This is a genomic window from Rhodococcus sp. X156 (assembly GCF_004006015.1).
In the GTDB taxonomy this organism is placed as follows: Bacteria; Actinomycetota; Actinomycetes; order Mycobacteriales; family Mycobacteriaceae; genus X156.
Map to the genome: position 1 here is coordinate 2,928,845 of NZ_CP034766.1, position 54,630 is coordinate 2,983,474.

Annotated in this window: 63 protein-coding genes (2 of these 63 only partly in view); 8 read left to right on the top strand and 55 right to left on the bottom strand. The window is 71.9% G+C overall.

The annotated features are described in order from the left end of the window. Nucleotides 1-1,197 carry the 5' portion of an IMP dehydrogenase gene (gene guaB, locus ELX43_RS13855; protein ID WP_127783931.1) on the bottom strand. It extends 327 nt beyond the left edge of the window, so 1,197 of the gene's 1,524 nt are visible here — the first part of the coding sequence; it begins with the start codon at nt 1,195-1,197; its stop codon lies beyond the left edge, outside the window. A 115-nt stretch (nt 1,198-1,312) separates the two neighbouring features. Between guaB and ELX43_RS13860 the strand changes: the two genes are divergently transcribed. Next, a complete protein-coding gene (locus tag ELX43_RS13860) occupies nt 1,313-1,705 on the top strand; it encodes a DUF5319 domain-containing protein (protein WP_127783932.1) in 393 nt (130 codons plus the stop codon). A gap of 148 nt (nt 1,706-1,853) precedes the next feature. Here ELX43_RS13860 and ELX43_RS13865 read toward each other — a convergent pair whose 3' ends face one another. From ELX43_RS13865 to groES, 5 genes are all read right to left on the bottom strand, one after another. Beyond that, nucleotides 1,854-2,912, bottom strand: a complete 1,059-nt coding sequence (locus ELX43_RS13865) for a hypothetical protein (protein ID WP_127783933.1) — start codon at nt 2,910-2,912, stop codon at nt 1,854-1,856. Beyond that, nucleotides 2,909-3,493 (bottom strand): sigma-70 family RNA polymerase sigma factor, encoded by a 585-nt coding sequence (locus ELX43_RS13870; protein WP_127783934.1) that lies wholly within the window; start codon nt 3,491-3,493, stop codon nt 2,909-2,911. Before ELX43_RS13870 ends, ELX43_RS13865 begins: the two co-directional genes overlap by 4 nt. Before the next feature lie 143 nt (nt 3,494-3,636). Further along, a complete protein-coding gene (locus ELX43_RS13875; RefSeq protein ID WP_206518021.1) occupies nt 3,637-4,464 on the bottom strand; it encodes a hypothetical protein in 828 nt (275 codons plus the stop codon). A 156-nt stretch (nt 4,465-4,620) separates the two neighbouring features. After that, a complete protein-coding gene (gene groL, locus ELX43_RS13880; protein WP_127783935.1) occupies nt 4,621-6,252 on the bottom strand; it encodes a chaperonin GroEL in 1,632 nt (543 codons plus the stop codon). 168 nt (nt 6,253-6,420) lie between these two features. Continuing rightward, nucleotides 6,421-6,714, bottom strand: coding sequence for a co-chaperone GroES (gene groES / locus ELX43_RS13885; protein ID WP_127783936.1), 294 nt, complete (start codon nt 6,712-6,714; stop codon nt 6,421-6,423). A gap of 295 nt (nt 6,715-7,009) precedes the next feature. Here groES and ELX43_RS13890 point away from each other — a divergent pair, with 295 nt between their 5' ends. Further along, complete coding sequence (locus ELX43_RS13890) at nt 7,010-8,812, top strand: TIGR03767 family metallophosphoesterase (RefSeq protein ID WP_241248984.1); 1,803 nt, start codon at nt 7,010-7,012, stop codon at nt 8,810-8,812. On the opposite strand, the gene tsaD is transcribed toward ELX43_RS13890, so the two are convergent. Genes tsaD through glmS form a run of 8 tightly spaced genes read right to left on the bottom strand, consistent with a single transcriptional unit; the run spans nt 8,793 to nt 17,178 of the window. After that, nucleotides 8,793-9,827: a tRNA (adenosine(37)-N6)-threonylcarbamoyltransferase complex transferase subunit TsaD gene (gene tsaD, locus ELX43_RS13895; RefSeq protein ID WP_127783938.1), complete on the bottom strand. Its 1,035-nt coding sequence runs from the start codon at nt 9,825-9,827 to the stop codon at nt 8,793-8,795. The two genes, ELX43_RS13890 and tsaD, sit on opposite strands and share 20 nt — an antisense overlap. Continuing rightward, nucleotides 9,824-10,345, bottom strand: coding sequence for a ribosomal protein S18-alanine N-acetyltransferase (gene rimI / locus ELX43_RS13900; protein WP_127783939.1), 522 nt, complete (start codon nt 10,343-10,345; stop codon nt 9,824-9,826). The genes tsaD and rimI overlap by 4 nt, the downstream gene beginning before the upstream one ends. Beyond that, a complete protein-coding gene (tsaB, locus tag ELX43_RS13905) occupies nt 10,342-11,019 on the bottom strand; it encodes a tRNA (adenosine(37)-N6)-threonylcarbamoyltransferase complex dimerization subunit type 1 TsaB (RefSeq protein WP_127783940.1) in 678 nt (225 codons plus the stop codon). The genes rimI and tsaB overlap by 4 nt, the downstream gene beginning before the upstream one ends. Nucleotides 11,020-11,030: 11 nt before the next feature. Beyond that, a complete protein-coding gene (gene tsaE / locus ELX43_RS13910; protein ID WP_241248993.1) occupies nt 11,031-11,549 on the bottom strand; it encodes a tRNA (adenosine(37)-N6)-threonylcarbamoyltransferase complex ATPase subunit type 1 TsaE in 519 nt (172 codons plus the stop codon). Between the two features lie 10 nt (nt 11,550-11,559). After that, the gene (locus tag ELX43_RS13915; protein WP_127783942.1) at nt 11,560-12,606 is read right to left on the bottom strand and encodes an alpha/beta hydrolase; all 1,047 of its coding nucleotides are present in this window, start codon (nt 12,604-12,606) and stop codon (nt 11,560-11,562) included. Beyond that, nucleotides 12,603-13,772, bottom strand: coding sequence for an alanine racemase (gene alr, locus ELX43_RS13920; protein ID WP_127784921.1), 1,170 nt, complete (start codon nt 13,770-13,772; stop codon nt 12,603-12,605). Before alr ends, ELX43_RS13915 begins: the two co-directional genes overlap by 4 nt. A gap of 5 nt (nt 13,773-13,777) precedes the next feature. Next, nucleotides 13,778-15,277 carry an NAD(P)H-hydrate dehydratase gene (locus ELX43_RS13925; protein ID WP_241248995.1) on the bottom strand — a complete coding sequence of 500 codons (1,500 nt, stop codon included), beginning with the start codon at nt 15,275-15,277 and terminating at the stop codon, nt 13,778-13,780. A 38-nt stretch (nt 15,278-15,315) separates the two neighbouring features. Beyond that, entirely contained in the window at nt 15,316-17,178 is a 1,863-nt protein-coding gene (gene glmS, locus ELX43_RS13930; protein WP_127783943.1) for a glutamine--fructose-6-phosphate transaminase (isomerizing), read from the bottom strand. Nucleotides 17,179-17,263: 85 nt separating this feature from the next. On the opposite strand from glmS, the gene ELX43_RS13935 reads away from it, so the two are divergent. Further along, the gene (locus ELX43_RS13935) at nt 17,264-18,145 is read left to right on the top strand and encodes a dienelactone hydrolase family protein (RefSeq protein ID WP_241249011.1); all 882 of its coding nucleotides are present in this window, start codon (nt 17,264-17,266) and stop codon (nt 18,143-18,145) included. On the opposite strand, the gene ELX43_RS13940 is transcribed toward ELX43_RS13935, so the two are convergent. The 8 genes from ELX43_RS13940 to ELX43_RS13975 form a co-directional block, all read right to left on the bottom strand. Further along, nucleotides 18,126-18,377, bottom strand: coding sequence for a hypothetical protein (locus ELX43_RS13940; protein ID WP_127783945.1), 252 nt, complete (start codon nt 18,375-18,377; stop codon nt 18,126-18,128). The two genes, ELX43_RS13935 and ELX43_RS13940, sit on opposite strands and share 20 nt — an antisense overlap. Next, nucleotides 18,374-20,227: a hypothetical protein gene (locus ELX43_RS13945; RefSeq protein WP_127783946.1), complete on the bottom strand. Its 1,854-nt coding sequence runs from the start codon at nt 20,225-20,227 to the stop codon at nt 18,374-18,376. The genes ELX43_RS13940 and ELX43_RS13945 overlap by 4 nt, the downstream gene beginning before the upstream one ends. Next, nucleotides 20,224-20,532 carry a type VII secretion target gene (locus tag ELX43_RS13950; protein ID WP_127783947.1) on the bottom strand — a complete coding sequence of 103 codons (309 nt, stop codon included), beginning with the start codon at nt 20,530-20,532 and terminating at the stop codon, nt 20,224-20,226. Before ELX43_RS13950 ends, ELX43_RS13945 begins: the two co-directional genes overlap by 4 nt. Nucleotides 20,533-20,623: 91 nt before the next feature. Next, nucleotides 20,624-21,988 (bottom strand): phosphoglucosamine mutase, encoded by a 1,365-nt coding sequence (glmM, locus tag ELX43_RS13955; RefSeq protein WP_127783948.1) that lies wholly within the window; start codon nt 21,986-21,988, stop codon nt 20,624-20,626. 146 nt (nt 21,989-22,134) lie between these two features. Beyond that, nucleotides 22,135-22,653, bottom strand: a complete 519-nt coding sequence (rpsI, locus tag ELX43_RS13960; protein ID WP_241249020.1) for a 30S ribosomal protein S9 — start codon at nt 22,651-22,653, stop codon at nt 22,135-22,137. Then, nucleotides 22,650-23,093 (bottom strand): 50S ribosomal protein L13, encoded by a 444-nt coding sequence (rplM, locus tag ELX43_RS13965; RefSeq protein ID WP_127783950.1) that lies wholly within the window; start codon nt 23,091-23,093, stop codon nt 22,650-22,652. Before rplM ends, rpsI begins: the two co-directional genes overlap by 4 nt. A 319-nt stretch (nt 23,094-23,412) precedes the next feature. Further along, complete coding sequence (locus ELX43_RS13970) at nt 23,413-23,706, bottom strand: WXG100 family type VII secretion target (protein WP_127783951.1); 294 nt, start codon at nt 23,704-23,706, stop codon at nt 23,413-23,415. Between the two features lie 103 nt (nt 23,707-23,809). Continuing rightward, the gene (locus ELX43_RS13975) at nt 23,810-24,121 is read right to left on the bottom strand and encodes a WXG100 family type VII secretion target (protein WP_127783952.1); all 312 of its coding nucleotides are present in this window, start codon (nt 24,119-24,121) and stop codon (nt 23,810-23,812) included. A 291-nt stretch (nt 24,122-24,412) separates the two neighbouring features. Between ELX43_RS13975 and ELX43_RS13980 the strand changes: the two genes are divergently transcribed. After that, on the top strand, nt 24,413-25,270 hold the full coding sequence (locus ELX43_RS13980) for a DUF5995 family protein (protein ID WP_127783953.1): 858 nt from the start codon (nt 24,413-24,415) through the stop codon (nt 25,268-25,270). Nucleotides 25,271-25,277: 7 nt separating this feature from the next. On the opposite strand, the gene ELX43_RS18245 is transcribed toward ELX43_RS13980, so the two are convergent. After that, entirely contained in the window at nt 25,278-26,981 is a 1,704-nt protein-coding gene (locus tag ELX43_RS18245) for a type VII secretion-associated protein (protein WP_127783954.1), read from the bottom strand. Further along, a complete protein-coding gene (eccCa, locus tag ELX43_RS13990; protein ID WP_127783955.1) occupies nt 26,978-30,988 on the bottom strand; it encodes a type VII secretion protein EccCa in 4,011 nt (1,336 codons plus the stop codon). Before eccCa ends, ELX43_RS18245 begins: the two co-directional genes overlap by 4 nt. Nucleotides 30,989-31,225: 237 nt before the next feature. Here eccCa and eccD point away from each other — a divergent pair, with 237 nt between their 5' ends. Together eccD and mycP are read left to right on the top strand one after the other, a co-directional pair. Beyond that, entirely contained in the window at nt 31,226-32,653 is a 1,428-nt protein-coding gene (gene eccD / locus ELX43_RS13995; RefSeq protein ID WP_206518022.1) for a type VII secretion integral membrane protein EccD, read from the top strand. Next, nucleotides 32,650-34,113: a type VII secretion-associated serine protease mycosin gene (gene mycP, locus ELX43_RS14000; RefSeq protein ID WP_127783956.1), complete on the top strand. Its 1,464-nt coding sequence runs from the start codon at nt 32,650-32,652 to the stop codon at nt 34,111-34,113. The genes eccD and mycP overlap by 4 nt, the downstream gene beginning before the upstream one ends. Here the strand turns inward: mycP and eccB are convergent. After that, entirely contained in the window at nt 34,110-35,633 is a 1,524-nt protein-coding gene (gene eccB, locus ELX43_RS14005; protein WP_127783957.1) for a type VII secretion protein EccB, read from the bottom strand. The two genes, mycP and eccB, sit on opposite strands and share 4 nt — an antisense overlap. A gap of 157 nt (nt 35,634-35,790) precedes the next feature. Here eccB and eccE point away from each other — a divergent pair, with 157 nt between their 5' ends. Both eccE and ELX43_RS14015 read left to right on the top strand, forming a co-directional pair. Continuing rightward, the gene (gene eccE, locus ELX43_RS14010) at nt 35,791-37,083 is read left to right on the top strand and encodes a type VII secretion protein EccE (RefSeq protein WP_127783958.1); all 1,293 of its coding nucleotides are present in this window, start codon (nt 35,791-35,793) and stop codon (nt 37,081-37,083) included. Further along, nucleotides 37,080-37,853: a hypothetical protein gene (locus tag ELX43_RS14015; RefSeq protein WP_127783959.1), complete on the top strand. Its 774-nt coding sequence runs from the start codon at nt 37,080-37,082 to the stop codon at nt 37,851-37,853. The genes eccE and ELX43_RS14015 overlap by 4 nt, the downstream gene beginning before the upstream one ends. A 24-nt stretch (nt 37,854-37,877) precedes the next feature. Here ELX43_RS14015 and truA read toward each other — a convergent pair whose 3' ends face one another. The 30 genes from truA to rplD all read right to left on the bottom strand — a co-directional run. Continuing rightward, nucleotides 37,878-38,816: a tRNA pseudouridine(38-40) synthase TruA gene (gene truA, locus ELX43_RS14020; protein ID WP_127783960.1), complete on the bottom strand. Its 939-nt coding sequence runs from the start codon at nt 38,814-38,816 to the stop codon at nt 37,878-37,880. Continuing rightward, nucleotides 38,740-39,309, bottom strand: a complete 570-nt coding sequence (rplQ, locus tag ELX43_RS14025; RefSeq protein WP_127783961.1) for a 50S ribosomal protein L17 — start codon at nt 39,307-39,309, stop codon at nt 38,740-38,742. The genes truA and rplQ overlap by 77 nt, the downstream gene beginning before the upstream one ends. Nucleotides 39,310-39,379: 70 nt before the next feature. After that, nucleotides 39,380-40,447: a DNA-directed RNA polymerase subunit alpha gene (locus ELX43_RS14030; RefSeq protein WP_127783962.1), complete on the bottom strand. Its 1,068-nt coding sequence runs from the start codon at nt 40,445-40,447 to the stop codon at nt 39,380-39,382. Between the two features lie 182 nt (nt 40,448-40,629). After that, nucleotides 40,630-41,235 carry a 30S ribosomal protein S4 gene (rpsD, locus tag ELX43_RS14035; RefSeq protein WP_127783963.1) on the bottom strand — a complete coding sequence of 202 codons (606 nt, stop codon included), beginning with the start codon at nt 41,233-41,235 and terminating at the stop codon, nt 40,630-40,632. A 21-nt stretch (nt 41,236-41,256) separates the two neighbouring features. Beyond that, complete coding sequence (gene rpsK, locus ELX43_RS14040) at nt 41,257-41,673, bottom strand: 30S ribosomal protein S11 (RefSeq protein WP_127783964.1); 417 nt, start codon at nt 41,671-41,673, stop codon at nt 41,257-41,259. A 3-nt stretch (nt 41,674-41,676) separates the two neighbouring features. Next, complete coding sequence (gene rpsM / locus ELX43_RS14045) at nt 41,677-42,051, bottom strand: 30S ribosomal protein S13 (protein ID WP_127783965.1); 375 nt, start codon at nt 42,049-42,051, stop codon at nt 41,677-41,679. A 203-nt stretch (nt 42,052-42,254) separates the two neighbouring features. Then, nucleotides 42,255-42,368 (bottom strand): 50S ribosomal protein L36, encoded by a 114-nt coding sequence (rpmJ, locus tag ELX43_RS14050; RefSeq protein WP_084521119.1) that lies wholly within the window; start codon nt 42,366-42,368, stop codon nt 42,255-42,257. Between the two features lie 64 nt (nt 42,369-42,432). Next, entirely contained in the window at nt 42,433-42,654 is a 222-nt protein-coding gene (infA, locus tag ELX43_RS14055; protein ID WP_029136093.1) for a translation initiation factor IF-1, read from the bottom strand. 252 nt (nt 42,655-42,906) lie between these two features. Next, nucleotides 42,907-43,704: a type I methionyl aminopeptidase gene (gene map, locus ELX43_RS14060; RefSeq protein WP_127783966.1), complete on the bottom strand. Its 798-nt coding sequence runs from the start codon at nt 43,702-43,704 to the stop codon at nt 42,907-42,909. Further along, nucleotides 43,704-44,258, bottom strand: a complete 555-nt coding sequence (locus ELX43_RS14065; RefSeq protein ID WP_127783967.1) for an adenylate kinase — start codon at nt 44,256-44,258, stop codon at nt 43,704-43,706. Before ELX43_RS14065 ends, map begins: the two co-directional genes overlap by 1 nt. Further along, a complete protein-coding gene (gene secY / locus ELX43_RS14070; RefSeq protein WP_127783968.1) occupies nt 44,258-45,583 on the bottom strand; it encodes a preprotein translocase subunit SecY in 1,326 nt (441 codons plus the stop codon). The genes ELX43_RS14065 and secY overlap by 1 nt, the downstream gene beginning before the upstream one ends. Before the next feature lie 234 nt (nt 45,584-45,817). Beyond that, nucleotides 45,818-46,264, bottom strand: a complete 447-nt coding sequence (rplO, locus tag ELX43_RS14075; protein WP_127783969.1) for a 50S ribosomal protein L15 — start codon at nt 46,262-46,264, stop codon at nt 45,818-45,820. Next, the gene (gene rpmD / locus ELX43_RS14080) at nt 46,261-46,473 is read right to left on the bottom strand and encodes a 50S ribosomal protein L30 (protein ID WP_127783970.1); all 213 of its coding nucleotides are present in this window, start codon (nt 46,471-46,473) and stop codon (nt 46,261-46,263) included. Before rpmD ends, rplO begins: the two co-directional genes overlap by 4 nt. A 5-nt stretch (nt 46,474-46,478) precedes the next feature. Further along, a complete protein-coding gene (gene rpsE, locus ELX43_RS14085; protein WP_127783971.1) occupies nt 46,479-47,096 on the bottom strand; it encodes a 30S ribosomal protein S5 in 618 nt (205 codons plus the stop codon). Between the two features lie 61 nt (nt 47,097-47,157). Beyond that, nucleotides 47,158-47,583 (bottom strand): 50S ribosomal protein L18, encoded by a 426-nt coding sequence (rplR, locus tag ELX43_RS14090; protein ID WP_127783972.1) that lies wholly within the window; start codon nt 47,581-47,583, stop codon nt 47,158-47,160. Nucleotide 47,584: 1 nt separating this feature from the next. Further along, nucleotides 47,585-48,124, bottom strand: a complete 540-nt coding sequence (gene rplF, locus ELX43_RS14095) for a 50S ribosomal protein L6 (protein ID WP_127783973.1) — start codon at nt 48,122-48,124, stop codon at nt 47,585-47,587. Nucleotides 48,125-48,136: 12 nt separating this feature from the next. Next, nucleotides 48,137-48,535, bottom strand: coding sequence for a 30S ribosomal protein S8 (rpsH, locus tag ELX43_RS14100; protein WP_127783974.1), 399 nt, complete (start codon nt 48,533-48,535; stop codon nt 48,137-48,139). 129 nt (nt 48,536-48,664) lie between these two features. Continuing rightward, complete coding sequence (locus tag ELX43_RS14105; protein WP_127783975.1) at nt 48,665-48,850, bottom strand: type Z 30S ribosomal protein S14; 186 nt, start codon at nt 48,848-48,850, stop codon at nt 48,665-48,667. 2 nt (nt 48,851-48,852) lie between these two features. Continuing rightward, nucleotides 48,853-49,395, bottom strand: a complete 543-nt coding sequence (rplE, locus tag ELX43_RS14110; protein WP_127784924.1) for a 50S ribosomal protein L5 — start codon at nt 49,393-49,395, stop codon at nt 48,853-48,855. Nucleotides 49,396-49,454: 59 nt separating this feature from the next. Beyond that, a complete protein-coding gene (gene rplX, locus ELX43_RS14115) occupies nt 49,455-49,778 on the bottom strand; it encodes a 50S ribosomal protein L24 (RefSeq protein ID WP_127783976.1) in 324 nt (107 codons plus the stop codon). Further along, a complete protein-coding gene (rplN, locus tag ELX43_RS14120; RefSeq protein ID WP_127783977.1) occupies nt 49,778-50,146 on the bottom strand; it encodes a 50S ribosomal protein L14 in 369 nt (122 codons plus the stop codon). Before rplN ends, rplX begins: the two co-directional genes overlap by 1 nt. A gap of 146 nt (nt 50,147-50,292) precedes the next feature. Continuing rightward, a complete protein-coding gene (rpsQ, locus tag ELX43_RS14125) occupies nt 50,293-50,574 on the bottom strand; it encodes a 30S ribosomal protein S17 (RefSeq protein ID WP_127783978.1) in 282 nt (93 codons plus the stop codon). 20 nt (nt 50,575-50,594) lie between these two features. After that, the gene (rpmC, locus tag ELX43_RS14130) at nt 50,595-50,834 is read right to left on the bottom strand and encodes a 50S ribosomal protein L29 (RefSeq protein ID WP_127783979.1); all 240 of its coding nucleotides are present in this window, start codon (nt 50,832-50,834) and stop codon (nt 50,595-50,597) included. Further along, entirely contained in the window at nt 50,834-51,250 is a 417-nt protein-coding gene (gene rplP, locus ELX43_RS14135) for a 50S ribosomal protein L16 (RefSeq protein ID WP_127783980.1), read from the bottom strand. Before rplP ends, rpmC begins: the two co-directional genes overlap by 1 nt. Before the next feature lie 4 nt (nt 51,251-51,254). After that, on the bottom strand, nt 51,255-52,082 hold the full coding sequence (gene rpsC, locus ELX43_RS14140) for a 30S ribosomal protein S3 (protein ID WP_127783981.1): 828 nt from the start codon (nt 52,080-52,082) through the stop codon (nt 51,255-51,257). Further along, a complete protein-coding gene (rplV, locus tag ELX43_RS14145; RefSeq protein WP_127783982.1) occupies nt 52,082-52,516 on the bottom strand; it encodes a 50S ribosomal protein L22 in 435 nt (144 codons plus the stop codon). The genes rpsC and rplV overlap by 1 nt, the downstream gene beginning before the upstream one ends. Next, nucleotides 52,513-52,794, bottom strand: a complete 282-nt coding sequence (gene rpsS, locus ELX43_RS14150) for a 30S ribosomal protein S19 (protein ID WP_127783983.1) — start codon at nt 52,792-52,794, stop codon at nt 52,513-52,515. Before rpsS ends, rplV begins: the two co-directional genes overlap by 4 nt. A gap of 17 nt (nt 52,795-52,811) precedes the next feature. Beyond that, nucleotides 52,812-53,648 carry a 50S ribosomal protein L2 gene (gene rplB / locus ELX43_RS14155; protein ID WP_127783984.1) on the bottom strand — a complete coding sequence of 279 codons (837 nt, stop codon included), beginning with the start codon at nt 53,646-53,648 and terminating at the stop codon, nt 52,812-52,814. 53 nt (nt 53,649-53,701) lie between these two features. Then, the gene (gene rplW / locus ELX43_RS14160; protein WP_127783985.1) at nt 53,702-54,001 is read right to left on the bottom strand and encodes a 50S ribosomal protein L23; all 300 of its coding nucleotides are present in this window, start codon (nt 53,999-54,001) and stop codon (nt 53,702-53,704) included. Further along, nucleotides 53,998-54,630, bottom strand: partial view of a 50S ribosomal protein L4 gene (rplD, locus tag ELX43_RS14165; RefSeq protein ID WP_127783986.1) — the 3' portion only. 99 nt of this gene lie beyond the right edge of the window; the window shows 633 of its 732 coding nt (coding positions 100-732); its start codon lies off the right edge, out of view — the gene reads right to left on this strand; it ends in the stop codon at nt 53,998-54,000. Before rplD ends, rplW begins: the two co-directional genes overlap by 4 nt.

The following is a 54,630-nucleotide window of genomic DNA, read 5'->3' on the forward strand; positions in this document are numbered from 1 at the left end:
GTAGGTCTTGAACTGCTTGCCGCCCACCAGCACCAGCTCACCCGGTGACTCGGCGGTGCCGGCCAGCAGGGAGCCGAGCATCACGCTGCTCGCCCCGGCGGCGAGCGCCTTGGCGATGTCGCCGGAGAACTGCAGGCCACCGTCGGCGATCACCGGCACACCAGCAGGCCGGCACACAGCAGCCGCCTCCAGGATGGCCGTGACCTGCGGGGCGCCCACGCCGGCGACCACCCGGGTGGTGCAGATGCTGCCGGGACCGACCCCGACCTTGACCGCGTCCGCGCCGGCCTCGACCAGCGCTGCGGCGCCCTCGCGGGTGGCGACGTTGCCGCCCATCACCTGCACGCGGTCACCGACCTCGGACTTCAGCTTGGCCACCATGTCCAGCACCGGGCGGCTGTGCCCGTGCGCGGTGTCCACCACGAGCACGTCCACCCCGGCGTCGATCAGGGCCATCGAGCGCTGCCAGGCGTCGTCGCCGATGCCGACCGCGGCACCGACGAGGAGGCGGCCGTCGCGGTCCTTGGTGGCGTCCGGGTACTTCTCGGTCTTGACGAAGTCCTTGACCGTGATGAGTCCGCGCAGCGCACCGTCACCGTCCACGATCGGCAGCTTCTCCAGCTTGTGCCGGCGCAGCAGGCCGAGCGCGGCCTCCGCGGTGACCCCGACCTGCGCCGTGATCAGCGGGGCCCGGGTCATCACCTCGCCGACCTTGCGGTTCTGGTCGGGCTCGAAGCGCATGTCGCGGTTGGTGATGATGCCGACCAGCGCGCCGGCGTCGTCGGTGACGGGCAGCCCGGAGATGCGGAAGCGCGCACACATCGCGTTGACCGTGGCCAGGGTGTCCTCGGGCGAGCACGTCACCGGATCGGTGACCATGCCGGCCTCGGAGCGCTTGACCGTCTCCACCTGGGTGGCCTGGTCCTGCCACGAGAGGTTGCGGTGCAGCACTCCCATGCCGCCAACGCGGGCCATCGCGATGGCCATCCGCGACTCGGTGACGGTGTCCATCGCCGAGCTGATCAGCGGGACGCTGATCCGGATGCCCTTGGTCAGCTGGGTGGAGGTGTCCGCCTCGTTGCGCATGATCTCCGACGCTGCCGGCAGCAGCAGCACGTCGTCGAAGGTCAGCCCCAGCATCGCGACCTTGCCTGGGTCGTCTCCCCCGGTGTGAACGGGTCCTGCTGCACTGCTCATCAGTTCGGCCTCCTGCTTTGCCCACGCTCGCCCAGCCGGCCCCATCGGGGCCGAAGTGCTAGACCTGCATCGTATCGGCTAGCAGTTCGGGCCTTCTCCTGCGTACCGTGTAGGCGTGCGTGATCAACTGCCTCCTGGACTGCCGCCCGACCCCTTCGCAGGCGACCCGGCGGACCCCTCTGCTGCCCTGGATGCGCTGGAGCCCGGCGAGCCGCTGGACGACGAGGAACGCCACGCGGTGGAGGAGGACCTCGCCGACCTCGCCGTCTACGAGGCCCTGCTGGGCCACCGGGGCGTGCGCGGCCTGGTGGTCTCCTGCGAGGACTGCCAGCAGGAGCACTACCACGACTGGGACATGCTGCGCGCCAACCTCTTGCAGCTGCTCGTGGACGGCACGGTGCGCCCGCACGAGCCCGCCTACGATCCGCAGCCTGACTCCTACGTCACCTGGGACTACTGCCGCGGCTACGCCGACGCGGTCACCGGCAACGACCCGATCGGTTCCTAGCCGGCGGCGCCCCTCGGAGGAGCAGTCCGGGGCTGCCAGCACCACGACAGTGCGCCCCCACCCAGCGGGTGGGGGCGCACTGTGCTGCCTTGTCGCGGCTCAGTGACTACCTCGTCACAGAGTGACCAGAATCGCCACGAACCGCCGCTCAACCGCCGGGCTGGACCGTGGTGAAGCCGGTGGTCGCGGTGCTGCTGGAGGTCATCCCGCTGGGCGTGGCGCCGCTCGGGGTGAGCTCGCTGGTGTCCGGCGCGGCCGGGGTGTCCAGGATCGTCGACGGCGGCAGCGGCTCGTCGGTGGTGACCGGCGGAGGCGGTGACGGGAGCGGCGGTTCGGTGGTGGTGGTCCCCGGAGCTGGCACCACCTCCGGCGGGGGCACGGTGGCCGGCGGCGGCACGACCACCGTCTCGGTCAGGGTGGGGCTGGCCGGCGAGGGCGACGGCGACGGCGGGCTGGTGGTGCCACGGGTGTCGGTCGGCTCGGTGGTCGTCCTGGGCGGTGTGGTGGAGGACCCTGCGCCCGGTGTGGTGCTGGTGGTGGGGTCCGGCGGGGTGGTGGTGGTGGCCGGGCTCGGCGGGGTGGTGCTCGGCGGTGCCGGGGCGGGGACGGCCGGTGCACCGGTGTGGGCCACCTGCGCCGACAGTGCCACGTAGAGGGTGGCGAGCAGCTCGCGGCCCTCTCCGGAACCCACCGAGCGCAGCGCCTCGCCGGCACGACTCAGCGCCTCCGCCGCGGCGGCGGGTGAGCCGGCGCGGATCTCCCGGGCCGCGACCTGCAGGTCGCTCTGGGCCTGGTCGGCCGCCACCACGGACTTGGCGTGCTCGGCGTAGACCACCTGGGTGACGCCCCACAACGTGTCGCCGGGCCGTGCGTCGTGGGCCAGCAGCGCCACGCCGGACAGGGCGATGCCCACGACCGCAGCAGCGGCGGTGACCGGAGTGAGCAGCCGGCGGCGGTGGGCCGGGCGCTGCACCGTGGCCAGCGCGCTCTCCGCGGTGAACAGGTCAGGCTGCACGGGCAGCGGCTCGGACTCGATGTCGCGCCGCCACGCGAGGACCATCCGGGCCAGGGCGTCGTCGCCGGGTCGGGTCTCGAACCGCTGCAGGGACTGGATCAGGTTCTCGTCCGCCTGCAGGTCGGCAAGGCTCTCGGGCACGGGAAGGTCCGATGCCTGGAAGTCGTCGGGGCGTCGTGGCTCGTCGCTCATCGCAGGTCATCTCCTTCCGTCGTTGCCGCTAGCGTCGTCTTGAGCTTGGCCAGTCCTCGGTGCTGGGCCACGCGGACCGCACCGGCGGTGCTGCCCACCGCTGCCGCGGTCTCCTCGGCGGACATTCCCACCACCAGCCGCAACACCAGTATCTCGCGCTGGCGCTCCGGAAGCGTGTCCAGCAGGACCGTCATCCGCCGGGCAGCCTCGGAGTCCAGGGCCCGCTGCTCCGGACCGTCCAGCTCAGTCGGGGTGTCAGGTACGTCGGCCACCGGTTCCGACTTGTTTCGAGCGACGCCGCGGTGAGCATCGGCGACCTTGTGCGAGGCGATCCCGTAGACGAACGCCAAGAACGGACGGCCCTCGTCGCGGTAGCGCGGGAGCGCTGTGATCACGGCGAGACACACCTCCTGGACGACGTCATCCGCCGAGACGTAGCCCCGTTGCGAAGAGCCCACTCGCGCCCGGCAGTACCGGGCGACAATGGGACGGATCGTTTCCAGGAGACGAGCCAGAGCGACCCGGTCGCCGCGCGCGGCAGCGGAGGCGTCGGCATCCAACCTGTCTCCCGCTATGTCCATCGCGTCTGTTATCTCCAGCGTTACACCTCCACGCGCTACGTGGTGGAGACAGCGGTCGGAGCCCGGATCTTCTCCGCTGTTCACACCGTAGTCGTTGGGGCCCTCCGGAATCACGACCTTGGCCAGACAAGCACCGGCGAGGCTCAGCGCAAAGGGCCGCCCCGACGGGCCAGGCGCTGCTCGGCGGCGGCCAGGTCCACCCCCAGGGCCTCGGCGCGCACCGACCCGGTCGGCTGCAGCGCCCGCAGCAGCATCCCGGCCGCCCACTCCAGCGGCAGCAGCCCGTGGTGGTGGGCTTGGGCGAGCACCTCCGCGGCCAGTGGCGCACCGCCGTCCGTGCCACGGGCCGCGGCGTGCACCAGCCGCGACTTCACCTGGTGCCGCACCGACGGGCACCGGTGCGCCAGCGCGTCGGCCAGCTCCCCGTGCTCGCGGGCCCCGGCGATGTCGTCGGCGCAGAGCGCGGTCTCGGCGCTCACCCAGTGCCACCGCAGGCGGGCGCGCCACCCTGCTCCCGCCTCGGCAGCGGCCAGCTCGGCACCCAGCTCTTCGGCAACGTCCAGCTCGTCCCGACAGCGGGCGAGCAGCCGCTGAGACACTCGTACCTGGGCGCTGCCGAGGGCGTCCGCGGCCAGCCCCAGCAGCGCGTCGCAGCGCGCGGCCGCGGCCTCCGGGGCCGACCCAGCCAGCAGCAGGGCACGCCCGTCCCAGGGTTTGGCCGCCGTGTGGCCGCCCAGCTGGCGCAGGTGCGACGCCCGGGTGCTGCTGGCCAGGGACGCCAACGAGTCGGTGCCGGCCCCGGCAGTCACCAGTCGCAGCTCAGCCTCCGCAGCCGCGTACCGGCCCTGCCCGCCCAGCGCGACCGCTCGCCACCACCGACCGTGCTGGGAGGAGGGCTCCGGGAGCACGGCGCGCTCCGGGCAGCCGCCGAAGGCCGCCTGCCACAGCACGGTGTCCGGGTTGTCGATCACGCTGTCCACTGTGTCCCCTGCCTGGTGGTGTGCCGGCATCCGTTCGCGAGTTCGCGAAGTCCGACCGGACGGACGAGGGCCGCTCCCCCGAGACGGGAGAGCGGCCCTCTGGTCGGCACCGTCAGTGCCTACCTGGTGAATCTGGTGTCCGGTGGGTCAGTGACCGTGGCCGTGGCCGTGCCCGTGGCCGTGGTTGCCGGCCTCCTCGGGCTCGCGCTCCTTCTTCTCCACGACGGCGCTCTCCGTGGTGAGCACCATCCTGGCGATGGAGGCGGCGTTGATCACGGCGGAGCGGGTGACCTTGACCGGGTCCACCACGCCGTCGGCGATCAGGTCGCCGTAGGTGAGGGTGGCGGCGTTGAAGCCCTGGCCCTGCGGCAGGTCGGCGACCTTGCTGACGATGACCGAGCCCTCCTCGCCGGCGTTGCTGGCGATCCAGAACAGCGGGGCCGACAGCGCGGTGCGCACGACGCCGACGCCGGTAGCCTCGTCGCCGGTGAAGCCGAGGTTGTCGGACAGCACCTGGGAGGCGTGCACCAGCGCGGAGCCGCCGCCGGGGACGATGCCCTCCTCCACCGCAGCCTTGGCGGCCGCGACAGCGTCCTCCACGCGATGCTTGCGCTCCTTGAGCGCGGTCTCGGTGGCCGCACCAACCTTGACCACGGCGATGCCACCGGCCAGCTTCGCGAGGCGCTCCTCGAGCTTCTCGCGGTCCCAGTCGGAGTCGGTCTCCTCGACCTCGCGACGCAGCTGCGCCACCCGGCCGGCGATGTCGTCCTCGGTGCCGGCACCGTCCACGATGGTGGTGTCGTCCTTGGTGACCACGATGCGGCGGGCGCGGCCCAGCGAGTCCAGACCGGCGTCCTTGAGGGTCAGGCCCACCTCGGCGGTGATGACCGTGCCGCCGGTGACGACCGCCAGGTCGTCCAGGAACGCCTTGCGGCGGTCGCCGAAGAACGGCGCCTTGACCGCACAGGCCTTGACGGTCTTGCGGATCGAGTTGACCACCAGGGTGGACAGGGCCTCGCCCTCGATGTCCTCGGCGATGATGAGGACCGGCTTGCCGCTCTCGGCGATCTTCTCCAGCAGCGGGAGCAGGTCGGCGAGGGCACTGATCTTCTCGCGGTGCAGCAGGATGTAGGCGTCCTCGAGCACAGCCTGCATCGACTCGGTGTCGGTGACGAAGTAGGGCGAGATGTAGCCCTTGTCGAACTGCACGCCCTCGGTCACCACGAGCTCGTCGGCCAGGGTGGAGGACTCCTCCACGGTGACGACGCCGTCCACGCCGACCACGGTCATGGCCTCGCCGACCATGTGGCCGATCCCCTCGTCGCGCGAGGAGACGGTGGCGACCTGGGCGATGGCCTCGGCGCCGACCACCGGGGTGGCGCGCTCGATGAGTGTCTCGGCGATCTTGGCCGCAGCGGCCTCGATGCCCTTGCCCATGGCCATCGGGTTGGCACCGGCAGCGACGTTGCGCAGCCCCGCCCGCACCATGGCCTGGGCCAGCACGGTCGCGGTGGTGGTGCCGTCGCCGGCGACGTCGTTGGTCTTGGTCGCGACGCTCTTCACCAGCTGCGCGCCGAGGTTCTCGAAGGAGTCCTCGAGGTCGATCTCGCGAGCGATGGTCACACCGTCGTTGGTGACCGTCGGTCCGCCGAAGCTCTTGGCCAGCACCACGTGCCGGCCGCGCGGGCCGAGGGTGACCTTGACTGCGTCGGCGAGCTTGTCGACGCCGCGCTCCATCGCGCGGCGGACGGTCTCGTTGAACTCGATCTCTTTCGCCATGTTGTTCCTATGCTCCCTGTCCGGGAAGTTCGGCGCCGCTGGCGCCTGGTGGATTCTGTGCGGGGACCACCCCGCACCGGTGGAGATCCGTGCGTGACGTGATCAATGCGCTCCGCCCCGGGGCTCGGCTCAGTGAACCGGGCCGCCGGGGCGGGGCGTGGAGGCTTCTTACTTGCTGACGACGGCCAGCACGTCGCGGGCCGAGAGGATCAGGTACTCCTCGCCGGAGTACTTGATCTCGGTGCCGCCGTACTTGCTGTAGATGACCACGTCGCCGGGGGCGACGTCCACGGGGATGCGGTCACCCTTCTCGCTGATGCGGCCGGGGCCGACTGCGACGACGGTGCCCTCCTGGGGCTTCTCCTTGGCCGTGTCAGGGATGACCAGGCCGGAGGCGGTCGTCGTCTCAGCCTCGTTGGCCTGGACGAGGATCTTGTCCTCGAGCGGCTTGATGTTCGCCACGGTAGACCTCCACTTTCAGGGGTCGAAACGTGCCGGGGCCATCCCCGGCACTGGGGTGATCACAGCTCAGTGCAACAACCCGACGGCGTCGTCGTCGCGGGAGCCGATGCCGGCCGGGTGTTGGTTGGCACTCTATACGTGCGAGTGCCAGCCCTCAACAACAGCCGCGCGGGCGGCGGTGAACGGTGCGCCCAGCAGCGTCGTGTCGCCCGCTGTGTCCGTCACCACATCCAGTGCCCCAGCGGGCAGGATGGCGGCGGAGCAGCACGACGCAGGTGTCAGACGAGGAGCAGCGGTGACTCAGCACGGGCAGAACGGCTGGAGCAGAAGGAAGTTCCTCGGTGCCGCAGGCGCAGCGGGGGCGTTGTGGGCGGTCGGCACCGCAGGCCCCGCCCAGGCCGTCGACCGCGCCGTCCGGCGCACCGCGGCGCGCGCGGTGACCACCGCGGGCACCACCCTGGAGGCGGTGGCCACCCGAGTCTCCGCCACCGGCTACACCCGCCTGACTGCCGGTCCTGGCTGGCCGCTGGTGGTGCGCACGGACCTGGCCCCCGCTGGCGCCGGCCGCGACGACGCCCGCACCCCGCTGGCGTCCTTCGTGCAGCTGACCGACGTGCACGTGATCGACACCGAGAGCCCGGTGCGCTTCGAGTACGTGCACCCCTTCAACGGCTCGGCCCACCGTCCGCAGGAGACGCTGGGGACTCAGGGCACCTCGGCCCTGATCCGCCGGATCAACTCGCTGGCGCGCACGGGCGGCCCGTTCACCGGCCGCCCGTTCGACTGCCTGGTGTCCACCGGGGACAACACCGACAACTACGAGCAGGTGGAGCTGGACTGGTTCCTCACCTCCTACAACGGCGGGACCATCACCCCCACCACTGGCGACCTGACCCGCTACGAGGGCGTGCAGAGCTCCGGGGTGCCGCTGTACTGGAACCCGGCCTCGCCGTCACCCGACCTCTACAAGGACAAGGGCTTCCCCCAGCTGCCCGGGCTGCTCGACGCCGCCATCCGTCCCTTCACCACCGAGGGCATCGACCTGCCCTGGTACAGCGTGTTCGGCAACCACGACAACAGCGTGCAGGGCACCCTGCCCCCTGGCATCCCGTTCTTCGACGACGCCTTCACCGGCAACCAGAAGATCATGGGCCCCAGCTCCATGGCGGCGGCGCAGAAGCTGGTGTCCGCGATGGAGACGGACCCGCAGGCAGTGGCCGGAATGGTCCCGGAGACCGCTGGCCTGGTCCGCACGGTCACTCCGGACGCGCGGCGGCGGCCGTTCACCCCGCGGGAGTACATCCGGGCCCACCTCGACCCCGCCAACGCCGGCCGGCACGGCCCGGTGGGGCACGGCTTCACCCCGGGCAGCGACGTCAGCGGCATCGCCTACTACACGTTCGAGATCGCCCCGGGCGTCGTGGGGATCACGATGGACTCGACCAACCGCATCGGCTTCACCGAGGGGTCCCTGGGGGAGGCACAGCTGCGCTGGATCGAGCGGACCCTGGTCGCCGGCAGCAGCCGCTACTTCGACGCCGCGGGCAACGAGACCCGCCACTCGGTGAGCGACACCTACTTCGTGCTGTTCAGCCACCACACCTCGACCACCATGAACAACCTGCTGCCCGACCCGGAGAACCTCCTGGAGGCGCGCCACAGCGGGGCGGAGCTGGTGGCGCTGCTGCAGCGCTTCCCCAACGTGCTCGCCTGGGTCAACGGCCACAGCCACCAGAACCTGATCACCGCACGGCGGGGTCCGGACCCCGAGCGCAGCTTCTGGGAGATCAACACCGCCTCGCACATCGACTACCCGCAGCACGCGCGCCTGCTGGAGGTGGTGGACAACGCCGACGGCACGCTGTCCCTCTTCACCACGCTGGTGGAGGCGGAGAGCCCGTACCAGGCCAGCTACACCGACGGCTCCCCGCAGGGGCTGGCCTCGCTGTACCGGGAGCTGGCGTTCAACGACATCCACGCCGACCCCGAGCGCATGGGGGCGCCGGCGGACCACAACACCGAGCTGCTGGTGCCCAACCCGCTGGGCGCACGTGCGATGGCCACTGCTCCCCGCTCGCTCACCGCAGACTGGTGGTGACCGCCAGCGCAGGGTCGGTGGCGATGTCCAGCCGCGACGCCGGGGCGCCTGCCGCCACCAGGTGAGCGCCGAGCGCGGCGACCATCGCGCCGTTGTCGGTGCACAGCCCCGGCCGGGGCACCCGCAGCCGAAGGCCGGCATCGGCGCAGCGCGACTCGGCCATCGCCCGCAGCCGGGAGTTGGCGGCCACGCCGCCGCCGATCATCAGCGTGTCCACGCCGACGTCCCTGGCGGCCCGGATCGCCTTGCGGGTCAGCACGTCGGCCACCGCCTCCTGGAAGGAGGCGGCCACGTCGGCGCGCGGCACCGGCGTGCCGGCCCGCTCCAGGGCCTCCACGTGCCGGGCGACCGCGGTCTTCAGCCCGGAGAAGGAGAAGTCGTGGCGGGAGTCGCGGGGGCCCATCATCGCCCGCGGGAACGCCACCGCGTCGGGGTTGCCCTCCCGTGCCATCCGGTCCAGGGCCGGCCCACCGGGAAAGCCCAGGCCGAGCAGCCGGGCCACCTTGTCGAAGGCCTCCCCCGCGGCGTCGTCCACTGTGGAGCCGAGCGGGCGCACCGGCTGGGCGAGGTCGGTGACCTCCAGGATGCTGGAGTGCCCGCCCGAGACCAGCAGCGCCAGGCAGGGCGGCAGCGGGCCGTGCTCGAGGGTGTCCACCGCGACGTGCGAACCCAGGTGGTTCACGCCGTAGAAGGGCACGTCCCAGGCGGCGGCGTAGGCCTTGGCCGCGGCCACGCCGACCAGCAGCGCGCCGGCCAGGCCCGGGCCGGCGGTCACCGCCACCGCGTCCGGGCGCCGCACGCCGGCCTGGGCCAGCGCGCGGTGCACGGTGGGGGCCATCGCCTCCAGGTGGGCCCGCGAGGCGACCTCGGGCACCACGCCGCCGAAGCGGGCGTGCTCGTCCACGCTGGAGGCCACCGCGTCGGCCAGCAGGGTCACCGAGCCGTCGTCGGCCAGGCGCACCACGCCGACACCGGTCTCGTCGCAGCTGGTCTCGATGCCGAGCACGATGGTCATGGCTGCGCCTCCTGGGCGGGTCGTTCGGAGTCGCCGGTGCGGGTGGCGGCGGGCCGGCGCATGGTGAAGGCGTCCGCCCCGCTGGGCTGGTAGTAGCGAGGCCGTCGGCCCACCACCTCGAAGCCGCGGTCGGCGTACAGCGCCTGCGCCGCGGTGTTGTCGGTGCGCACCTCCAGCCAGGTCTCGCCGCCGTGCGCGTCGGCCACCCGCAGCAGCTCGGTCAGCAGCAGCGCCCCGATGCCGTGGCGCTGGTGGGCGGGGTCGACGCCGATGGTGTGCACCTCGTTCTCCGGGTCGCCGGCCCGGCCCAGCCGGGCGATGCCGGCGTAGCCCACCAGCAGCCCGTCCGGCCCGCCCAGGTGGGCGGTGACGTAGTGGTTGTGCGGCTGGGCCAGCTCGCTGTGGAAGGCCTGCTCGCTCCACGGGTCCTCGCCGGGGAACAGCACCTCCTCCAGCTCGGCACAGCGGGCGGCGTCGGCGGGGCGCATGGCCACCAGCACCACGTCCTGGCCCGTCATCGCTGCGGTACCGCGGGCACCCGCGGGGCAGCGGCCACCGCGTCGGGGCGGCGCAGGTACAGCGGGACGAGCGGCTCCGGAGCGGCGTTGCTGCGCAGCGCGGGGGCCGCCAGCGCCACCATCGCGGCGGGGTCCGGGCTGGTCGGGCCCACCACGGGCAGGTCGAACAGGGCGGCGTGGGTGGGCGAGCCCGCCACGGCCGTGGCGCCCGCGGCGTCCACCGCGTCCGGGCGGGCCACGGCGGGGCCGGCGACTCGCACACCGTCGCGGTAGCGGGCCCAGTAGAGCTCGCGCCGGCGTGCGTCGGTCACCACCAGCAGCTCGGCGTCCGCGGCTGGGCTCTCCACGGCACCGGCGACGGCGTCCAGGCTGCACACGCCGTGCACCGGGATCGCCAGGGCGTCGCCGAAGGCCACCGCCGTCACCATGCCCACCCGCAGGCCGGTGTACGGACCCGGCCCGGTGCCGCAGACCACCGCGTCGAGGTCAGCCGGGGTCCGCCCGGTCTCGGCCAGGCACTGCAGCACCTGAGGCGTGAGCACCTCGGAGTGGGCACGGGGATCGTGGGTCTGCCGTGCGGCGAGAACCTCGGGGTGGGAAGTCGGCTCGGCGGACAGCTGCACCAGCGCCGCGAGCACCGTGGGGGTGGACGTGTCCACCGCGAGCACCAGCATGATGGTTCAGGCTACTCGGCGGTGCTGGTCACACCGGTGCCCCGCCGCTCCGGGCCGGGCCCGCGGCTCTCGGGCTCCCGGCCCTGCACCCACTGCACGGTGGCGGTGCGCACCTCGCTGTCGGGGGCGCGCTCCAGCCGCACCAGCAGGTGGCGCTCGGCCAGGTGCTCCACCACTCCCTGGCCCCACTCCACCACCACCACCGCGTCCACCAGGTCGTTGTCCAGGTCCAGCGCGTCCAGCTCCCCGCTGAGGTCGCCGCTGAGCGCCTCGGTGACCCCCAGCCGGTAGGCGTCCACGTGCACCAGCGGGATGCCCCGTGTCCCGGCCGCGTGCTCCCTGGCGATGATGAACGTGGGCGAGGTGACCGGTCCGCGCACGCCCAGCCCTGCCGCGATCCCCCGCACCAGCGCGGTCTTGCCCGCACCCAGCGGCCCGTCCAGCACCACCAGGTCCCCCGCAGACAGCTCCCGGCCCAGCCGCACCCCGAGCGCCTCGGTGTCGGCGACGGTGGGCAGCAGCTCAGGCACGGGCGGCAGCTCAGGCACGAGCGGCGGTGCGCCGGCGGCGGGGGCCGCGCACCTCGGTGATCAGGTCGAGCACGGCGCCGTTGACCAGGGTCGCGCGCTCCAGCTGCAGCAGGTGCCCGGCCCCGGGCACCCGGGTGAGCCGCGCGTCGGCCAGCGCCTTGCCGATCACCGCGGTGTGCCGGTACGGGGTGAGCCGGTCGGCGTCGCCACAGAGCACGATGATGGGCCGACCGGCGACGGCGCCCAGTGCATCCAGCTCGTCATGGTCGGCCAGGGTAGGCAGGAAGTCGAACACCGTCTTCGCCGGGGTGCTGGCGATCATCCGCTCGGTGAACTCCACCACGGTCCGGCTGGTGGTGCGGTCGCCGTAGGACATGGCCCGGACGATGGGCGCGAGCAGGACGTTCACCGGGGGCCGGCCCCGCTGCACCAGGTCGGGGCCGAGGTTTCCCGCCCAGCGCAGCGCCCCGATCAGCGGGTTGCGGGCGGACAGGCTCATCCGCGACGGTGCCATGCCGTTGGCCGCGGTGGCGATGAAGGCCACTCCGGCGATCTGGGAGTCGAACAGCTCCGGGCGCTGCCGGGCCAGCGCCATGATGGTCATGCCGCCCATCGAGTGACCCACCAGCACCACCGGGCCGGTCGGGGCGACGGTGCGCAGCACCGCCTGCAGGTCGCGGCCCAGCTGGTCGATGGTGCAGTTCTCCGCGTCGGAGGTGCCGGAGCGTCCGTGGCTGCGCTGGTCGTAGAAGACCAGCCGGGCGTCGGTGCGCTGCGGCAGGTCGCGGCGCTGGAAGTACCACGAGCCCATGTTCAGGCAGAACCCGTGCACGAACACCACGGTCAGCGGGGCGTCCGGGCTGCCCGTCTCCTCCACCCGCAGCGGCACACCGTCGTCCGCGGCCACCGTGGACACCCGGTCCACGGGCAGCAGGCCGAAGCCGTCCACCGTGTACGGGGAGGCGCCGAGCCGGCGGACGGCCTCCAGGTGCACGGTCGCCGCGGCTGCCACCCCCACCGCGCCGCTGGCGAGACCGGCGCGCCGCCAGCCGCTCACGCCCGGCCGCCGGTGTACCTGCGCCGCACCCGTCCCCGCACGGACGTGACCACTTCGTAGTGGATGGTGCCCAGCTTGGTGGCCCACTCCTGGGCGAGGGGCTCGTCGCGCTCGTCCGAGCCGAAGAACACCGCGGTGTCGCCCTCCTGCACCCCACCGCCGTCGGGGCCGCAGTCCACCACCACCTGGTCCATGCAGACCCGCCCGACCACCGGCCGGCGGCGGCCCCCCAGCTGCACCTCGAGGTTGTTGCTGAGCACCCGCGGGATCCCGTCGGCGTAGCCGATCGGCAGCAGGGCCACCGTGGTGTCCTGCGGGGCGGACCACAGGTGGCCGTAGGACACGCCCTCCCCCGCAGACACCCGCTTGACCAGCGCCACCCGGGAGCGCAGCGACATCGCCGGGCGCAGCCCGAAGCCGCCCGCCTCGGGCACCGGGGAGAGTCCGTAGACGGCGATGCCCGGGCGGACCATGTCGAAGGCCAGGTCGCTGCGGGTGAGGGTGGCGGCGGAGTTGGCCAGGTGCACCACCTCGAGGTCCAGCCCGGCCCGGCGGGCCTGCTCGGCGCCGGCCTGCAGCCGCTGGGCCTGGACGCTGATCACGGGGTGCTCGGGCTCGTCGGCGAAGATCAGGTGGGAGAACATCCCGCGCACCCGGATGGCGCCCTCCGCCTGGGCGCGCACCAGCTCGGCCAGCAGCTCGGGCCACTCGGTGGTGCTGGCGCCGTTGCGGTTGAGACCGGTGTCCAGCTTGACGGTGACCACCGCGGTGCGCCCGGCCGTGCGGGCGCCGGCGACGATGGCGGCGAGGTGGCGGCGCGAGGACACGCCCAGCTCGACGTCGGCGGCGATGGCGGGAGCGAAGTCCTCGTCCACCAGGTGCATCCAGGACAGCACCGGGGCGGTGATGCCGGCGTTGCGCAGCACCATCGCCTCCTCCAGCGTGGTCACGCCGAGCTCGCGGGCTCCGGCGGCGAGCGCGGTGCGGGCGACCTCGACGGCGCCGTGGCCGTAGCCGTCGGCCTTGACCACCGCCATCACCGCGGCGCTGCCGGCGTGCTCGCGCAGCACGCCCACGTTGTGCGCGATGGCATCGAGGTCCACCAGGGCCTCGGCTCGCGGCGTGCTCGTGGTCGCCTCGGTGTCGTTGATCAGTGCCCCGCTCATCCCGCTCATCTGCTTCTTCCTGCGTCGGTGCTCGTGGTGTCGTGGTGCTGGGCCGCCCGGCACTGCCGGATGGCCTCGGACAGGTGGTCCGCCAGCGGGGTGGCCGACGTCGGCGCACCTGCCGCGGCCAGCTCCGCGGCCAGGGCATGCACGTGGGCTCCGGCGCCAGCGGCGGTCAGCGGGTCCAACCCGCTGGCGAGCAGGGCGCCGAGCACCCCGGAGAGCACGTCCCCCGAGCCGGCGGTCGCTGCCCACCCACCGGCGGCGACGTTGACCAGCGCGTCGCCGGCGGGGGTGGCGATGATGGTGGTGGAACCCTTGAGCAGCACCGTGGCGTCCAGGCGCCGGGCGGCCGCGCGCACCGCACCCAGGCGGTCGGGGCCGACGTCACCGCCCACCAGGCGGGCGAACTCCCCCGCGTGCGGAGTCAGCAGCACCGGCGCGGTGCGCCGGGCCAACAGCTCGGGGTGCTCGGCGAGCACCGTGGTGCCGTCGGCGTCCACCAGCACGGGCACCCCTGCGGCGAGGACGTGCTCCAGCACGGCGACGGACTCCGCCCCCGTGCCCAGGCCGGGACCCACCACCCAGGCCTGCACCCGACCAGCGTCGGCGACGCTGCTGACCGCCACCACCTCGGGCCGGTGCGCCAGCACCGCGTCCGCTCCGGTGCCGGCGTAGCGCACCATCCCCGAGGTGGCGGCCACCGCACCGGAGGTGGCGAGCACCGCGGCGCCGGGGTACTGCGCGGAGCCGGCGGCCACCCCGACCACACCCTGGCTGTACTTGTCGTCCTCGCGGCCCGGCACCGGCCACAGTCGGCCCACCTCGGCCCGCTCCAGGCTGCCCAGCGTGGCCGGCGGCAGCTCCAGCCCCAGCGGCACCAGCTCCACCCGTCCGCAGTGGCTCGCGGCGAGCAGGTGCACCGGCTTGCGGGAGCCGAAGGTCACCGTCACCGCGGCGCGCACGGCTGACCCCTGCACCACGCCGGTGTCGGGGTGGACGCCGCTGGGCAGGTCCACCGCGACGATGGGCGCCCGCACCGCCGCGACCAGCGCTGCCGCGGTGGGGCGCAGGCCTCCGCTGGCCCCCAGGCCCACGATGCCGTCGACCACCAGGTCGGCCTCCGCCACTCCGGCCGTGTCCACCAGCTCAGGGACCGGCACCTCGGGGTCCTCCGGCGCAGTCACCACCTGCCCGCCGGCGAGCAGGAAGGCTCGCAGGGCAGCTGCGTGGGTCTTGTCCGGGGACAGCAGGACCGCGCGCACCCCCACTCCCCGCCGCTGCAGGAAGTGCCCCGCCCACAGGGCGTCGCCACCGTTGCCGCCGGCGCCGACCAGCAGCACCACCTGCCGCCCGCTCGCACCACCGCAGCGCGTGCGCAGCTCGGCGAGCACCGTGGTGGCGAGGCCGAAGGCGGCCCGACGCATCAGCGCGTTCTCCGGGGTGCGAGCGAGGACGGCTCCCTCGGCGGCCCGGACGGCTGCTACGTCGTGCGCCTCAAGCACGCGATGTCACTCCCGGACTGCTCGTTGCGCGCGCGAGGTCATTCCACGGTCACCGACTTGGCCAGGTTGCGCGGCTTGTCCACGTCGTACCCGCGGGCCTGCGCCACCTCGGCGGCGAAGACCTGCAGCGGCACCGTGGACACCAACGGCTGCAGCAGCGTGGGCACGGCCGGGATCTCGATCAGGTCGTCGGCGTAGGGACGCACCGTCTCGTCGCCCTCCTCGGCGATCACCACGGTGCGCGCCCCGCGCGCCTGGATCTCCCGGATGTTGCTCATCATCTTGGAGTGCAGCAGCGGCCGACTCTTGGGCGAGGGCATCACCACGATGACCGGCAGGTCGTCCTCGATCAGCGCGATGGGACCGTGCTTGAGCTCACCGGCCGCGAAGCCCTCGGCGTGCATGTAGGCGAGCTCCTTCAGCTTGAGCGCACCCTCCAGCGCCACTGGGTACCCCACGTGGCGCCCCAGGAACAGCACGGCGGGGGCGTTGACCAGCTCACGGGCCAGCGCACGGACCGGCTCCACCGTCTTGAGCACCCGAGCGATCGCGTCGGGCATGGCCTCCAGCTCGGCGAACTCCCGCGCCACCTCGTCGGGATACTTGGTCCCCCGCGCCTGCGCCAGCGCCAGACCCACCAGGTAGCTCGCGGTGATCTGGGCCAGGAAGCACTTGGTGGAGGCCACCCCGATCTCCGGGCCGGCCCGGGTGTAGAGCACGGCGTCAGCCTCGCGCGGGATCTGGGCGCCGTTGGTGTTGCACACCGCCAGCACGCGAGCCTTCTGGTCCTTGGCGTGCCGCACTGCCTCGAGGGTGTCGGCGGTCTCGCCGGACTGGGAGATCGCCACCACCAGCGTGGAGCGGTCCAGCACCGGGTCGCGGTAGCGGAACTCGCTCGCCAACTCCACCTCGACGGGCAGGCGCGTCCAGTGCTCGATGGCGTACTTGGCGAGCAGCCCAGCGTGGTAGGCCGTCCCGCAGGCCACCACGAAGACCTTGTCCACGTCACGCAGGTCGCCGTCGCTGATGCGCTGCTCGTCCAGCACGATGCGGTTGTCGACGAAGTGCCCCAGCAGGGTGTTGGCCACCGCTGCCGGCTGCTCCTCGATCTCCTTGAGCATGAAGTAGTCGTGGCCGCCCTTCTCGACGGCCTCCAGGTCCCAGTCCACGTGGAACGGACGGGTCTCCACGTCGTTGCCGGCGAAGTCGGTGACGTGGTAGCCCTCGGCGGTGACCACCACCACCTGGTCCTGGCCCAGCTCGACCGCGTCACGCGTGTAGGTGAAGAAGGCGGCGACGTCGGAGGCCACAAAGGTCTCGCCCTTGCCCACTCCCACCACCAGCGGGGTGGCGCGGCGAGCGGCGACGATGGTGTCCGGGTGGTCGGCGTGGGTGAAGACCAGGGTGTAGGCGCCCTCCAGCCGGCGGCAGACGGCGCGCACGGAGGCCGGGAAGTCGCCGGCACTCTCCCCGGCGGCGTAGGCCCGGGCCACCAGGTGCGCGGCGGTCTCGGAGTCGGTGTCGCTCTGCAGCTCGACGCCGGCGCTCTCCAGCTCCTCCCGCAGGTCCACGAAGTTCTCGATGATGCCGTTGTGCACCACCCCGACCTTGGCGGTGGCATCGACGTGGGGGTGGGCGTTGCGGTCGGTGGGCTTGCCGTGGGTGGCCCAGCGGGTGTGCCCCATCCCGGTGGTGCCGGCGAACGCGCCGTCAGCGTGGGTGGTCAGCTGGGCCTCCAGGTTGGCCAGCGCGCCAGCCTTGCGGTCGACGATGGTGTGACCCGCGCCGTCCACCACGGCGATACCGGCGGAGTCGTAGCCGCGGTACTCCATTCGCCGCAGCCCTTCCATGACTACCTCAGCCGCCTGGCGATGGCCCACGTACCCCACGATTCCGCACATACCTCTGAGACTACTGGCGCTGCCGTCCGTTGCTGAGCACCACACCCAGGGTGAGCCAGTGACAAATCGGATACCGTCACTGCCCGTGGCCCGAACCAAGCACACCCCAGAAGACGCGAAGAACCTGATCAAGGCCCTGAGCCGGCGTGGTCCGCACCGGGTGCTGCGCGGAGACCTGGCCCTGGCCGGCCTGCCGGGCGTGGTGCTCACCCCCGAGGAGGGCCTCGGACTGCCCGCGGTGGCCTTTGGGCACGAGTGGCTGCAGCCGGTGTCGCGCTACCTCGGCACGCTGCAGCACCTCGCCTCCTGGGGCATCGTGGCCGCCGCACCCGCCACCCAGCGCGGCCCCGTGCCGTCCCACCTGAAGATGGCCGCCGACCTCGCCACCGCGCTGGAGATCTGCAGCAGCGTCCGGCTCGGCCCCGGCGAGATCAGCGTGCAGCCCGACCGCCTGGCCGTGGCCGGCCACGGCATGGGGGCGGGCGCTGCCGTGCTGGCCGCGCGGCGCAACCCGGCGCTGAAGGCCGTCGCCGGCTTCGCCCCCGCGGACACCAGTCCGTCCGCAGTGCAGGCGGCCCAGGACTGCCGAGCGCCGGCGCTGCTGCTCAGCACCCCCCGCGACGAGAAGACCCCCGGCGACAGCGACGCCGAGCGCATCGCGCGCGCCTGGGCCGGCCCCGTGTCGCTGCGAGAGGTGGCGAAGGCCAACGACCTGGGCCTCACCGAGGGCTGGCACTGGACCAACCCGGTGATCGACGGCCGCCCGGAGCGCAAGACCCAGGCACTGGTGCGGGCGCTGTTCACTGGTTTCCTGCTCGCCACCCTCACCGGCGACGACCGTTACGCCGAGCTGGCCTCGCCCGAGGCCGTGCTGCCCGGCGCACGCGTCGTGGACCTCACCGCGGAGAAGGACGAGCAGCACCACGCACCCAGCATCGGCAACCTGATCAGCGCAGCCAGGAGCTGACCTGCTCGTTGGCGTCCAGCTCGTCCAGCTCCGGACCGACCCGGGGCGTCCCGCTGGGGCCAACCCAGGTGTCTGCCGGTGCGCTCAGCGCCGCCTGCGCCCGGGCGTCGATCGCCTCTGTCGACCGGGTCGTGGCCGCTCTGCTGGCGGCCCACCGGGCCAGGGCTGCCGTCACGGCCTCGTCGCGACGGGTGGCGATCTCCGCGTACCGACGGGCTACCTCGTCGCTCATGAGTGCTCCTGCCCGGCCTCGCCCCGGTCCCGGGTGGGATCGGAGCCTGCCGACGCGGCGGTGCCCGGGGTGAGGGCCGAGCCCACGCTGGTCCACGCACCCTCGTCCCGCTGGTTCTCCACGATCCACTGGTCGCCGCTGATCGCTGGGGTGAGCTCGTCCTGACGGTGCAGCGCCGCCATCGGGGCGCTGGCACCCACCCACTCGGCGGCCACCGAGTCGACCCCGGTGCCGGAGCCACCGCTGGCCGCGACGGCGCCCGTGCCGGCGTCCGTCCGCGCCGGCACATCCGCGGGTCCACCGGCAGAAGCACCCTCCGCCGCGCCGCCGCCGGAGCCAGCACCGGCCGCGCGCACCTGTCCGACCTCGTCCTCGGGAGGTGCCGCCGGGTTTGCCGTGGCGTCAAGCGCCCCACCTGTGCTGGAGACGCCCCCCACCTGCGTCCCCTCCGCACTGGTGCCCGTGCCAGCGGGCCTGACGGCGTCCGCCGCACCGGACTCGCCCAGGCTGAGCAGCCCGTCGGCCGGCATCGCCGCGCGGGTACCGACCGCCCACTGCGTCGACCCCATGGTCTGCCCCCAGCCATCGGCGTCGGACGAGGTGCGCCCACCTCCGACGAAGCCGTCCGGCCCACCGGTCCCGCTCGGCGCCACTGGACTGTGCGAGCCCGGGGCCGCCGGACCAGTCACCCCGGGTCCGGGGAGCGCGGGCAAGGCACCGGGAGTGCCGCTGAACGGGTGCCCCTCGGCGGCACCGGCCACCGCGGTGACGCTGCGGTAGAGGTCTCGCACGGCGGTGTCGGTGCTGGCGCACACCTCGGTGAGCAGGCGCCACCTCGACTCCACGTCGGGGATGAACACGGTGGTCACGAAGTCACGGCTGCACTGCACCGCCTGGTCCACGAGCCGCTGGAGGTAGGCCTCGGTCTGTCCGGCCAGCGCCTGAGCCACGGAGAGGAGGCCCGCGCCAGACGACAGGCGCAACCCTGTGTTCGCCACGGCGCCGACCTCGTCACCGGTGGGGCCGACGTCCCCGCCGAACATCTGCAGGATGCGCCCGGCCTGGGGTGCCGAGGTGACCGAGTGGCGGTCCTTGGCGAAGCTGATGATCTCGTCGATCTGGCTGGGGGTCTTGCCGCCCACGGTGGCGGCGTAGAGCTCGGCGACGGCGCTCGCCCGGACCCGCACGCACTCCTCGATCCCGTCGGCCGCCGGGCCCAGGGCGGCAGCCAGGTCGGCCGTCCGCCCTCGGGCGCTGTCCGCCTCAGTCAGGTACGTGCGCACGAAGGCGTCTGCTGCCACACCGCCCCGGCCGGTCCAGATGCTCGACACCGCGTCCCAGGCGGCTCGCTGCCGGGCGAGCTCAACGCCCAACCGGTCCGCTCCCGACGTCATCGTCGCGGCATCGGCGCGCAGGGTGGCGAGGTCGATGTCGCGCTGCTCGTCGTAGAGCTGCACCGCCTTGTCCCGGCTGATGTCGGAACCGGAGATGCAGCGCTGGTACAGCGGGGCGAAGTGCTCGAAGTACCGCAGCCCCGGCGCCCCCTGGTCGAGGATGTCGTTGGAGCCGGCCGCGCCGAGCCGTGCCCCCTCCAGCGCCTGACGGCCCTGCTGGCTCTGCACCTCCCGGTGCGCCTGCGCCACCCGCTCCGACAGCTGCTTGGCCTCGACGACCGAGAGGTGACCGGGCAGGAGCGCAGCCCCCAGACGATCAGCGGCGGCGTACAGCTCGTCATCGTCGGAACCCGGGGCCGCAGCCAGGTAGGACTGCAGCAGGTCTCGCTTGGCCTGGTCGGAGAGACCCGGGCTGGCGACCAGCGCCTTGACCTCGTCCACGCTGGGCGCGCTCACCGCGGGGGGCCGCTCAGTCCGTCGGCCGTGTTGGCGTCGGTGCCGGAGTAGCCAGCGGCCGCGGCACGAAACGCCTCGGCCAGGCAGCGCGCCTGCAGCGTCCAGTCCTGCACCGCGGAGGCCGCGGTGGCATAGCCGGTCTGCAGCGCAGCGCCGGCCTCGGCGTAGGCGCGACCGGCGGAGGCCGACCGAAACCCGCAGTGGCCAATCGCCGTGCCGGTCGCGGCGAGGGCGTCGGCGGTCAGGTCGAAGTTGGACGCCAGCAGACCGATCGCGCCCCGCTCGATGTTCACCGGTGCACTCACTCGAACAGCTCCCCCCAGCTCAGGGCGTCCACCGAGGACGCCTGGCCGGTGAGACGCGGAGTGCTCGCACGCGGTTCCCGGTGCTGGAGCGCTAGACGGCGCGCACCTGCGCTGCGAGGGCCTCGGCCACCCGCTGGGCGGTCTCTGCGGTGGGGGCCTCCACCATGACCCGGACCAGCTGTTCGGTGCCGGAGGGACGCAGCAGCACCCGGCCGGTGTCGCCGAGCTCAGCCTCGGCCGCCACGACCGCCGCCTCGACCTCGGGGTCGCGGCTGACGGCGGCCTTGTCCGCGACCTTCACGTTGACCAGCACCTGCGGCAGCACCTGCAACACACCGGCCAGCTCGGCCAGCGACGAGCCGGTGCGCACCATCTGCGCCATCAGGCGCAGCGCCGTGAGAGTGCCGTCACCGGTGGTGGCGTGGGCGGGCAGCACCACGTGCCCGGACTGCTCACCGCCCAGCGCGAACCCACCGCTGCGCAGCTCCTCCAGCACGTAGCGGTCACCCACGCCCGTCGTGCGCACGGCGATCCCGGCCTCGCGCATGGCCAGGTGCAGGCCGAGGTTGCTCATCACCGTGGCCACCAGGGTGGTCTCGGTCAGCGTGCCGGCGTCGCGCATGGCGATCGCCAGGATGGCCAGGATCGCGTCGCCGTCCACCACTGCACCGGTGGCGTCCACGGCCAGGCAGCGATCGGCGTCACCGTCGTGGGCCACCCCCAGGTCGGCCCCGTGCGTGACCACCGCACGCTGCAGGTCCTCCAGGTGGGTCGAGCCACACCCGTCGTTGATGTTCAGCCCGTCCGGCTCGGCGTGGATGGCGATCACCTCGGCGCCGGCGCGTCGGTACGCCTCCGGAGCCACCGCGAAGGCCGCGCCGTTGGCGCAGTCCACCACCACCCGCAGGCCGGCGAGGCTGCCGTCGGTGGCCTGCAGCAGGTGCGCCAGGTAGCGCTCGTCGGCGTCGGCCAGGTCACGGACCCGGCCGATGCGCGCGCCGACGGGTCGCTCGTAGGAGAGCCCGACGTGCTGCTCGACCTGGTCCTCCACCCGGTCGTCCAGCTTGTGGCCGCCGGCGGAGAACAGCTTGATGCCGTTGTCGGGCATGGCGTTGTGGGAGGCCGAGATCATCACGCCGAGATCCGCGCCGGCGTCGGCCACCAGGTGGGCCAGGGCGGGAGTCGGCAGCACGCCAGCCCGCAGGACGTCGGCTCCTGCCGCCGTGAGGCCCGCGGTGACCGCAGCCTCCAGCATCTCCCCGCTCGCCCGGGGGTCACGTCCGACCACCGCGACCGGGCGGTGGTCCAGCCCGGACTCGCGCAGCACCCGGGCCGCCGCTTCGGCCACCCGCAGGGCCAGCTCCGCCGTGAGGGTGGAGTTGGCCTCGGCACGGATGCCGTCGGTGCCGAACAGGCGTGCCGCCGGGGTCTCGGTGACGGGGGGAGCTTCGGACACTGCACAACCTCCTGGTGTGACGGCCTGGTTGCGACCGCCCCCGCGAGGCAGCCGCTGAACGCACAAGTGCAGGCGCCCGACAAAGCGGAGCGCCTGCACGTGTGGTGTCGTTGTCGAGCCTCACCGGCCTCGCGGCCGGCTGTGGATCAACGCTTGGAGTACTGAGGCGCCTTGCGCGCCTTCTTCAGGCCGTACTTCTTGCGCTCGGTCATGCGCGGGTCACGCGTGAGGAAGCCAGCGCGCTTGAGCGCCGGACGGTCCTCGGGCTGGACCTCGATGAGCGCACGGGCGATGGCCAGGCGCAGGGCGCCGGCCTGACCCGAGGTGCCGCCGCCGGTGAGGCGGGCGTGCACGTCGAAGATCTCGGTGCGCTCGGCGACCACGAAGGGGTCGTTGATGAGCTGCTGGTGCACCTTGTTCGGGAAGTACTCGGAGAGCGACTTGCCGTTCAGGGTGTAGTTGCCGGTGCCGGGCACGAGGCGGATCCGAACGACGGCCTCCTTGCGGCGACCGACGGTCTGGACCGGACGGTCCATCACGATGGGGGCGGGGCGGGCAGCCACGGGCGCCGACTCAAAGGTCTCCGCGGTCTCGTCCACCTGCTCGACGACCACGTCGTCAGCGAACTCGGGCGTGCTCATCTGCTGCTCCTCCGGTGCCGTCACTGGGCAACCTGGGTGATCTCGAACGGGGTGGGCTTCTGGGCCGTGTGCGGGTGGTCGGGACCCGCGTAGACCTTGAGCTTGCTGATCATGGCCCGGCCGAGACGGTTCTTCGGCAGCATGCCCTCGATGGCCTTCTCGACCAAGCGGTCCGGCTGCTTCTCGATCATCTCGCCGACCGACCGGCGACGCAGGCCGCCCGGGTGACCGGAGTGGCGGTAGATGAACTTCGCGTCGCGCTTGTTGCCGCTCACGGCGATCTTCTCCGCGTTGACGATGACGACGAAGTCACCGGTGTCGACGTGCGGCGCAAAGATCGGCTTGTGCTTTCCGCGCAACAGGGTTGCCGCTTGAGTCGCCAGGCGACCGAGCACCACGTCAGTGGCGTCGATGACGTGCCAGGTACGGGTGACGTCACCGGCCTTGGGGCTGTACGTACGCACAGGACTTCCTCGTCTTCTCGGGTGGTGCAGGTCTGACGGTGCGGCTGGGCTGGTACCCGGTGGCCGAAGCCGGCCGGGTGTCGGCCAACCGGTCGGGAACGACCGGGGCTCGTGCACCTGGGCCAGTGAAGCAGCCTCAGGTACAGCGCTCCGCACGCCGACCTCAGACGATACCGTCCCGGGTCCCCATGGGTCAAAAGGGCCCTGCCCGTGCTGGTGAGAGCCCCCTCGCGGTTGGCTGACACACGGACACCCCACGACTGTAGCGCCGCGGGGTGTCCGGGTCGTCGGAGCGCCGAGGAGCTGCCCGTGGGCCTGCTCAGCCGCCGAAGGACTTGCTGACCTGACCGTCCTTGACCTGCATGTCCTCGTTGCCGCGGGAGACGGCCTGGCTGATCTGGGCGAGCACCATGTTCAGGTCCGCGGCCGCCTGGTCCCACTTCGCCTTCTGGGCGAGGTAGGCAGCGGAGCCGGAGCCCTCCCAGCGGCTCTCGATGTCGCGCAGGGCGGCCTTGAGGTCGTCCAGCTGGCCGTTCATGGCCCGGCTGGACGTGGCGATCTCCGCACTGGCGGTGTCGATGGCCCCGTGGTTGTACTTGATCAAACCGCTCATCTGGTCCTCCTGGGTAAGTGCTGCGGGTCAGTGGGGTGGTGCCGGCCGGACCCCGGTGGCGGGGCGGCCAGGTGCTGCTGGTGAGCCGGGCGGAACGGCCGGATCAGAGGTTGAGGGAGCTGCCCACGCTGTTGATCGAGCTGACGTGGTCCTGCTGGGTGGCGTCGAAGCCCTTGCCCGCGGCGGCCAGGTTGTCGCTGATGGCCAGCAGCGCCTCGTTGAGCTTCTTGGCGTCAACGTCCCAGCGCTCCATGAGGGCCCCGAAGGCGCGCTGGGCGTCGCCGGCCCACGACGCGCTGATGCCGGAGACGGTGCCGCGCAGCTTGCTGAGCTCGCCCTGCACCTGCTGGGCGGTGTCCTGAGCCTTGCTCGACGCGGTGGCCAGCTCTTCCGGTGTTGCGACAGTTGCGGACATGCGGATCCTCCTGGAGTAGTTCGCCTCGGGTTGCGGTGACCGGCACCCGGCGGCGCTGGCCTTGCTGTTGGCAACCACTACGACGCAGGGGCTTCGCGGAACGGTTCCCGTCGTCTCCGAGAACGTGTCAAGTCGGTTGCTTCTGCAAATCACTCGGAAGCTGGTCCGCCGCAACGTTGTCCGGAACAGCCTCCTGGGCGCCTGATCCGGGGCGCTACTCTCTGTGACGCCCGACCACTCCGCACCTCTGGTTGGGGACCCACCACGCTCGTCGTCAAGGAGGAACTTCTCGTGCGCAAGGCCTCGAAGATCGCCGGCATCACCCTGGCCCTGGCGGTGCTCGCGCCGCCAGCAGCCGCCGTCGCCGGACCTTCGGCCGCACCCGCCGGGCCGGCCAGCTCGTCGGTGTGCCGGGTCGACTTCGCCGCCGAGCAGCAGCAGCGCCTGGTCACGCTCACCGACACCTCCACCCTCACCGGCATCGAGGACGCCAGGGCGCGGGTGGGCGAGCTGGTCCAGCGCCTCACCGACGCCGGTGACTACCGCGGCACCTTCGCGGTCGTCTACCAGGAGATCCTGGACAAGACGATTCCCGCGCTGGACGACGGCACCTTCGCCGACCCGGCCTGGGCACGCGCGCTGTCGGTGCACTTCGTGGCCACCTACCTGGACAACTTCCACCGCCACCTCACTGGCGGCCAGCCCACGCCGTACTGGCAGGCGTACTACGACCTGACGGCACAGTGCGACCGTAGCCCCGGACGCATCGTCTCCGAGGGCATCGCCACCCACCTGGTGGTGGACTTCCCCCAGTCGCTGGTAGCAGTGGACACCAAGCACTCGCACCTGCGCGACTACGTGGTGTACGGCGAGTCCCTGGTCGCCGCCGCTCCGTCGATCGTCGAGCGCATGCGCGCGGTCTACGGAGTGGACCTGGAGCCGTTCTTCCAGCTGTGGCTGGTGGGCGACGTCTTCGGCCAGACGCAGACCACGACGGCGCTGTTCCAGTCCGTTCGCGCCGTGGCCTGGGCCAACAGCATCGGCCTGAAGAGCCCGCTCACCCGGGCTCTCACCACGGCCAAGATCGACGGGACCTGGCGCGCCGCGGGAGTGGTGCTGGACGGCCTGGAGGCCGCGCACAAGATCTGAGCTCCGCTCAGCCCTGGCCCACCCGCACGGTGCGCACCGCCTGCGTGCACGCCGCGTCCAGGTTGGAGTCACCAGGAGCGTGCAGACAGCCCACGCTCACCTGGGTGCCCTGCTGCACCAGCACGTACCAGTCCACGACGGCACCGTCGGGGCGCAGCTCCCGGTAGGACGTCACCGCCCGGTCGGCGTAGCGGGTGTCGGCTGCGAAGTCGGCGTACTGCTTGCCAGCCCGCTGCTCCACCGCCAGCTGTTGCTGCAGCGCGGTGGCCAGCTCGGCCTGGCTCAGCGAGGTGCCGACGGTGATCTGCACCAGCAGGATGCGCTGTGGCTCCGGCGGGGTGCCGGTGGGAGTGAGCTCCAGGCGAGCACGAGTCGTGCTCTCACCCCGGTAGGACTCCTGCCAGTCGACGGGCACGGTCATGGTGGCGCGACCGGAGGCCACCACCTGGGTGGTCGGTGCCGTCGGGCGCTGGGCCACCAGCACCGCCCCCACCGCACCCGCGGCCAGGACGAGCACCGCGGCTGCCACCACGCGCCGCCGCCGGCGCCGGGCCCGCCGCCGCCCGGCACGGCTGTCGTCCACCGCACCGAACACCGGCCGGTCCGCGGCCGACCGGGCCCGCTCGGGCACCCTCTCTGCGGTGTTCTCGGGCTCCGGGGGAGCTGCCCGCAGCGCCCCGCGGGCCACCGACGTCTCCGGGTGCTCGGTGGTGCGCGGCAGCACACCGAGCCGCTGGTGGATCCGGGAGGCGACCAGCGGCGTGCGCGAGGCACCGCCCACCAGCAGCACCTCGGCGCGGCAGCCGCCACGGCGGTCCACTGCGCCCGTCTGGCGCAGGGCGTCCTCGAGCAGGTCCACCACGGCATCCACCCGGTGGCCGACCAGCCGCTCCAGGTCGGCGCGGGTGAGGTGGCCGTCCAGCAGCCCACCGGGCAGCGGGACGTCGGCGTAGGAGTGGCGGGAGAGACTCTCCTTGGCGGTCCGCACGTCGGCGCGCAGCGCCAGGTAGCGCTGCCGCGGCCCGAGCCCGCTGCCCCGCAGCACCGCGTCCCAGCGGGGCCGCTGCTGCGGGGTGACTCGCCGGCCCAGCTCGGCCAGCAGCAGCAGGTCGATCTCCGCGCCTGCCAGAGCTCCGTCCGTGCGGGTGGTGAGCACCCGGTAGCCGGTGGCACCACCCTCCAGGACCGCGACGTCCGTGCTGCCGGCCCCGACGTCCACCACCGCCACGAGCGCACCGGTGCGTGGCGGCTCGTGGGCCAGGGCCGCCGCCACGGGCTCGGGCACGGCCACCACCCGCGGCGCCAGGCCCTGTGCTGCCGAGGTGAGGACCTCCAGCCGCACCGGGCCCCACTCGGCGGGGTGAGTCAGCACCAGCACGTCCACCGGCTCGCCGTCGGCCGCGGCCACGGCCTCCCGCACCGCCCTGGCCAGCACCGCGGCCAGCGCCCGCCGCACCGGCACCACCTGCTCGCCCAGCAGCAGCGATTCCTCGTCGATGCGTCGCACGGGCGTCGGCTCGTAGCGAGCCGGGTTCAGCGCCGCCTGACCATCCGCCTCTGCCCCCACGAACAGCGCGTGCCCGTCGGCGTACACCGCGCTGGACATCGTGGGTGCCCCGTCGATCGGCACGATCCGGGCGGGCTCACCGTCCACCGAGATGGCCACGCAAGTGGAGGCACTGCCCAGGTCCACGGCCACCGCGAGACTCATTGCGGAGGCAACCACGCCAGCTGGACCAGCCGCTGACCCAGCTTGCGGCTCACCAGCACCCCACGCCCGGGCGGCTGCGCGGAGGGCTTGACCGTGCCGACCAGGGCGCCCTCGTCGCGGCTGCCGCTCATCACCAGACCCGGTGAGGCGAGGTCGCGCAGCCGGGCGATGACGGGGTCGTACAGCGCTCGCGCGGCTCCGCCGCTGCGTCGGGTGACCACGAGGTGCAGGCCGACGTCCTTGGCCTGGGCGAGCAGGTCCACCAGTGGGCTCAGCGGGTTGCCGCTGCCGGTGGCCACCAGGTCGTAGTCGTCCACCACGACGTAGATCTCCGGCCCGCTCCACCACGAGCGGTCACGCAGCTGCTCCTGGGTGACCGAGCTGTCCGGCATGCGCGCGTTGAGGTACACCACGATCTCGTTGATCATGTCGGTGAGCACCGCTGCGGAGGCGGCGTAGCCGGCGAGGTGGTCACCAGACACCACGCCCAGCAGCGTCCGCCGGTAGTCGGCGACGATGAACTTGGCCTGCTTGGGCGTCGTCCGGGCCATCACCTGGGTGCACAGGCTGCGCAGCAGGGCGGTCTTGCCCGACTCGCTGTCGGCGAAGACCAGCAGGTGCGGCTCCGCCGCGAAGTCCAGGTAAGCCGGCGCCAGCTCGTCCTCGTCGATACCGATGGGGATGCGCATCGGGTCACGCGGGTCCTGCTCGGTCGCGGCGAGCAGCGCCTCGAAGGGGTAGCGCTCCGGCAGCATCCGCACCGGCGGGGCGGGGCGCCCGGGCCAGGCCTCGGTGAGGCGGGCCGCGGCGTCGGCGATGCCGGCGGTGAGGTCGTCAGCCTGCGCACGGGAGTCCACCCGCGGCAGCGCGACGAGCATCTGCAGCTTGTCCCGGGACAGGCCGCGACCAGGCCGGCCCTGCGGCACGTTGGCAGCCACCCGCCGGTCCACGTCGGACTCCGACGGGTCGCCCAGGCGCAGCTCCACCCGAGTGCCGAGCAGGTCCTTCAGCGCGGGGCGGATCTCGGCCCAGCGGGCGCTGGCCACCACCAGGTGCACGCCGTAGGACAGCCCCTGTGCCGCCAGCGTCATCACCGACTGCTCGAGGCTCTCGAACTCGGTCTTGAACGCCAGCCAGCCGTCGATCACCAGGAACACGTCGCCGAAGGGGTCCTCGGCGGTCTCCGGGAGCTCGCCCCGACGCCGGCGGGCCCGGAACTCGGCCATCGAGTCGATGCCGAGGTCGCGGAAGCGCTGCTCGCGGCGGCGCACCAGGCCGGTCAGCTCGGCCACGGTGCGCCGCACCCGGTCGGCGTCGAGCCGGCCGGCCACCGAGCCCACGTGCGGCAGGGCCGCCATCGGCCCGAGGGTGCCGCCGCCGAAGTCCAGGCAGTACAGCTGCACCTCCGCCGGGGTGTGGGTGAGCGCCAGCGCCAGCATGAACGTGCGCAGCGCGGTGGACTTGCCGGTCTGTGGTCCGCCCAGCACCGCCATGTGGCCCTGACCGCCGGAGAGGTCCACCCACAGCTGGTCGCGCCGCTGCTCGAAGGGCTTGTCCACGATGCCGATGGGGACGGTGAGCCGGCCGTTGCCGAAGAAGCCCACCGGGCTCAGCCCCCGGTCGGGGGTGGCCGCCAGCGGGGGCAGCAGCTGGTCCAGGGTGGGCGAGACCTCCAGCGGCGGCAGCCACACCTCGTGCGCGGCCGGGCCCTGCCCCTCCAGGCGACGCACCACCACGTCCAGCAGGGTGTCCTCCACACCGGACTCGGGCACCGGTGCCGGGGCGCCAGGCAGCGCCGGCTCGGCGAGCACCGGCTCCACGGCGTCGGGCTCGGTGCGCTCCGGACCGAACCAGCGGGGGCGGCGGGTGGCGGTCACCGGCGCGGTGACCGCCGGCTGGCCGTTGTCGGCAGCACGGTAGGGCCCGGAGACGTAGGCGGCCTTGAAGCGCACCAGGGTGGAGGTGTCCAGCTTCAGGTAGCCCGACCCGGGGATGCTGGGCAGCTCGTAGGCGTCCGGGACGCCGAGCACCGTGCGCGACTCCGACGCGGAGAACGTCTTGAGCCCGATGCGGTAGGACAGGTGGCTGTCCAGCCCGCGCAGCTTGCCCTCCTCCAGCCGCTGGCTGGCCAGCAGCAGGTGCATCTGCAGCGAGCGGCCCAGCCGGCCGATGGCCACGAACAGATCGGCGAAGTCGGGCTTCTGGCTGAGCAGCTCGGAGAACTCGTCCACCACGATGAACAGCGCGGGCAGCGGGTCGAGGTTGGCCCCGTTCTCCCGGGCCCGCTCGTACTCCTTGACGTTGGCGAAGTTGCCGGCACTCTTGAGCAGCTCCTGGCGACGGTTCATCTCCCCGGCCAGAGCGTCCTTCATGCGGTCGACCATGGTCAGGTCGTCAGCCAGGTTGGTGATCACCGCCGCCACGTGCGGCGCGCTCTCCAGCCCCAGGAACGTCGCGCCACCCTTGAAGTCCACCAGGATCAGGTTGAGGGCGGCCGAGGAGTGGGTGGTGATCATGCCCAGCACCAGGGTGCGCAGGAACTCCGACTTGCCCGAGCCGGTGGCGCCGATGCACAGCCCGTGCGGTCCCATGCCCTCCTGGGCGGACTCCTTGATGTCCAGCTCCACCGGCTCCCCGTGCTCGCCGATCCCCACCGGGACCCGCAGGCGGTCGCGCAGCGGACGGGGGCGCCAGGCCTGGGCCACGTCGAAGGTCATGGCGTCGGGCAGGCCCAGCAGGTCCAGGAAGCCCACGTTGGACAGCAGCGGGTCCTCCCCGCTGTCCGCACCGCCGGCGCCGAGCCGGTAGGGGGCCAGCCGTCGGGCCAGCGCCTCGACCTGGGCGACGCTCATCGCGTCGGGATCGGCGAAGCGCTCCACCCCGGCAGCGCTGCGGGCGCCGACACCCTCCGCGGTGACCACCAGGCGCAGGCCGCGGCGCGAGGCGAGCGTGCCCAGGCAGGCGGAGAGGTCGAGCAGGGTGACCGCGGCCAGACCCTCCTCCAGCAGGACGTGCTCGGTGCCGGTGACGTCGCCACCGTCCACCACCACCACCAGCTGCGGCTGGTCGGGCACGGGCGCGGCGTTGCGGCTGAAGCGGCCGCGGTCGGCCAGCACCTCCTGCAGCGACTCCTCCAGCTCGGCCAGCGAGGAGAACAGCATCCGCTCCGACCCCAGCGCGTCGGTGCGGTGCGGGTTCTGGGCGTGCGGGAGCCACTTCACCCACTCCCACTCGGCGCGCTGGACCCGGCCGGCGACCACGGCCACCAGCACGTCCTCCGGCGAGTGGAAGGTGACCAGCTGAGCCAGCATCGCCCGGGTCAGCGCCCGCGCGGCGTCCTCGTCGCCGCCCACCTCCACGGCGGCGAAGCCGCCCACCGAGATGGCGATGGGCAGCTCGCTGACCACCGAGTGCGCCCGCACGAAGCGGCGCAGCGCCACCGTGGCGATCGGCTCGAGCTCCTCCACCGGCCCGGTCTGCGGCGGCACCAGCTGGGTGGCCAGCCGCTGGTGGCCGCGGCCCACTCGCACGTGGCAGAAGTCGGCGTCACTGGTGCGGCGCTCCCACATCCGCCGGGTGCGCACCATCGAGGACAGCGCCTCGGGATCGGGGTGCACCCACTCCAGGCCGGCACGCTGGTCGTTGCCGGCCTGGCGCGCTCGGCCCCGCATCTGGCCCAGGTAGCGCAGGTAGTCCTTGCGGTCCTCGTTCATCTCGGCCTTGCGCTGGCCCCCGCTGCGCCCACCGCCGCCGGCGAACATTCCCACCATGGACATCAGCATCATCATCGGGAACAGCAGCGACGCCGGGTTCAGACCTCCACCGGAGGTGATCAGCAGGGCGACCATGCCCACCACGGCCACCACCATGACCACCGGCATGAGCTTCATCAGCAGCCCACCGGGGACGAGGCGAGGCACCTCCGGCGGCGGCTCCAGGTGCACCTCGCCGCCCGGGGTCCGGGGAGCGCTCATCCGTGCCGTGCGGCGAAACTGGATGGTGCTCACCGTCGCAACTCCCCCCAGGTGGCGTTCGGGCCAATTCGTGACGAACCCCGCCGAGCACCGCCAGTCGCAGCCATAATAGGGCCGCGCAGGGTCCCCGCGAGCCGTATCGTCACAACGAGTCGTCCACTGTGCACGCTCCGTTTGCACTCGGGGACAACTGACTCGAGCGAGAGCCGATCTCGACGACGCACCGGACGGGGCCGCCGCGGGCGCGGACCAGGACGAGGAGACCCACCAGTGACGGCAGTGGCACCAGCACCCGGGAGCACCGTCTCCCCCACCCCGCCGGGCGCGCCCGCAGCCACGGGGGCGGCGTACACCCGCACCACCGTGCTGGCCCCGCGCACCCGGATCGACGTGGCGCTGCCCTCCGACGTCGCGGTGGCCGACCTGTTGCCCATGCTGCTGGACATGGGCCGTGCCACCACCGCCGACGGCGGCGCCCCGCACGGCGGCTGGTGCCTGGCCCGCGTGGCGCAGGGCCCGCTGGACGCCACCCGCACGCTGGCCGCCCAGGGCGTGCTCGACGGTGAGCTGCTGCAGCTGCGCAAGCGCTCGGAGTCACCGCCGCCGCCTCTCTACGACGACGTGATCGACGCGGTGGCGCTGAGCGCGCCGGACGGCTACCGGCCGTGGACCGCCCAGACCGCTCGCGCCCTGGGCGCGGGAACCACGCTGCTGGCCCTGCTGGCCGCCACCGTGGCGCTGTACCTCGCCGGTCCGGGCACCGGCGAGGCGATCGCGGCCGCTGGTGCCGCTGCGGTCCTCGTGGCGGTGGCCGCCGTGGTGGCCCGGGTATACCGGGACCGCCGGAGCGCGGTGGTGATCGGAGTGGGGGCGCTGCCGCTGGGCGCCCTGGCCGGGCTGTTCGCGGTGCCCGGCGAGCTGGGCCGCCCACACCTGCTGCTGGCCTGCGTGGTGGCGGCCGTGCTGGCCACCGCCGCGCTGGCGCTGACCGCCACCGGGGTCACCCCCTTCGTGGCCGTCGTCGTCGCGGGCCTGCTGGGGGCCGGGGCCAGCGTGGTCGCCGTGCTGGTGGCCCACCCGCAGTGGGGCATCGGCGCCGGGATGGCCGCCGCTGCGCTGGTCGGTCTGTCCGTGGCGCCACGGCTGACCATCCACCTGGCTCGCCTGCCGCTGCCCTCGGTGCCGATCTCGGCCCAGGAGCTCAACCAGGACGACGACACCGAGTTCCCCGACGGTGCCAGCATCGAGCGCCAGGCCGCGCTGGGCCACCAGTACCTGTCCGGCCTGGTCATCGGGCTCGGCGTCACCGCCGGCGCCGGGGCGCTGCTGGCCGCCGAGCAGGGCCGGTTCGGGGTGGCCTTCGCCATCGTCGTGGCCGCCGTGCTGATGCTGCGGGCCCGCACCTACGCCAACGGCACGCAGGCGGTGTCCCTGCTGCTGGCCGGCACCGCCACCAGTGCCGGGCTCGTCGTCGGGTGGCTGTGCACCGGCGAGCAGCGGACCCTCGGGACATGGGTCTTCGCCACCTGCCTGCTGCTGGCCGCCGCCGCGCTGGTGCTCGGCGTGGTGTTCCCCCGCCAGCGGTTCTCCCCGGTGCTGCGGCGCACGGTCGAGCTGGTCGAGGCGGTGCTCATCGCGGTGGTGCTGCCGCTGGCCCTGGCGGTGATGGACCTCTACTCCACGATGCGGCACCTGTGACGCGACGTGCGCGCCGCTGCTCGGCTGCCGTGGCTGCCTCGGCGGTCGTGCTGACGCTGGGCTCCCCCGCCGCGCTGGCCCCACCGGTCCTTGCCCAGCCGGCACCCACCCCCACTCCGTCGCCCAGCTACACCACGCCGGCCCCGCCCGACCCGTTGATCACGCCGACCGCGCTGCCGATCGCCCCGGACGCCCCCACCGTCCGGACGAACGTGGCGTGCGTGCAGGCCGCCCCGGGCACGGCCGGGTCGACCATCGCCGCGGTGCCGTGGGGCCAGAGCCAGCTGCGCTTCGAGGACGCGTGGGCCCTGAGCACCGGCGCGGGCGTGCCGGTGGCCGTGATCGACACCGGGGTGAACGCCCACCCCCGGCTGGCCGGCCGGCTGGCCCCGGGCGGCGACTACGTCTCCGACAGCCAAGGTCTCACCGACTGCGACGGCCACGGCACGATCGTCGCGGGGATCATCGCGGCATCGGTGGACACCACCGAGCAGACCGGTTTCGCCGGGGTGGCACCGGGCGCCACGATCATCAGCATCCGCCAGTCGAGCAAGTACTACGAGACGGTGGGCCAGCAGGGCTCGGGCACCGTCGGCTACGGCAACCTCAACACCCTGGCCCGCTCGGTGACGCGAGCGGTGGAGCTGGGCGCACGGGTCATCAACATCTCCGAGGCGGCCTGCGCCCCGGCGAACGTGCGCCTGCAGGACAGTGCCCTCGGGGCGGCCCTGCGCCAGGCCGCCGACCGCGACGTGGTGGTGGTCGCCGCGGCCGGCAACACCGGTGCCGGCTCGGCGGGGGCCTGCCAGACGCAGAACTCCACGTCGCCCAGCCAGCCCGGGGTGGCCGGCCGGTCCGCGGTCGCCACCATCGTCAGCCCCGCCTGGTACAGCGACTCCGTGCTCACCGTGGGGGCCGTCGCCGAGGACGGCAGCCCGTCCGACTTCAGCCTGGCCGGGCCGTGGGTCGGGGTGGCTGGCCCGGGAGAGGACATCACCTCGCTGGACCCCGCCCCCGGCGCCACCGGGCTGACCAACCGGCTCGCCGAGCCCCCGGGCCTGAAGCTGGCCCCCATCCAGGGGACCAGCTTCGCAGTGCCCTACGTCGCCGGCACGGCAGCACTGGTGCGGGCCCGGTTTCCCAACCTCTCCGCCAAGCAGGTCGTGGCCCGGATCAAGGCCACCGCACGCACCCCCTCCGGCGGCTGGACGCCCCAGGTCGGCCACGGCGTGGTGGACCCGGTGGCCGCAGTCGCCGACGTGCTGCCCGAGGAGGTCTCGGCCCAGTCCGCCAGCACCAGCACCACCCAGCTCAGCGCGCCGCCGCCGGCGCCGGCGCCCGACCACACGGCCCGGACGGTGGCCTTCGTGGGCTCGGCCACCGCACTGGCCCTGGTGCTCATCACCTTCGCGGTGCTCGACGCCGTGCGCCGGCACCGCCGCAACCAGCAGCCCGACTAGTCGCCGGGCAGCGGCACCGCGGACGGGCTGGGGTCGCCCGCCAGCCCGTCGTGGGCGAGCAGCGCGGCCTGCTGGCTCAGCTCGGGGCCGATGGGCAGCAGCGCCAGCACCTGCTTGGGCGCGAGGTCGACCCGGCTGCCCAGCCCCAGCACCTGTGCGGTCTCGACGTTGGGGATGCCGTAGCGCACCCCGGTGTCGCTGACCAGGAACAGCTCGCCGACGTCGGTGCCGGGGCTCACCGCCCGCACCAGCGCCCCCTGGCCCGGGCGCAGGTACACCGAGTCCAGCTGCGGGCCCGGTCCGTCGGCCTGGGCCAGCGGCACCACCTGGGCCCCGGTGGGCACGGGCAGGCTGTCGCCGACGCGCACCGTGGGCTTGAGCGTGTGCGGCGCTGCTCCCGCGGCGGCCGGCTGCGGCTCGGTGCCCGTGCCGTCCCAGGACATGCAGGCCACCGGGGCGGTGTCGGCCTGCACCAGGGCGGGCATCCGGCTCGGCAGGTCGTCCACGGCCAACGTGGTCTGCGCGGTGGGCGGCACCCCCATCGCCGATGAGGAGACGGTGACCGGGTCCCCGGAGCTGGCGTACTGCAGCAACCGCGCCACCACGGGCGACACCGACTGCACCCCGTCGGCGAGGACCACGTACGACTGCTGGTCGGCTCCGCTGCTGACCTGCAGCACGGTGCCCACCACCGCGCTCGCCGGCAGCGCGTCCACCCCGGCGAAGCTGGGCCGCACCCCGGCGCCGGGCACCGTGGGCGGGCTGAGCTGCCCCACTGCGGGAATCGCGTTGAGCACGGCGGCGCTCATCGGCCGGGCGGTGGCGCCGTCGAGCTCCAGCGCCCGGGTCACCCGCTTGTCGGCCAGGTCGATGCGGGCCCGCCGCCCGTCCTGCACCAGGTAGGTGGCGCCCTCGACGAAGCCGGGCTCGGGCGGGCCCTGCACCAGCAGCGCGCCGTCGGCGGGCACCGGTGGCGCGGTGACGCTGCCGGCGATGACCGTGGTGGTCGTGGTGGCGCTGGCCTGCTGGCTGGCGGACCGCGCGGTGGCGTCGGTGCTCAGGGTGTCGCAGACCGTCCAGGTGGCCTCCGGGCGGGCGTCCTCCCCCGGCAGCAGGGCGGGCGCCCCGGGGATGCCCAGCAGCGGCCCGCGCGGCAGGTCTGCCAGCGCGGCGGCGGACACCTCGCTGGGAGCGACGGCCTGGCCGACCACCAGCCGCGCCGAGGCCAGGTTCAGCACCGGGTGCAGCACACCCTCGAGCCGGACGTAGGTGGCAGCAGAGTCCTTGACCGTGACGATCGCCTGGTCACCCAGCCCACCGGCGGGACGGAACAGCGCGAAGAGGGCGAAGCCGGCCAGGCCGATGATGGCCAGCACCAGCCCGACCACCGTGGCCCGCACCTGGGTGCGCATCGGGTCGTGCAGCATCACCGCGTCCTTGCGGACCAGCGCGTGCTCCATCCGCCGCAGGATGAAGCGATAGGCCTGCACCTGCGACTTCGTCGTCGGTGTTGCCGCCATCGACCCTCCCCAGCCCCTCGGCGTTGTACGGTTGCCGACGATAACCCGGCGGCAGAACGCTGTTGTGCCCGTTGCGCACTACTGGCCCAAGCGGTTCCGCCAGAGTAGTGGGCACCTGGCCGTCGGCGGCGACCACGAGGCGGGAAGGGCCGAGCACATGAGCGCTACCCGCGGTGACGCTGCCGAGGGCGCTCCGGCACGCCACCGGAGCCGGCGCGCCGACGCCGGGCTCCGGCGCGCGCCGGTGGGCACCACGGTGGCCGGCCTCCCGCTGACCAACCTCGTGGTGGCAGAGGTGGGCGCCGCGGCGACGCTGCTGGTGCTGGCGCTGTCCACCCGGCTGTGGCCGCTGGCGGCGCTGCTCGGCGTGGTCGCGCTCGCGCTGGCCGCCACCCGCCGACACGGCCGGTGGCTCACCCAGTGGGTGGTCATCCTGGTGCGCTTCGTGCTGCGCGGCCGCAGCCGCGCTGTCGAGCCGGCGGCGACGGACCCGAGCGTGACCGGCTCGCGCACCGACGCCGGTGCCCTGGCCGGTGCCGCCGACCCGCGGGTGGCCCTGCTGCGGCTGCTCGTGGACGACCTGGTGGTGGCCAGCGGCACCGACCACGAGCAGCAGCCGATCGGACTCGCCTGGCACGACGGCACCTGGACGGCGACGGTGGCCATCGACCCGGTGCCCGCCATGGTCTCCGCGGTGGGCGCGCACACTGACATCCCCCTGCGCGGGCTGGCCGCAACCCTCGACGACCGCGGGGTGGTGCTGGACTCCATCGGCGTCATCTGGCACTGCTACCCCGCGAGCTCGCGCCTGCCCGCCACCTCCGCCGCCGTGGCTGCCTACAACGAGGTGCTCGGCCCGCTGCCCGCGGTGGCTCAGCGCGCCACCTGGGTGACGGTGCGGCTGGACCCGCGGCGCTGCCCCTCGGCGGTGCAGATCCGCGGGGGCGGCGTGGCCGGGGCGCACCGGGCGCTGGTGGGCGCGGTGGCCCGGGTGCGCGGGGCGCTGGAGCAGGCGGGGCTCACCAGCCGGGTGCTCACCCGCGACGAGCTGCTGCGGGCGGCGGTGTCCGCCGCCGAGCTCGCTCCCGCCGCGGGGTCCAGCCAGGAGCTCCAGCTGCGCGAGCACTGGCGCGGCGTGCGCACCGGCGACGTCGAGCACGCCAGCTTCACCATCGACGGGTGGCCCGCCGACGGCGCCAGCCTGGAGGCGCTCACCAGCGTGCGGGCGCTGTCCACCACCGTCGCGCTGGCCCTGCGCCCCGGTCCGGACGAGGACAGCGTCGGGGTGCGCGGGGTGGTGCGGGTGTCGGCCCGCAGCAGCGGCGAGCTGGCCGGCTCCCTCGAGCGCCTGCGGACGCTCAGCGCGACCACCGGGGTGGCGCTGAGCCCGCTGGACGGGCAGCAGGCCGCCGCAGTGGCGGCCACCCTGCCGGTGGGAGCGGGCGCATGAGCACCCACGGTGCAGAGCGGACGGGCCGGCGTGGCCAACCCGCAGCCGCGGGCATCGGCACCGAGTTCGTGCTCTCCCCCGAGGCCCTGAGCCGGCTCAGCCTCACCGGCGACCGCGGTGGCGTGGTGCTGGGCTCGGACCTGCGCGGGGGCGCGGTGCAGCTGCACCTGGTGCGGCCCGTGCCGTCCCGGCTGGCCCTGGTGGGCGGGCTCTACCTGGCGATGCAGCTGGTGCTGCGGGCCGCGGCCACCGGGGTGCTGGTGGTGGTGGCCACCGGGCGGCCCGCGGCGTGGCAACCGCTGCAGCAGGCCTTCGCCGACGTCGCCCCCGCCACGCCTGCAGCCGGGGCCGGTGCCGACCCGACGGGCGCTCCGCCGCCGCTGCAGCTGCGCGGGCTGCACCCCGGCCCGCTGCCCCGGGCCAGCGAGGACGCTCCCGTGCTGGTGGTGCAGGACAGCGGGGCGGTGCCCCAGGAGCTCTACCCCACCCGCAGCCCGTGGCAGTCCACGGCCTACGTCCTCCCGTACCTGCACCCACAGGTGGGCGGGAACGCCACCGCCGCCGACCTCGTCCTGCTGCAGCGGCTGCCGGTGGGGCAGGCGCAGCTGGCTGGTCGGCTGTGGCGCCTGCCGCCCGGGGTGGTGGACGACCTCGCCGGGCTCACCGACGACGGTCTGATCGCGCTGGGCGCCAACTTGTTCCTCCCCATGCGCCTGGTCACCACGCCCAAGGAGGCGAGCCTCATCGGCCCGGTCCGGCGCGGCGACTAGTCCTGCCGGGGCACTGCCGGGCGCCTAGCGCAGCGGCCCGCGCACGGCCCGTGTCGTCTGGGCCCGCGCGGCCAGCTCGTGCTCCGGCGGGTAGTCCACGCCCACCAGGCTCAACCCGTGCGCGGGGGCGACGGCGATGCTGCCGGAGCGCTGCGAGGCGGTGAGCAGCTCCAGCACCCAGTCGCGGTCGCGGCGGCCCTGCCCCACCGCGAGCAGGGCACCGACCAGGCTGCGCACCATGGAGTGGCAGAAGGCGTCCGCGCTCACCCGGGCCACCAGGACCCCGTCGGCCAGCTCGGACCAGTCCAGCCGCTCCAGCCCGCGCACGGTGCTCGCACCCTCGCGGTGGCGGCAGAAGGCGACGAAGTCGTGCACCCCCAGCAGCAGGGCGGAGGCCTCCCGGATGCGGTCCACGTCCAGCTCGTGCGGCCAGACCAGGGTGTCCCGGGCGCGCAGCGGCTCCGCACCCCACGGCGCGGTGGTGAGGCGGTAGGCGTAGTGCCGGCGCATGGCCGAGAAGCGGGCGTCGAACTCCGCCGGCACTTCCCGCAGCTCGCGCACCCGGACGTCGGTGGGCAGCAGGCGGGCGAGCCGGCGCACCAGGCGACCCAGCCCGTCCGGCATCGTCGCGGGGTCGAGGTCGACGTGGGCCACCTGCCCGGCGGCGTGCACGCCAGCGTCGGTGCGCCCGGCCACGGTGAGGGTGACCGGGGTGCGCAGCACGGTGGCCAGCGCTTCCTCGAGCACCCCGCACACCGTGCGCTGGCCGGGCTGGCGGGCCCAGCCGGCGAAGTCGGTGCCGTCGTAGGCGATGTCCAGGCGCACGCGCACGAGCCCGCCACCCCGGTGCGGGGTGGCGGGCTCAGGTGCTACGACGTCGGGGACGTCAGGACTTGTCAGCGTCCCTGTCCTCGGTGTCCAGCGCGGCGGGCGCGACGTCGTCGACGTCGGTCCCGGCGCCATCGGTGGGCACGTCGCCGCCGGTCTCGGGCTCAGCAGCCTCCGGCTCGGCAGCGGTGTCGGTGTCCACGTCGGAGACCGTCTCGGCGGGCTTGGTGGCCGCGACCCGACGGGCCCGGTCGGCCTCGGAGGTGACCGTCTTGTCCTGCAGCAGCTCGATGATCGCCATGGGGGCGTTGTCGCCCTTGCGCGGGATCGTCTTGATGATGCGGGTGTAGCCACCGTCGCGCTCGGCGAAGAACGGGCCGATGTCGGCGAACAGGCTGTGCACGACGTCCTTGTCGCGGATCACCTTCATGACCTCGCGACGGTTGTGCAGGTCACCGACCTTCGCCTTGCTGATCAGCTTCTCGGCGTAGGGGCGCAGGCGCTTGGCCTTGGCCTCGGTGGTGGTGATGCGCCCGTGCGTGAACAGCGAGGTCGCCAGGTTGGCGAGCATCAGCCGCTGGTGGGCCGGCGACCCGCCGAGACGGGCACCCTTGGTGGGCTTGGGCATTGTGGAGCTCCTCTAGGTCTCGCCCGACCCCGTCGCCGCGGGCGTGCGGCGACGGGGTAGGTGCAGCGGCTTACAGCTGTTCGGTCTCGGCGTAGTCGGTGTCGTCGCCTGCGGCGGCGTCACCTTCCTCGCCATCCTCGGTGTCGGTCCAGGTGCCGGTCTCGGCGTCGTACCCGGCAACGGTGGACGGGTCGAATCCGGGAGGGCTGTCCTTCAGGCTCAGGCCGAGCCCGACCAGCTTCACCTTCACCTCGTCGATGGACTTGGCGCCGAAGTTCCGGATGTCCAGCAGGTCCGCCTCGCTGCGGCCGACGAGCTCACCCACGGTGTGCACGCCCTCGCGCTTGAGGCAGTTGTACGAACGCACCGTCAGGTCCAGGTCCTCGATGGGCATGCTGAACGCGGCGATGTGGTTGGTCTCCGCCGGGGACGGGCCGATCTCGATGCCCTCGGCCTCGACGTTGAGCTCACGGGCCAGGCCGAAGAGCTCGGTCAGCGTGCGCCCGGCGGAGGCGATCGCGTCACGCGGGGTGATGGAGGGCTTGCTCTCCACGTCCAGCACGAGGCGGTCGAAGTCGGTGCGCTGCTCGACGCGGGTGGCCTCGACCTTGTACGTCACCTTGAGCACCGGCGAGTAGATCGAGTCGACCGGGATGCGGCCGATCTCGGCGCCGGAGGCCTTGTTCTGCACGGCAGGGACGTAGCCGCGACCGCGCTCGACGACGAGCTCGATCTCCAGCTTGCCCTTGTCGTTCAGGGTGGCGATGTGCAGCTCGGGGTTGTGCACCGCGACGCCGGAGGGCGCGACGATGTCCGCAGCGGTGACCGCACCCGGGCCCTGCTTGCGCAGGTACATGGTGACCGGCTCGTCCTCCTCGGAGCTGACCACGAGGCCCTTGAGGTTCAGGATGATGTCGGTGACGTCCTCCTTCACCCCCGGGACGGTGGTGAACTCGTGCAGGACACCGTCGATGCGGATGCTGGTGACTGCCGCGCCCGGGATGGACGAGAGCAGCGTGCGGCGAAGCGAGTTGCCGAGGGTGTAGCCGAAACCAGGCTCGAGCGGCTCGATGACGAACCGCGACCGGGTGTCGCTGAGGACCTCCTCGGAGAGCTCAGGACGCTGAGAGATGAGCATGGGTGGTGTTCTCCTTCACCGACGTCCGCCATATGACGCCGAAAGGGTGGCGCGGCCGCCGCGGGTGCGGGGGCCGTGGGACCGCCTGGCGCACACGAGGTGCACCGGGCGACCAGGGGTGGTGCACAGGCCCGGCCGTGCCCCCCACGCTGCTGCGTGGTGCGGCACGGCCGGACCGGGCATCACTTCGAGTAGAGCTCGACGATCAGCTGCTCGTTGAGCGGGATGTCGATCTGCGCACGGTCCGGAAGCTGGTGGACCAGGATGCGCATCTGCGGTCCGACGACCTGGAGCCAGCCGGGAACCGGCCGGTCACCGAGGGTCTCCTTGGCCACCTGGAAGGGCAGGGTGGCCAGCGACTTCGGCTTGACGTCGATGATGTCGTACTGCGACACGCGGTAGCTGGGGATGTCGACCTTCTCGCCGTTGACGAGGAAGTGGCCGTGGGTCACCAGCTGGCGGGCCTGCCGACGCGTGCGGGCGAGCCCGGCACGGTAGACGACGCTGTCGAGGCGGCTCTCCAGGATCTGGAGCAGCACCGAACCGGTCTTGCCGGACTTGCGGTTCGCCTCGGCGTAGTAGCGGCGGAACTGCTTCTCCATGACGCCGTAGGTGAAGCGCGCCTTCTGCTTCTCCTGCAGCTGGAGCAGGTACTCGCTCTCCTTGATCCGCGCGCGGCCGTGCTGGCCCGGCGGGTAGGGGCGACGCTCGAAGGCGGCGTCCCCCCCGACGAGGTCAACGCGCAGTCGACGGGACTTGCGGGTGATGGGGCCGGTGTAACGAGCCATTGTTCTTCCTTTCCCTTCCCGCTAGACCCGGCGCCGCTTGGGCTGCCGGCAGCCGTTGTGCGGCTGAGGGGTGACGTCGGAGATGGTGCCGACCTCCAGGCCGGCGGCCTGCAGTGAGCGAATCGCGGTCTCGCGGCCGGAGCCGGGACCCTTGACGAACACGTCGACCTTCTTCATGCCGTGCTCCTGCGCCTTGCGGGCAGCGCTCTCGGCGGCCATCTGTGCGGCGAAGGGGGTGGACTTGCGCGACCCCTTGAAACCGACGTGGCCCGACGAGGCCCACGAGATCACGTTGCCAGCAGGATCGGTGATGGAGACGATCGTGTTGTTGAACGTGCTCTTGATGTGCGCAGCACCGTGGCTGACGTTCTTCTTTTCCTTGCGCCGAGTCTTCTGGGTCTTCTTGGGACCGCTCGCGGCGCGGGACTTGGGGGGCATCTCTTACCTAGCCTTCTTCTTGCCGGCGATGGTGCGCTTCGGGCCCTTGCGCGTGCGCGCGTTGGTCTTGGTGCGCTGGCCACGAACCGGCAGGCCACGGCGGTGCCGGATGCCCTGGTAGCAGCCAATCTCGATCTTGCGACGAATGTCGGCCTGCACCTCGCGGCGCAGGTCACCCTCGACCTTGAGGGACTCCTCGATGTATTCCCTCAGCTTGGTGAGGTCAGTGTCGCTGAGGTCCTTGGTGCGCAGGTCGAAGCTGATGCCAGTGGCATTCAGGATCTCCTGCGACTTCGTACGGCCGATGCCGTAGATGTAGGTGAGCGCGATCTCCATCCGCTTGTCGCGGGGGAGGTCGACGCCTGCGAGCCGTGCCATACGGCGTGTCCTTCCAGTTGTCCGGAGGTCTGCTCCTCGTCCGTCCCGGTTCGACCGACGCCGACCGTGTCGGCGCCACCGGGCCCCGGCCTCCGGGCCGGGGGTGTACTGAGTCGGCCCGTTCCCGGGACGCCCAGCTGGTGCGGGGAGTGATGTGGTGCTGTCGCGTCAGATCGACTGCGAGGGTGGTGCAGTGGAGCTGCTCAGCCCTGGCGCTGCTTGTGGCGCAGGTTCTCGCAGATCACCATGACCCGACCGTTGCGGCGGATCACCTTGCACTTCTCACAGATCTTCTTGACGCTGGGGTTGACCTTCACGTCTGTTGCTCTCCTGGTCGGTTGCTGCTTGCTGGGGACGCGCCACGGGCGCGCGCAACGACTGCTACTTGTAGCGGTAGACGATGCGCCCGCGGGAGAGGTCGTAGGGAGAAAGCTCCACGACCACCCTGTCCTCAGGCAGGATGCGGATGTAGTGCTGCCGCATCTTACCGCTGATGTGCGCGAGAACCCGGTGGCCGTTTTCCAGCTCCACGCGGAACATCGCGTTCGGCAGTGGCTCGACAACCCGACCCTCGACCTCGATGGCCCCGTCTTTCTTGCCCATGTCCTCCGCGATCCGTGGCAGTGACTTGCTGGTAACTCAACACCCCCGCCCCGAGCGCCGGTGACCGGTGCGCGGGGAAGCAGTCTCAAGTGGTGCGACAGGTGCCGGCGGAGACGCAAGACCTCGCGGGCACGCGCACAACCGGCGCACAGTGCGCGCCGTCGTTGAAGTCTACGCGGCGTGCCGGTGCAGGCCAAATGCGGGCCTGGGTGGTAGGTGCCGCGGCACCTGCGCAGCCCCCGCGGGCGCGAGTCAGCGGGGCAGCGTGAGGATGCGGGGACCGTCGGCGGTGACCGCCACGGTGTGCTCCCAGTGCGCGGCCCGGCTGCCGTCGGTGGTCACCACGGTCCAGTCGTCGGCGAGCACCAGGGTGTCCTCGGTGCCCAGGGTCAGCATCGGCTCGATGGCCAGCACCGAGCCCTCCACCAGTCGGGGACCGGTGTCCGGCGGACCCTCGTTGGCCAGGAACGGATCGGCGTGCATGACGCGGCCGATGCCGTGGCCACCGTAGCCGTCGACGATGCCGTAGTGGCGACCGTCGCGCTGCTCCGCGGCCCGGGTGCCCAGCTCGATGGCGTGCGAGACGTCGCCGAGCCGGTTGCCCACCACCATGGCGGCGATGCCGGCCTCCATCGAGGTGCGGCACGCCTCGGACAGCTGCAGGTCCTCCTCGCGGGCGCCGGGACCGACCACGAAGGTGACGGCGGAGTCGCCGTGCCAGCCGTCGACGATGGCACCGCAGTCGATGGACACGAGGTCGCCGTCGGCGAGCACCTCCTCGCTGGAGGGGATGCCGTGCACCACGCGGTCGTTGACCGAGGAACAGATGGTGGCGGGGAAGCCGTGGTAGCCCAGGAAGGAGGGCTCGGCACCAGCGTCGGCCATCACCTGGGCCGAGACCTCGTCGAGCTCAGCGGTGCTGACACCGGGACGGGCGGCCTCGCGCACCGCGGCCAGTGCAGCCGCGACGACCGAGCCCGCCAGCGCCATCGCGTCCAGCTCGCCGGGGGTCCGCGCGGGCACCACCTTGCGCCTGCGCAGCCGCACCATCAGCTGGTGCGGGTGCGCAGCGCCCGCAGTGCCCGCTGGGAGACCTCACCGACCTCGCCGACGGCGTCCACGACGACCAGCTGGTCGGCGTAGTGCTCCAGCAGCGGGGCCGTCTCGTCCCGGTACACGCGCATGCGGCGCCGGATGACGGCCTCGGTGTCGTCGGCTCGACCGCGGGCGAGCATGCGCTGCACCACCACGTCCTCGGTGACGCGCAGCTCGAGCACAGCGTCCAGCGGACGGCCCAGCTCCTCGAGGATGTTGGCCAGCACCTCGGCCTGGCCCACGGTGCGCGGGAAGCCGTCGAGCAGGAATCCCTGCGCAGCATCCGGCTCGGCCAGCCGCTCGCGGACCATCTCGATGGTCACCTCGTCCGGGACCAGGTCACCGGCCTCCACGTACTTCTTGGCCTCCTGGCCCAGCGGCGTCCCCTCCCCCATGTGCGCGCGAAAGAGGTCACCGGTGGAGATGTGCGGAACGCCGAGATCGGCCGACAGCAGAGCAGCCTGGGTTCCCTTTCCCGCTCCGGGCGGGCCGACAAGGACGAGTCTCACTACTTCAGGAACCCTTCGTAGTTGCGCTGCATGAGCTGGCTCTCAATCTGCTTCACGGTGTCCAGACCGACACCGACCATGATCAGCACGGCCGTGCCACCGAACGGGAAGTTCTGCCCGCCGCCGCTGCCGAGGTCCAGGAACAGGTTGGGCAGGACGGCCACGATACCCAGGTACAGCGACCCGAACAGCGTGATGCGTCCCAGCACGAAGCTGAGGTACTCGGCGGTGGGCCGGCCCGGGCGGATGCCGGGGATGAACCCGCCGAACTTCTTCATCTCGTCCGCGCGGTCCTCCGGGTTGAAGGTGATCGCCACGTAGAAGTACGTGAAGAACACGATCAGCGCGAAGTACAGCAGGATGTACGGCCCGCTGGACGGGCGGATCAGGTAGTCGTTGATGAACCGCTGCCACCAGGAGACGGACCCGTCGGTGGACGCCGTCAGCTGCGCGACCAGGTTCGGCAGGTACAACAGCGACGACGCGAAGATCACCGGGATCACACCGGCCTGGTTCACCTTCAGCGGCAGGTACGTGGACGTGCCCCCGTACATGCGGCGGCCGACCATCCGCTTGGCGTACTGCACCGGGATGCGGCGCTGGCCCTGCTCGACGAAGACCACGCTGGCGAAGATGGCCAGGGCGGCCAGGCAGACCAGCGCGAAGACCAGTCCCCCGCGGCTGTCCAGCACGTTCTTGCCCTCGGTGGGGATCTGGGCGCCGATCGAGGTGAAGATCAGCAGCGACATGCCGTTGCCGATGCCGCGGTCGGTGATCAGCTCACCCAGCCACATGATCACCGCGGTGCCGGCGGTCATCACGATCACCACCACCAGCATGGTGAAGATGTCGCCGCCGGGGATGGCCGGGTACAGGTCGTTGTCGCAGCCCTGGAACAGCTGTCCACGGGTGGCCAGGGCCACGATGCCGGTGGACTGCAGGACCGCGAGGGCGATCGTCAGGTAACGGGTGTACTGCGTCATCTTGGCCTGGCCCGACTGGCCCTCCTTCTGCAGCGCCTCGAACCGTGGGATGACCACGGTGAGCAGCTGCACGATGATGCTCGCGGTGATGTAGGGCATGATGCCCAGCGCGAACACGGAGAGCTGGAGCAGGGCACCGCCGCTGAAGAGGTTGATCAGCGAGTAGATGCTCTGGCTGTCGCCACCGCTGACCTCCTTGAGGCAGGTCTGGATGTTGACGTAGGAGACGCCGGGCGACGGCAGCGTGGTACCCAGGCGGTAGATCGCGAGGATCCCCAGGGTGAAGAGGATCTTCCGCCTCAGGTCACGGGTCTTGAAGGCAGAGACGAAGGCGGAGAGCACTGATCCTCCTGGCAGCTTCGGGCGGACTAGCTCTGCCCCTGCTTAGCATTGGGATACGACGGGCAAGGCGACCCTGTGCGGGCGCCGACTAGTTGACTCTAACAGCCCCTCATCTCACCACACGGGCGGTGCGACGGCGGCAGCTGGGCCAGAAACGCGCTGACCGTGGCCGCCCTGCGAGTTCGCAGGCCGACCACGGTCAGCAGCACGTGCGGGTGTTACCGGTTCACCTGCTCAGAGCAGGGTGACGCTGCCACCGGCAGCCTCGATCTTCTCCTTGGCGGAACCGGAGCACTTGTTGGCAGTCACCTGCAGCGTCACCGAGCCGAGGTCCCCGTCACCGAGGATCTTGACCAGCTGGTTGCGGCGGACCGCGCCAGCGGCGACGAGCTCGTCGACGCCGATGGTGCCCCCCTGGGGGAACAGCCGCGCGAGGTCGGCCACGTTGACGACCTGGTACTCGACGCGGTTGCGGTTGGTGAACCCCTTGAGCTTCGGCAGCCGCATGTGCAGCGGCATCTGGCCACCCTCGAACGCGGCGGGCACGTTCTTGCGGGCCTTGGTGCCCTTGGTGCCGCGACCGGCGGTCTTGCCGCGCTTGCCGCCCTCACCGCGACCGACGCGGATCTTGTCCTGCTTGGCGCCCGGTGCGGGCCGCAGGTGGTGAAGCTTGATGGTCATTGCGAGCTCTCCTTACCGGATCCTGCAGCGCTGACCGTCTCGACCGTCACCAGGTGGGCGACGGTGGAGATCATGCCCCGGACCTCCGGGGAGTCCGGTCGGACCACGGACTGCCGGATCTTGTGCAGCCCGAGCGTGCGCAGGGTGTTGCGCTGGTTCTGCTTCGTGCCGATGGTGCTGCGCACCTGAGTGACCAGGAGGTCTGCCATGGTGATCAGGCCCCCTGTCCGGCGCGAGCGCGCAGCATTCCGGCCGGCGCGACGTCCTCGATGGGCAGGCCACGGCGGGCCGCCACCTCCTCCGGACGCTGGAGCATCTTCAGCGCCGCAACGGTCGCGTGAACGACGTTGATGGCGTTGTCGCTGCCCAGCGACTTGGAGAGGACGTCGTGGATGCCGGCGCACTCCAGCACGGCGCGCACCGGACCACCGGCGATGACACCGGTACCGGGGCTGGCCGGGCGCAGCAGCACCACGCCCGCCGCCGCCTCACCCTGGACGGGGTGAGTGATGGTGGCACCGATCATCGGGACGCGGAAGAAGTTCTTGCGAGCCTCGTCGGAGCCCTTCTGGATGGCCGCGGGAACTTCCTTGGCCTTGCCGTAGCCGACGCCGACCATGCCGTTGCCGTCGCCGACGATCACCAGGGCGGTGAAGCTGAAGCGTCGACCACCCTTGACCACCTTCGAGACACGGTTGATGGCCACGACCCGCTCGAGCTGGGTCTTCTCCGGCGCCGCGCCGCGGCCGCCGTCGCGGCGACCGCCGCCCCGACGCTCGCCACCGGCGCCGCCAGCTGCGCCGGCACCGCCTTCACGCGCACGTCCCGGCATCAGGCTGTCCTTCCGTTCGTCTCGTTCATGGTGAGAGTGTGCTCCGTTGTCAGTGGGTGCATCAGAACTGCAACCCACCTTCGCGAGCTGCGTCCGCCAGGGCCGCGATCCGGCCGTGGTAGTCGTTGCCGCCACGGTCGAAGACGACGGCCTCGACGCCGATGGCCTTGGCCCGCTCGGCCAGCAGGGCGCCGACCTTGGCCGACTTGGCCTTCTTGTCGCCCTCCATCGCGCGGAGGTCCGCCTCGAGGGTGGAGGCCGCGGCGAGGGTGTGACCGGAGAGGTCGTCCACCAGCTGGACGTGGATGTGCCGCGAGGAGCGGTTCACCACCAGTCGGGGACGGGCCGGCGTTCCGCTGACCTTCTTGCGGATGCGGAAGTGCCGCCGTGCGCGGGACAGTCGACGAACCGTGGAGGCGTCCTTGCCGAGCGGCTTGCGCCGCTTCGACCCGGAGCCTGCGACGGCCGTGCTTGCAGTCTGGCTCATGTCACTTACCCGTCTTTCCGACCTTGCGGCGGATCTGCTCGCCGGCGTAGCGGACGCCCTTGCCCTTGTACGGGTCGGGGCGGCGCAGCCGGCGAATGTTCGCCGCGATCTGGCCGACCTTCTGCTTGTCGATCCCGGAGATGGAGAACCTGGTGGGGGTCTCCACCGCGAAGCTGATGCCCTCGGGCGCCTCGATGGGGACGGGGTGGCTGTAGCCGAGTGCGAACTCCAGGTCGGAACCCTTGAGCTGCACGCGGTAACCCACGCCGTGGATCTCCATCTTGGTCTCGTAGCCGTTGGTGACGCCGATGACCATGTTCTGCACCAGGGTGCGGGACAGGCCGTGCAGCGACCGGCTGCGCCGCTCGTCGTCGGGACGGCTGACGGCGACAGCGCCGTCCTCGTCCTTCGTGACGATGATGGGCTCCGAGATGGTGGTCTGCAGGGTGCCCTTGGGCCCCTTGACCGTGACGTTCTGGCCCTCGATGGTCACGTCCACGCCGGACGGGACAGGAACGGGGAGCTTACCGATGCGTGACATTAGTTGCCTCCCTCACCAGACGTAGGCGAGGACTTCCCCGCCCACACCCTGCTTGGCCGCCTGGCGGTCGGTGAGCAGGCCGGTGGACGTGGAGATGATCGCCACACCGAGACCTCCCAGGACCTTGGGCAGGTTGGTGGATTTTGCGTAGACCCGCAGACCGGGCTTGGACACGCGCCGGAGACCAGCGATGCTCCGCTCACGGGTGGGGCCGTACTTCAGGTCGATGACGAGCGACTGTCCGACAGCCGCCTCCTCGGACCGGTAGTCGGAGATGTAGCCCTCCCGCTTGAGGATCTCGGCGATGTTCGCCTTGATCTTCGAGTGGGGCATCACGACTGCGTCGTGGTAGGCCGAGTTTGCGTTGCGCAGACGGGTCAGCATGTCTGCGATCGGGTCTGTCATGGTCATTCAGGTGACCTGTGCACCTTTCCCGCCGCGGTTCCCTCGTCGGATCCAAGTGGAGTCAACGGGCCTACGGCGAAGCGGTTCGAGTGCGGACGGGATGTCCGCATGGGGTGAGCTGAGCGGGTGCTCAGCTCACCAAGAGGACTTGCGCACGCCGGGGAGCTCGCCCCGGTGAGCCATCTCGCGCAAGCAGATGCGGCAGAGGCCGAACTTGCGGAACACGGCGTGGGGACGCCCGCAACGCTGGCACCGGGTGTACGCCCGGACAGCAAACTTCGGCTTCTTGTTCGCCTTGTTGACCAGTGCCTTCTTGGCCATGCTCAGTTCTCCTTGAAGGGGAAGCCCAGGTGCTTCAGCAGAGCCCGGCCCTCCTCGTTGTTCGTCGCGGTGGTCACCACGGTGATGTCCATGCCTCGAGGACGGTCGATCGAGTCGATGTCGATCTCGTGGAACATGGACTGCTCGTTGAGCCCGAAGGTGTAGTTCCCGTTGCCGTCGAACTGCGTGCCCGACAGACCGCGGAAGTCGCGGATGCGAGGGAGCGCGATGCTCACCAGGCGGTCCAGGAACTCCCACATCCGGTCACCGCGGAGGGTGACCTTCGCGCCGATCGGCATGCCCTCGCGGAGCTTGAACTGCGCGATCGAGGTCTTGGAGCGGCGGATCTCGGCCTTCTGGCCGGTGATCAGCGCCAGGTCGCGGACCGCACCGTCGATCAGCTTCGCGTCACGCGCAGCCTCACCGACACCCATGTTCACCACGACCTTGACGACGCCGGGGATCTGCATGACGTTGTCGTAGGAGTACTGCTCCTGCATGGCGGAGCGGATCTCCTCGCGGTACCGCTGCTTCAGCCGGGGCATCGTGGGGGCGGCGGCGACGGGGTTGTCGGTCACTGCGACAGAGCTCTTCTTGCTCGCCATCAGATGTCCTTCCCGTTCTTGCGCGACACGCGCACTCGCTTGGCACGGTCACCGCTGTCGTCGACGCGGTAGCCGACGCGGGTGGGCTTGCCGTCGGAGTCGACGACCATGACGTTGGAGACGTGGATCGAGGCCTCCTGCGTCACGATGCCGCCCGATGCCGCACCACGCTCGTTGGTGGAGACGGAGGTGTGCTTCTTGATCCGGTTGACGCCCTCGACCAGGACGCGCTCGTTCTCCGGGAAGGCCTGGATGACCTTGCCCTTCGCGCCCTTGTCCTTGCCGGCAACCACGATCACGGTGTCACCCTTGTGCACCTTCATCACAGCACCTCCGGCGCGAGCGAGATGATCTTCATGAACTTCTTGTCGCGCAGCTCGCGGCCCACGGGGCCGAAGATGCGCGTGCCTCGCGGCTCGTTGTCTGGCTTGATGAGGACTGCGGCGTTCTCGTCGAAGCGGATGTAGGAACCGTCCGGGCGGCGACGCTCCTTGGAGGTGCGCACGATGACCGCCTTGACGACGTCACCCCGCTTCACCCCCGCGCCCGGGATGGCTTCCTTCACTGTCGCCACGATGATGTCGCCGATACCGGCGTAACGCCGGGACGAGCCACCGAGGACGCGGATGCACAAGATCTCCTTGGCACCCGTGTTGTCGGCGACTCGCAGTCGCGACTCCTGCTGGATCACTTACAACTCCTGACCTGCGTGATGCGCGGCGGATTTCCGACCCGACGCGCGCGGTCCAAACTTACCTGTCAACTTCTTGGGGCAACGAGCCGGGCTGGCTCCGCGAGGAGCCGGCCCGACCTTCGAGAGCCACCGGGCCTTGCGAGCTACCGGGCCTTCTCGAGCACGGACACCAGGCGCCAGCGCTTGGTGGCCGACAGCGGCCGGGTCTCCATCAGCCGCACGCGGTCGCCGACACCGGCGTCACCGTTCTCGTCGTGGGCCTTGACCTTGGTGGTACGACGGATGACCTTGCTGTAGAGCGGGTGCTTGACCCGGTCCTCCAGCTCGACCACGATCGTCTTCTCCATCTTGTCCGAGACCACGTAGCCCACGCGCACCTTGCGGTTGTTGCGCTCGCTCGTGGCAGCGGTCTGCTCCGTGCTCACTTCTGCATCCCTCTCTACCGTCACGCTGCACCCTCATCCGAAACCGGCGCCGGTGCGAGACCGAGCTCGCGCTCACGCATGACCGTGTAGATCCGGGCGATGTCGCGCCGGACGGTCCGCAGTCGGCGGTTGTTGTCGAGCTGGCCGGTCGCCGTCTGGAAGCGCAGGTTGAACAGCTCTTCCTTGGACTCGCGGAGCTTGCTGACAAGCTCCTCGCCGGTGAGCTCGCGGAGCTCTGCGGCCTGTGTTGCGTCTGCCATCAGAACTGCCCCTCCCTGGTAACGATCCGGCACTTCATCGGGAGCTTGTGCATCGCGCGGCGCAGGGCCTCACGAGCGGTCTCCTCGTTGGGGTAGCTCAGCTCGAACATGATGCGTCCGGGCTTGACGTTGGCGACCCACCACTCGGGCGATCCCTTGCCGGAACCCATGCGGGTCTCGGCGGGCTTCTTGGTCAGCGGGCGGTCCGGGAAGATCGTGATCCAGACCTTGCCGCCGCGCTTGATGTGCCGGGTGACCGCGATACGGGCCGACTCGATCTGGCGGTTGGTCACGTAGGCCGGCTCCAGGGCCTGGATGCCCCACTCGCCGAACGTGACCTGCGTGCCGCCCTTGGCGTTGCCAGAGCGACTGGGGTGGTGCTGCTTGCGGTGCTTGACCCTGCGGGGAATCAGCATGTCCTCAGCCCTCCGTGCTTCCAGCAGGCGCCACAGGTGCTGCCTCGCTTGCCGGGGCCGTCGTAGTTCCTGCCGACTCGGCCGCCGCGCGGCCGGCGTCGGTGCTGGTGGCGGTGGTGCCCGAGGCACCGGAGCGACGACGCGCACCGGTCGGACGCTCGCGCCGTGCAGGACGCTCGTCGGTGACGACGTTCTCACGACGGCCGCCGACGATGTCGCCCTTGTAGATCCAGACCTTGACGCCGATCCGCCCGAAGGTGGTCTTGGCCTCGTACAGGCCGTAGTCGATGTCCGCGCGCAGCGTGTGCAGCGGGACCCGACCCTCGCGGTAGAACTCCGAGCGGGACATCTCCGCACCGCCGAGGCGACCGGAGCACTGCACGCGGATGCCCTTGACCTGCGGCTGACGCATGGCCGACTGGATGGCCTTGCGCATCGCCCGGCGGAACGCCACGCGGTTGGACAGCTGCTCGGCGACCCCCTGGGCCACCAGCTGCGCCTCGGCCTCGGCGTTCTTCACCTCGAGGATGTTCAGCTGCACCTGCTTGCCGGTCAGCTTCTCCAGCTCGGAGCGGATGCGGTCGGCCTCGGCGCCGCGGCGACCGATGACGATGCCCGGACGCGCGGTGTGGATGTCGACCCGGACGCGGTCACGCGTGCGCTCGATCTCGACCTTGGCGATGCCGGCGCGCTCCATGCCGGTGGCGAGCAGCTTGCGGATCGCCACGTCTTCCTTGACGTACTCCGCGTACTGCTTGTCGGCGTACCAGCGGGACTTCCAGTCAGTGGTGATACCCAGCCGGAAGCCGTGCGGGTTGATTTTCTGACCCACTACTGAGCACTTCCCTTCGAGGCGGCCTTGGCGGCCGAGCTCCTACGGTTTCGAGGCGAGGCGTCGGAGCTGCGACGCGGCCGGCTCTCAACCTCGATCGTGATGTGGCTCGTGCGCTTCCGGATGCGGAAGGCACGGCCCTGTGCCCGGGGCTGGAAACGCTTCAGCGTCGGTCCCTCGTCCACGAACGCCGTGGAGACGACCAGCGTGGCGGGGTCCAGCCCGAGGTTGTTCTCGGCGTTGGCGACGGCGCTCGCGAGCACCTTGGCCACCGGCTCGCTGGCGGCCTGCGGCGCGAACCGCAGGACGGCGAGCGCCTCAGCCGCGGGACGGCCCTTGATCAGCTCGACGACGCGGCGCGCCTTCATGGGCGTGACCCGGACGTAGCGGGCCTTGGCCATCGCGTGCGGGAAAACTTCGTCTGTGCTGCTCATCGGCGGCGCGCCTTTCGGTCGTCCTTGATGTGTCCACGGAACGTCCGCGTGGGCGCGAACTCACCGAGCTTGTGTCCCACCATGGCGTCCGAGACGAACACCGGGACGTGCTTGCGGCCGTCGTGCACCGCGAACGTGTGTCCGATGAAGTCCGGCGTGATGGTCGATCGTCGGGACCAGGTCTTGATGACCTGCTTGGTCCCCTTCTCGTTCTGGACGTCCACCTTCGCAAGGAGGTGGTCATCGACGAACGGGCCCTTCTTAAGGCTGCGTGGCATCCTTCACTCCTCCCTGGTCAGCGCTTGTTCTTGCCCGTGCGGCGGCGCCGCACGATGAGCTTGTCGCTCGGCTTGCTCTTGCGGGTGCGGCCCTCGGGCGTGCCCCACGGGCTCACCGGGTGGCGACCACCGGAAGTCTTGCCCTCACCACCACCGTGCGGGTGGTCGACCGGGTTCATCACGACACCACGGACGGTCGGGCGCTTGCCCTTCCAGCGCATGCGGCCGGCCTTGCCCCAGTTGATGTTGGACTGCTCGGCGTTGCCGACCTCGCCCACCGAGGCGCGGCAGCGAACGTCCACGCGCCGGATCTCACCGGAGGGCATGCGCAGGGTGGCGTAGGTGCCCTCCTTGCCCAGCAGCTGGATGCTGGCGCCGGCCGAGCGGGCCATCTTGGCGCCGCCACCGGGACGCAGCTCCACCGAGTGGATGGTGGTACCGGTCGGGATGTTGCGCAGGGGCAGGTTGTTGCCGGGCTTGATGTCAGCCTTGGCGCCTGCCTCCACGGTGTCGCCCTGCTTCAGCTTCGCCGGGGCGAGGATGTAGCGCTTCTCCCCGTCGGCGTAGTGCAGCAGCGCGATGTTGGCGGTGCGGTTCGGGTCGTACTCGATGTGCGCGACCTTGGCCGGCACACCATCCTTGTCGGCCCGGCGGAAGTCGATGAGCCGGTACGCACGCTTGTGGCCACCGCCCTTGTGGCGGGTGGTGATGCGGCCGTGGGCGTTGCGGCCACCTCGGCCGTGCAACGGACGGACCAGCGACTTCTCCGGGGTGGAACGGGTGATCTCAGCGAAGTCGGAGACGCTGGAGCCACGACGCCCGGGAGTGGTCGGCTTGTACTTGCGGATTGCCATGAGTCTTCTCAGTCCTCAGCTTGTCTGCCTGATTTCAACGAGTCCCGGCGCCGTCAGGCGACCGGGCCCCCGAAGATCTCGATGGGCTTGCTGTCGGCGGACAGGGTGACGATCGCGCGCTTGGTGTCCTTGCGCTTGCCGTACCCGAACTTCGTCCGCTTGCGCTTTCCCTGGCGGTTGGCGGTGTTGACGTTCTTGACAGTCACGCCGAAGACCTTCTCCACGGCGATCTTGATCTGCGTCTTGTTCGCGTCCGGCGACACCAGGAAGGTGTAGGTGTTCGACTCGAGCAGCCCGTAGGACTTCTCGGAGATCACCGGTGCCAGGAGCACGTCACGCGGGTCGGCAATCACTTGCTGTCCTCCTCGTTCTCCACGAGCTCACTCGAACGAGCCGACGCCGTGGCGCTGCGTCCGCGGGGCGGACCGGCGACGAGGGAGGCGAGCGACGCGCTGGTGAACACGACGTCGTCGGAGACGAGGACGTCGTAGGTGTTGAGCTGGTCCGGCGCAATGGGGTGCACGCCGGGCAGGTTCTTCAGGCTGCGCCAGCCGGCAGCGTCCTGACGGTCCAGGACCACCAGGAAGCGACGACGGTCGCTGATCGCACCCAGCAGCGTCTTCACGCCCTTGGTGGAGGGCACGTCGTTGGCCACGAGCTCGCTGACGACGTGGATGCGGCCGGAGCGGGCCCGGTCGGAGAGCGCCCCGCGGAGAGCGGCGGCGATCATCTTCTTGGGCGTGCGCTGCGCGTAGCTGCGCGGCGTGGGGCCGTGCACGACGCCACCGCCGACGAACTGCGGCGCGCGGGTCGAGCCCTGACGGGCGCGGCCGGTGCCCTTCTGGCGGTAGGGCTTGGCGCCACCGCCGGACACCTCCGCGCGGGTCTTGGTCTTGTGCGTGCCCTGGCGGGCGGCGGCCATCTGCGCCACGACCACCTGGTGCATCAGCGGGATGTTCGCCTGCACGTTGAACAGCGACGC

What these genes read in the sequence shown, in the direction of transcription:
- ELX43_RS13865 (WP_127783933.1), bottom strand. Translation starts at nt 2,912, where the DNA reads ATGAGCGACGAGCCACGACGCCCCGACGACTTCCAGGCATCGGACCTT.
- ELX43_RS13870 (WP_127783934.1), bottom strand. Translation starts at nt 3,493, where the DNA reads ATGGACATAGCGGGAGACAGGTTGGATGCCGACGCCTCCGCTGCCGCG.
- groL (WP_127783935.1), bottom strand. Translation starts at nt 6,252, where the DNA reads ATGGCGAAAGAGATCGAGTTCAACGAGACCGTCCGCCGCGCGATGGAG.
- tsaD (WP_127783938.1), bottom strand. Translation starts at nt 9,827, where the DNA reads ATGACCATCGTGCTCGGCATCGAGACCAGCTGCGACGAGACCGGTGTC.
- rimI (WP_127783939.1), bottom strand. Translation starts at nt 10,345, where the DNA reads ATGACGGGCCAGGACGTGGTGCTGGTGGCCATGCGCCCCGCCGACGCC.
- tsaB (WP_127783940.1), bottom strand. Translation starts at nt 11,019, where the DNA reads ATGCTGGTGCTCGCGGTGGACACGTCCACCCCCACGGTGCTCGCGGCG.
- alr (WP_127784921.1), bottom strand. Translation starts at nt 13,772, where the DNA reads ATGAGCGGGGCACTGATCAACGACACCGAGGCGACCACGAGCACGCCG.
- glmS (WP_127783943.1), bottom strand. Translation starts at nt 17,178, where the DNA reads ATGTGCGGAATCGTGGGGTACGTGGGCCATCGCCAGGCGGCTGAGGTA.
- ELX43_RS13940 (WP_127783945.1), bottom strand. Translation starts at nt 18,377, where the DNA reads ATGAGCGACGAGGTAGCCCGTCGGTACGCGGAGATCGCCACCCGTCGC.
- ELX43_RS13970 (WP_127783951.1), bottom strand. Translation starts at nt 23,706, where the DNA reads ATGAGCGGTTTGATCAAGTACAACCACGGGGCCATCGACACCGCCAGT.
- ELX43_RS13975 (WP_127783952.1), bottom strand. Translation starts at nt 24,121, where the DNA reads ATGTCCGCAACTGTCGCAACACCGGAAGAGCTGGCCACCGCGTCGAGC.
- ELX43_RS18245 (WP_127783954.1), bottom strand. Translation starts at nt 26,981, where the DNA reads ATGAGTCTCGCGGTGGCCGTGGACCTGGGCAGTGCCTCCACTTGCGTG.
- eccB (WP_127783957.1), bottom strand. Translation starts at nt 35,633, where the DNA reads ATGGCGGCAACACCGACGACGAAGTCGCAGGTGCAGGCCTATCGCTTC.
- eccE (WP_127783958.1), top strand. Translation starts at nt 35,791, where the DNA reads ATGAGCGCTACCCGCGGTGACGCTGCCGAGGGCGCTCCGGCACGCCAC.
- ELX43_RS14015 (WP_127783959.1), top strand. Translation starts at nt 37,080, where the DNA reads ATGAGCACCCACGGTGCAGAGCGGACGGGCCGGCGTGGCCAACCCGCA.
- truA (WP_127783960.1), bottom strand. Translation starts at nt 38,816, where the DNA reads ATGGCGCCGGGACCGACGTCGACGACGTCGCGCCCGCCGCGCTGGACA.
- rplQ (WP_127783961.1), bottom strand. Translation starts at nt 39,309, where the DNA reads ATGCCCAAGCCCACCAAGGGTGCCCGTCTCGGCGGGTCGCCGGCCCAC.
- ELX43_RS14030 (WP_127783962.1), bottom strand. Translation starts at nt 40,447, where the DNA reads ATGCTCATCTCTCAGCGTCCTGAGCTCTCCGAGGAGGTCCTCAGCGAC.
- rpsD (WP_127783963.1), bottom strand. Translation starts at nt 41,235, where the DNA reads ATGGCTCGTTACACCGGCCCCATCACCCGCAAGTCCCGTCGACTGCGC.
- rpsK (WP_127783964.1), bottom strand. Translation starts at nt 41,673, where the DNA reads ATGCCCCCCAAGTCCCGCGCCGCGAGCGGTCCCAAGAAGACCCAGAAG.
- rpsM (WP_127783965.1), bottom strand. Translation starts at nt 42,051, where the DNA reads ATGGCACGGCTCGCAGGCGTCGACCTCCCCCGCGACAAGCGGATGGAG.
- infA (WP_029136093.1), bottom strand. Translation starts at nt 42,654, where the DNA reads ATGGGCAAGAAAGACGGGGCCATCGAGGTCGAGGGTCGGGTTGTCGAG.
- map (WP_127783966.1), bottom strand. Translation starts at nt 43,704, where the DNA reads ATGGTGCGGCTGCGCAGGCGCAAGGTGGTGCCCGCGCGGACCCCCGGC.
- rplO (WP_127783969.1), bottom strand. Translation starts at nt 46,264, where the DNA reads ATGACCATCAAGCTTCACCACCTGCGGCCCGCACCGGGCGCCAAGCAG.
- rpmD (WP_127783970.1), bottom strand. Translation starts at nt 46,473, where the DNA reads ATGGCAGACCTCCTGGTCACTCAGGTGCGCAGCACCATCGGCACGAAG.
- rpsE (WP_127783971.1), bottom strand. Translation starts at nt 47,096, where the DNA reads ATGCCGGGACGTGCGCGTGAAGGCGGTGCCGGCGCAGCTGGCGGCGCC.
- rplR (WP_127783972.1), bottom strand. Translation starts at nt 47,583, where the DNA reads ATGAGCCAGACTGCAAGCACGGCCGTCGCAGGCTCCGGGTCGAAGCGG.
- rplF (WP_127783973.1), bottom strand. Translation starts at nt 48,124, where the DNA reads ATGTCACGCATCGGTAAGCTCCCCGTTCCTGTCCCGTCCGGCGTGGAC.
- rpsH (WP_127783974.1), bottom strand. Translation starts at nt 48,535, where the DNA reads ATGACCATGACAGACCCGATCGCAGACATGCTGACCCGTCTGCGCAAC.
- ELX43_RS14105 (WP_127783975.1), bottom strand. Translation starts at nt 48,850, where the DNA reads ATGGCCAAGAAGGCACTGGTCAACAAGGCGAACAAGAAGCCGAAGTTT.
- rplE (WP_127784924.1), bottom strand. Translation starts at nt 49,395, where the DNA reads ATGCCCCGGCTGAAGCAGCGGTACCGCGAGGAGATCCGCTCCGCCATG.
- rplX (WP_127783976.1), bottom strand. Translation starts at nt 49,778, where the DNA reads ATGAAGGTGCACAAGGGTGACACCGTGATCGTGGTTGCCGGCAAGGAC.
- rpmC (WP_127783979.1), bottom strand. Translation starts at nt 50,834, where the DNA reads ATGGCAGACGCAACACAGGCCGCAGAGCTCCGCGAGCTCACCGGCGAG.
- rplP (WP_127783980.1), bottom strand. Translation starts at nt 51,250, where the DNA reads ATGCTGATTCCCCGCAGGGTCAAGCACCGCAAGCAGCACCACCCCAGT.
- rplV (WP_127783982.1), bottom strand. Translation starts at nt 52,516, where the DNA reads ATGAGCAGCACAGACGAAGTTTTCCCGCACGCGATGGCCAAGGCCCGC.
- rpsS (WP_127783983.1), bottom strand. Translation starts at nt 52,794, where the DNA reads ATGCCACGCAGCCTTAAGAAGGGCCCGTTCGTCGATGACCACCTCCTT.
- rplB (WP_127783984.1), bottom strand. Translation starts at nt 53,648, where the DNA reads ATGGCAATCCGCAAGTACAAGCCGACCACTCCCGGGCGTCGTGGCTCC.